Source organism: Streptomyces sp. NBC_01428, assembly GCF_036231965.1.
In the GTDB taxonomy this organism is placed as follows: Bacteria; Actinomycetota; Actinomycetes; order Streptomycetales; family Streptomycetaceae; genus Streptomyces.
Window position 1 is genome coordinate 3,828,292 of the sequence record NZ_CP109499.1, and the last position, 57,671, is coordinate 3,885,962.

The following is a 57,671-nucleotide window of genomic DNA, read 5'->3' on the forward strand; positions in this document are numbered from 1 at the left end:
GGTCATCGAGACGCCGTGCGCGGGGCGTTCGTAGCCGAGGCGCTCGGGGTTGTCCGTGAACGGGATCTGGTAGAAGTGGAACATCAGGTCGGGGCCCTGCTGTTCGGGGTCGCGGCGCACGAAGAGGCCCGCGTCGGAGTCCATCGCGGAGTTCTCGGGGATCGGCCCGTTGGTCTCCCAGACGATCACGGACTCGGGGTGGTCGAGGAGGTTCTCGCCGACGCCGGGCAGGTCGTGCACGACGGGGATGTCCAGTTCCTCCAGGTCACCGGCGGGGCCGATGCCGGAGTGCAGCAGCAGGCGCGGGGAGTCGACGGCGCCCGCGCAGAGCAGGACCTCGTTCTTCGCGCTCACGAGGACCTCTTCGCCGTCCTTCGTGCGGACGTGGACGCCGGTGACGCGGGTCCCGTCGAGTTCCAGCTTGTACGCCCAGGTCTCCAGCAGGAGCGTGAGATTGGGGCGTTCGTCCATCACGGGGTGCAGGTACGCGACGGAGGCGCTGGAGCGCTTGTTGTTCTCCGGGTGGTACGCGAGGTCGAAGAAGCCGACGCCCTCGGTGAACGGCTTCTGGTTGAAGCCCTCGACGCGGGGCACGTCGAGCGCGGTCCGCGCGGCGTCCACGAAGTCGCGGGCGATGGCGTTCCGGTCCTTCTCGTCGACCGGCACGATGTTGTTGAGGAGCCGCGCGAAGTACGCCTCCATCGGGACCGCGCCCCAGCCCTTGGCGCCGGCCGCCTCCCACTCGTCCCAGTCGGACGGCAGCGGCTTGAACGCGATGAGGGTGTTGTGCGACGAGCAGCCGCCGAGCACCCGGGCGCGGCTGTGCCGGATGTGGGAGTTGCCGCGTGGCTGTTCGGTCGTCGGGTAGTCGTAGTCGAGTTCCCCGCCGAGCAGGCCCATCCAGCGGCGCAGGGTCAGGACGTCGTCGCGGCCCACGTCGCTGGGCCCGCCCTCGATGACGGCGACGGTGACGTCGGGGTTCTCGGTGAGGCGGGACGCGATCACGGAGCCCGCCGTGCCGCCGCCGATGACGACGTAGTCGTACCTGTTCTCGTGCTGGGACATGGAATGTGCTCCAAGGTGCCTTGTGCGGTGGGGGGTTGGGGAGGGGGACGAAGATGCGGACGGGAATGGGGACGGGGGGCGCCGGGGACGTCGGGGTACGGGTCCGCGCCGGGCGGCGGATCGGTGCGTCGCCCGCGGGGACGGTGGCCGGGCGTCCGGCGCCGTGCCGTCGGTCGTCGGGCCGGCGAGCGAGGCCGGCCCTGCGGGGTTCAGCCGGCGAACCAGCGAACGGGCTGTGGCGCGAGGTTCTGGTAGACGTGCTTGGTCTCGCGGTACTCGGCGAGTCCGGCCGGGCCGAGTTCGCGTCCGACGCCGCTCTTGCCGAAGCCGCCCCACTCCGCCTGCGGGAGGTAGGGGTGGAAGTCGTTGATCCAGACCGTGCCGTGCCGCAGTCGGCCGGCGACACGGCGCGCGCGGCCGGCGTCGGCGGTCCAGACGGCGCCGGCGAGGCCGTACTCGGTGTCGTTGGCGAGGGCGACGGCCTCGTCCTCGGTGGCGAACGTCTCCACGGTCAGGACGGGTCCGAAGACCTCCTCGCGGACCACGCGCATCTCGCGGTGGCACTGGTCGAGGACGGTCGGCTCGTAGAAGTAGCCGGTGGCGGGCCGGACGTCGGACGGGTCGGGCCGCTTGCCGCCGGACCGCAGCACCGCTCCCTCGGCCAGCGCGGAGGCGACGTACGCCTCCGTCTTCTCGCGCTGCTGCGCGGAGACGAGCGGGCCGCACTCCACGCCGTCCTCGGTGCCGCGGCCGAGCCGGATCGCGCCTGCCCTGCGGGCGAGTTCGGCGACGAAGCGCTCGCGCACGGACTCCTCGACGATGAGGCGCGAGCCCGCCGAGCAGACCTGGCCGCTGTGGATGAAGGCGGCGTTGAGGGCCTGGTCGACGGCGGTGTCGAAGCCCTCCTCGGTGGCGCAGGCGTCGGCGAAGACGACGTTGGGGTTCTTGCCGCCGAGTTCGAGCGCGACCTTCTTGACGGTGTCGGCGGCGGCGTGCGCGACCTTCGTGCCGCTGACCAGGCCGCCGGTGAAGGAGACGAGGTCGACGTCGGGGTGCTCGGCGAGGCGGGCGCCGACCGTGTGGCCGGGGCCGGTGACGATTCCCGCCACCCCGTCGGGCAGGCCCGCCTCGGCGAGCAGGGCGAGCAGGGCGACGGTGGTCAGCGGGGTGATCTCGCTGGGCTTGACCACGAAGGTGTTGCCCGCGGCGAGCGCCGGGGCGATCTTCCAACTGGCCTGGAGGAGGGGGTAGTTCCAGGGGGTGATCAGCGCGCAGACGCCGACGGGTTCGTGCACGACGACGCTGTGGATGTCGGCCGAGCCCGCGTCGACCACGCGTCCGCCACCCTCGCCCACGACGAGGTCGGCGAAGTAGCGGAAGGCGTCGGCGACACAGTCGATGTCGACGCGCCCCTCCTCCACGGTCTTGCCCGCGTCCCGGCTCTCCAGCAGGCCGAGTTCCTCGCGGTCGCGGACGAGGAGATCGGCGACGCGGCGCAGCAGGGCGGCGCGGTCGGCGACCGGGGTGTGCGGCCAGGGGCCCTCGTCGAAGGCCCTGCGGGCGGCGGCCACCGCGAGGTCGGTGTCCTTCTCGTCGCCCTCCGCGACCACGGCGAACGGCTGGGCATCGGCGGGGTCGAGGATCTCGCGCGTCGCGCCGGAGAGCGCCGCACGCCACTCGCCGCCCACGTGGATGGTCTGTTCTGCCTGCTGCTGTCCGGCCATGATCGGTGTTGCCTTCCGTTCCTGTTCGACGCCCCTGAGTCACACAGGTGTGACCCCGGGGGCCGTGAGCACATGCCCATCGGCCTCGGATGCATGCACAACCGGACACCGAAAGTGCGCCAGGTCACGGAAAAACCCACCAAAACAGGATGAGAAGGGGCGAATCACAGGCCGTGCGGCGGTGCTCAGGTGCCGCAGGCGGACCCGGTCGGGCAGAAGGAGTCCACGGCCGTCGTGAGCCGGTCGCTCATGTCCGTACCGGCGGGGCCGCTGGCGACGATGGCGTACGGCGTGCCGTCCGCGGCCTGGAAGCGGTGGTCGATGGTCTCGGTGGCCCCGAACTGCCTGCTGTCGTAGCGGTAGCTGAACTCCGCCCAGTCGGCGCCGCTCCGCCGGTTCAGGTACCGGTAGCCCTTGAACCCCTCCGCGATGTCCTGGGCCTGCGCCGAGGAGTCCGTCACGGAGACCTCCTTGACCGGGAACACCATGAGCTTGCGGTCGCCGCCGGGGGCCGTGTAGGTGACGACGGGCGCCAGCTTCCCCTGGGTCTGGTCGCGCGCCCAGCCGACGGGCACGTCCACGGTGTAGCCGAGCGGATCGACGGCCCTGCTGTATCCGGGGGACGGCGCCGGGGCGGTGGGCGAGGCCGGATCGGCGTAGGCGCCCTCGTCACCGGTGTTGTAGGGGCCGTCCGAGGGGACACCGGTGGTCGCCGTGACAGTCACGGCGGGTCCGGCCGATGCGCCCCGCGTCCCACGGTTCGCCGCGTCGTCCCTGGTGAGGGCCCAGAGCCCGCCCCCGACGCCGCCCGCGAGAACGGCCACGGCGACGATCACCAGCAACAGCCGCCGCGAGTCCCCGGGCCCCTGCCCCTGGCCCCCGTCGGACGGGGGCGCACCGCCCCCGGGCCACGGCTGGACGGGCGGCGACCAGGCGGGCGACTGCTGCTGGGGCGGCCAGGACCGCTGCGGCGACGGCGGCGGACCGACGGGCCCCTCGGGCGTCCCGGCGGGCGGCGGCGGGTACAGGTCGGGCCGCACGGTCCCGGCCTGGGTGGCGGCGGCCCACCACGCGCCGTTCCGCTGCTCCCCGTCCCCCTGCCCCCGGCCACCGTCGGCAGGACTCGCAGGGTCCCGGTCCTCACGGCCGTCGCCCTCGTCACCGTCGTCGACCCACTGCCGACGGTCCGCGTCCCATCGCTGCGCCATCCCGTCACCCCCGCTCCGGCACGGCCCCGTCCGCCGGCCGAGCCCCGACGCCTGATCGCCGGACCCGGCCGCTCCCCTGCCCCGGGCGGACCGTACGCAACGACGATAGTGACGTTCACCCCCGACGCACCCCTCTTTATGGCGACAAAGCACGTCTGTTCGATGCGTACTTTCCGTACGCCCCACCAGCCCCGTCCGCCCGCACAGCACGTCCCGCGCTCTGCCGGCCGGTCGAGCCTTCCCCTTCCCTGCGAGTGCCGAGCCGCGCGCACGCGTCCGGTGAGGAACCCGCGCTGGAACCCGCCCGCAGACACCTCTACGGTGACAGCGCGCCCTCCACTCACGCCCCAACACCCCCTCCCCCGAGGAGTATTCGATGCCCGCGCTGCTCACACGCGTCCTCGACCGGCTGATGCTCCAGGGCAGGGTCACCGAGGCCGAACCGGTGGCCGCGCGCATGCGGCGTCTGCGCGTCGAGGGCCCCGCCCTGACCGGCCTCGATCCACGTCCGGGACAACAGGTGCGGGTCCTGGTGGAGGGCACGCTGACCCGGCGGACGTACTCGGTCTGGCGCTACGACCCCGCCGGCGCCGTCGAGTTGTGCGTGCTGGACCACGAGGGCGCGGGGCCCGGGGCCCGTTGGGGACGGAGCGTGCGCACCGGGGACACGGTCCGATTCGGCGGGCCCGAGGGGTCGTTCGTGCTGCGTCCGGACGCGACGCGCCATGTGTTCGTCGGGGACGAGACGGCGTCGGTCGCGTTCGGTTCGATGCTGGCGGCGCTGCCCGCGTCGGCGGACGTCTCGGGCTGCCTGGAGACGCGGACCCCCGAGGACAGGCTCCCGCTCCCGCACGCGGACCGCCTCGGCTGGACGCTGCGCGGCACCGGCTCCCTCGCCGACGCGGTACGGGGGCTGAACCCGCCGCCGGGCGGCGTCGCGTACGTCGCGGGCGAGGCCCGGACCGTGCAGAGCGTGAAGCGGATCCTCGTCCAGGAATCCGGCTGGGACCGGCGCACGGTGGTGACGAAGCCGTTCTGGGCGCCGGGGAAGCGGGGGCTGGAGTAGCCCCGACGCCCGCGGAGCACCGTCACCCGACGAGCACCAACGCTCCGAGGAGCACCAACGCACGGACGCCCGGACGGTTTTCGCCGTCCGGGCGTCGTGGTTCACCGCCGGGGACCGCCTCCGCGGAGGCGGTCCGGGCAGGTCAGATCAGATCAGGCCGAGACCGCGGACCGCCTCGCGCTCCTCCTCGAGCTCCTTGACGGAGGCGTCGATGCGGGCGCGGGAGAACTCGTTGATGTCCAGGCCCTGGACGATCTCGTAGCGGCCGTCCTTCGTGGTGACGGGGAAGGACGAGATGAGGCCCTCCGGCACGCCGTACGAACCGTCCGACGGGATACCCATGGAGGTCCAGTCGCCGTCCGCCGTGCCGTTGACCCAGGTGTACACGTGGTCGATGGCGGCGTTGGCGGCGGAGGCGGCCGAGGACGCGCCACGGGCCTCGATGATCGCGGCGCCACGCTTGGCGACGGTCGGGATGAAGTCCTCGGCGAGCCACTTCTCGTCGTTGACGACCTCGGCCGCGTTCTTGCCGCCCACCGTGGCGTGGAAGATGTCGGGGTACTGCGTGGCGGAGTGGTTGCCCCAGATCGTCAGACGCTGGATGTCGGCGACCGTGCTGCCGGTCTTCTTCGCGAGCTGGGTCAGCGCGCGGTTGTGGTCCAGACGCGTCATCGCCGTGAAGCGCTCGGCGGGTACGTCCGGGGCGGCGGCCTGCGCGATGAGCGCGTTCGTGTTCGCCGGGTTGCCGACGACCAGGATCTTGACGTCGTCCGCGGCGTTGTCGTTGATGGCCTTGCCCTGCGGCTTGAAGATGCCGCCGTTGGCGGAGAGCAGGTCGCCGCGCTCCATGCCCTTGGTACGGGGGCGGGCGCCGACGAGGAGGCCGACGTTGGTGCCGTCGAAGGCGACGTTCGGGTCGTCCGTGATGTCGATGCCCTGGAGGAGCGGGAAGGCGCAGTCGTCGAGCTCCATGGCGGTGCCCTCGGCGGCCTTCAGCGCCGGCGTGATCTCCAGGAGGCGCAGCTTGACCGGCACGTCCGCGCCGAGCAGCTGGCCGGAGGCGATGCGGAAGAGCAGGGCGTAACCGATCTGGCCGGCCGCGCCGGTGACGGTGACGTTCACGGGAGTGCGGGTCATGGCGTTCTCCGTATGACAGCAGGCGGTGGGGCGTCCCTGCCCCGGGTGCAGGATCTTCCCCGGCAACCGCCGCAATGATCGATCAAGGAGTTCGATGATCGATCTCTCGGCGTCAAGAGAGATCCGCCGTCAGGCTATCGCGCATCCGGGACCCCGTACGTCCGGGTCCGTGTGGCCCACCCCACAGATCCCAGGGGGGAGGCGGTCGCCGGGCCCGGGAGAGGGGGTGAGCTCGGCGACCGCCAGGTGGGTGCCGGGGTCGGGGGAGGCGGTTTCGCCCTCTCCCGACAGCACCGGATCCCGTGGGGGTACGGCTCGCCTGCCCCCTTCGCGCGAACTCATTCATCTTCCGGCGGACATTTCTCCGAGGCCCCCGGCAGACCTTCATTCGCCCCCTCGGCCGCCTCCGCCCCTACCGGCCCGAACCCGGGACTCCGGCCCCGGACTCCGCTCCCCGAACGCCGGAGGGGCTGACTCTTCCCGTACGTGAGGGGCCCTACTTCGTGCAGCCCTTCTGCCCGGCCTTCAGCGTCGCGCAGGCCCGCGCGTCCCCCGCGTCCTTGACCGCGACCATCGGCGTGTACGCGTCCGTGTCCGCGTCGACCGCCCCCGTCTGCCGCGCCGCGGTCCCGGACGACACGTCGACCCGGTCCCCCGGCGCCGCCCGCGTGATCCGCGCCCAAGCGGCCCCGCACGTCCTGCTGTAGCGCACCTCCACCAGCGTGGTGCCCACCGTCACGCTGGTGGTGGTCGTGGCCAACTCACCGCCGCAGCCCATGTTCTCCGGGTCCTTGCCGGTGCACGGGGCCCCGGCGCACTTCACGCCGGGCGGCAGATCGGGCTGGGTGCTCGCGGACACCGCCGGCGACTTCCGGGTACCGCCGGCTTCCTTCTTGTCCCCGCCGCCGGTGAGGTACACGGCCACGGCGACGACCACCAGGGCCCCCACGACCCCCGCGAGGAACATCACCAGCCGCCGCTTGCGCCGCGCGCGGTCCTCCCCCGCCCCCACGGGCCGCGCGTCCTGCGGCGACGGCTCCCCGGCCGCCGCGTCCGTCCCGGGCTCACCGGGCGCACCGGTTGTCGCGCCGCCGCGCGGCGGCGCGACAACCCCCCAGCCGCCACCACCGGGTCCCGCTCCACCTCCCGAACGTGAGCCCGAGCCCGAGCCCGGCCGGGACGACGACGTCCCCCCGTACGACGGTTCGCCCCCGTCCCGTCCGGTCGGCTGGAGCGGCACGGACGGCGACACCGAGGGCGTCGTCGAGGGTGTCGCCTTCGGCGGAATCGTGGGTGAGACCCCCGCCGGCCCGGCGATCCCCGGCGTCGCGGTCGCGCTGCCGGCCCGTCGGCCGGCCGTGGCCTGCCGCCCGCCGCCCCCGCTCGCGGCGCCTCCCTTGGCACCGGCCGCCGGCCCGAACTCCCCGAGCGCGGCGCGCGCCTGGGATATCCGGATCGCCTCCATCGTCATGTCGTGCCGCATCTCGGAGCGGCTCCAGGCGCGCTCGGCCAGCTCCCACATGGTCGTGAGGTGGACGGGGCTCGCCCCGGTCACCTCGGAGAGCGCGACGATCGCTCCCTTGGGCGCGAGCAGCCGCCCGTTCAGATAGCGCTCCCAGGACGTCTTGCTGTAGCCCGTGCGGTCGGCCACGGCGGCGATGCTCAACCCGCTCCGGTCGACGAGCCGTCGCAGTTGTCCGGCGAACTCCTTGACCTGCGGATCGAGTTCGTCCGGCAGGCCTTTCCAACGAGGCATTCCTTCCCCCCTCTTCCCCCGTTTCGTGCACGACGTTTCCCCCGCGTGCGTCTCCCCCTGCTCCCGGTCGCCGTGTCGGGCGGGAGACGACACCGTCTCCCGCCGCGTCCCCGTTCTGGCTACCCACAGGGATGCGCCCGCTCCGGTCTCCAGTTCCCGGAACGGGGGCGCACGGGTGCATTCAGGCCGGGACGGGCACCGTCGTGCGCCACCCGGACCACGATCCAGTGTTCCATCGGCAGCCCGTACGAACAGGCCGTTCGGCGCACATCACCAAACTTGTCAACACATCGACACAACGAGGACACATGGGTGACCTCAGAGGCCACAGAAGCGGTCAGGAGCCGCAGGGCGGACGACCGGTCCGGAACGAAGGAGGCGCCGGGCGGTGGACACCGACAGCGACAACGGACAGCGGGACGGGTGGCGACGGCCCGGCGGGGCACTCGCCCAGCCGCCCCGACCGGCGTCCCGACCCCGCCCCAACTGCCGTTCCGGCGGCTCCAGTCGGGCGGTTCCCGTAGCAGGGCGCGGACACCGTACCGGAACGGTCACTTCCGTGCCACAGGGACCGGCCGACTGTTGAACGGGCCTGCCCGGTGCACAAGGGTTGACCCCAGGCGGTCCACCCGCCCGATCGCGGCCCGTCCTTACTCGGGGGAGAGGACGGGCCGCTGTCGTACCCGGACCGCCGTCCGCGCTCCGTGACCCATGACCCACGGCCCATGACCGGTGACCCGTGCCCCGGACCGGCCGCGCCCGCGCTCACCGGCCCGGCGTGACGAGTCCCGTCTCGTAGGCGACGACGACCGCCTGGGCCCGGCTGTCCAGCGCGAGTTTGGTCATCGTCCGGTTGAGGTGGGTCTTGACCGTCGCCTCGCTGATGTACAGGCGGTCGGCGATCTCCAGGTTGGACAGGCCGCCGGCGATGAGCTTGAGGACCTCGACCTCGCGGGAGGTCAGCGCGGCGAGGTCGGGCGGCGCCTCCGCGTCCGGGACGGGACCGGCCTGGCGGGCGAAGGCCTCCACGAGGCGGCGGGTGACGCTGGGCGCGAAGAGCGCGTCGCCGCCGCCGACCGCGGCCACCGCGGCGAGCAGCCGCTCGGGCCCCGAGTCCTTCAGCAGGAACCCGGACGCGCCGGCCCGCAGCGCCCCGTACACGTACTCGTCGAGGTCGAAGGTGGTCAGGACGAGGATGCGGGGAGCGGGGTCGGCGGCCTCGGCGAGGATGCGTTCGGTGGCCAGGATGCCGTTCGTCCCGGGCATCCGGATGTCCATGAGGATCACGTCGGGCCGGGTCGCGGCGGCGAGGCGTACCGCTTCGTCGCCGTCCTCCGCCTCACCGACGACCTCCACACCGGGCGCGGCGTTCAGGAGCCCGACGAGACCGGCCCGGATCAGGTACTGGTCGTCGACGACGAGCACTGTCGTCATGCCGTGGTCTCGTCCCCCCGCCGTGCGGCCCGCGCGGTGGTGGGCAGGGTCAGCCGCACGGCGAATCCCCCCTCGCTCCGCGGGCCGATACTGATCGTCCCGCCGTAGAGCTTGGCCCGCTCGCGCATACCAATCAAGCCGTGTCCGCCGCCGAGCGGCAGTCTGTCCGGAATCACCCCCTCTCCGTCATCCGTGATCACGACGGTCATCTCGTGCTCCCCGTAACGGAGTTCCACCACCGCCGCCGCCCGGTGGGCGTGCTTGAGGATGTTGGTGAGGGACTCCTGCACGACGCGGTACGCGCAGAGTTCGACGCCCGGGGCGAGCGGACGCGGGGTGCCCTCGACGCGCAGTTCGACGGGGACTCCCCCGGCGCGCACCCGCTCGACGAGGTCGCCGAGGCGCGCGAGTCCCGGCATGGGTGCCTCGGGCCCGCGGTCCGGATCGCGCAGGTCCTCCTCGCGCAACACCTGGAGCATGCGCCGCAGTTCCTCCAGGGCGTCACCGCTGGCGTCGCCGATGGTGCCGAGGGCCGCGCGGGCGGTGGCCGGATCGGAGTCGAAGACGAAGCGGGCGAGTCCCGCCTGTACGGAGACCACGGACATGTGGTGGGCGACGACGTCGTGCAGTTCCCGTGCCATGCGCCCGCGTTCCTCGGCGACCTCGCGGCGGGACCGCTCGGCCTGTTCGGCGCGGAGTTCCCGGGCGAGTTCGGCGGCGCGCCGGGCCAGGTAGCCGAAGCGCCACAGGACGGCCGAGAAGACCAGCGCCTGGGCCACCACGGAGGCCATGGCGTCGCTGTCGCTCACGATCCCGGCGTAGACCCACACGGCCACGAACACGCCCGCGCACACGGCCGTGGTGCGGGCCTGGCGCACCGAGGCCACCGTGTAGAGGGCGAGCATCGGGCCGAACGTGCTCACCACCGGCCAGTAGCCGGCGGAGATGTACACGACGCTCGCGGTCTCCACGGCCGCGAGCACCACGAGCGGCGCCCTGCCGCGCAGGGCCACCGGGAGATGCGCGAGGACCACCAGGACGTAGGCGGTGCGGTCGAGTCCGGGCCAGCCCTGGGCCGCCGACTCCTGGCCGAGGAGTACGGCCACGCACACCATGGCGAGAGCTGTCAGCGTGTCGACGGCGAGCGGGCGGGGCGGCCGGAAGCGCATCGGCGCAGCGTAGCGCCGCGGCACGGCGCGGGCGTCAACCCAGCGCGGTACCACGGTGGTTGCAGAGCCGTCATCCGCTACTTCCGCTGGTGGGGACGGAGTTGCAACCGGCGCGGGATGCGTCCCGGTGGCGCCGGACCGTACGTTCTGGAACACGACGGACCGGCCGACCACCGGCCGTCTTGGAACAACGGGCCGGCGGACCGCCGGACCGCATCCGAAGAGGGGAATCGGATCCATGACCACGAGGACGACAACCAGGACGACCGGCACCACGAACACGGGCCTCCGGGGCCGCGTCGCGGGTGCCCTGGCCGCCGTCGCGCTGCTCGGCGGCGGGCTCGCCATGGCCCCCGCGGCGAGCGCCGCGGTACAGGCGCCGGCGGCCGACTCCTGCACCCAGAGCTGGTCCATCTCCAGCGGCCAGGGCTACGCCAACGGCTGGTGGTGCAACTACGACACGAAGGTCACGGGGACGGTCCACGACACCAAGTCCGACGGCCGCTGCCCGTTCGTCCGCGGAAAGCTCACCAACGGCGGCCACGTCGACAGCAACTGGGCGGGCCCGAAGGGCGACTCCTCGCCCGTCACGCTGAAGGCGCCCAGCGGCACGTCGTTCTCGTCGCTGTCGATGTCGTACATCGTCTGCTGACGGACCGGACCACGCCGCACCGCGCACCACCGACCACCTGAAAAGACCGGTGGCCCGTCCTCCCCGGGGAGAGGACGGGCCACCGTCACGTGCGCCCGCGTGAGGCCGCGGTTCAGCGGACCGTGAAGTGCAGGGTGTCGTCGAGGAACGGGATCACGAGCACGGGGTTCGGCTGGGCCATGAGCGCCAGCAGCACGATGACGACGCCGAGGACGCCGTACGTGACCATGTCCGTGAACCGGGACCGGACCGCGAGCATGCCCACGCTCGGCAGGATCCAGCGCATCACGGCACCCGCGATGAGCGCGGCGCCGATCAGGATCGTGCCGGCCCGGAACACGTCGAGCGCGGTGAGCAGCAGGCCGAGGCCGACCGCCGCCAGAACGGTGAGGATCGGCCACTGGCGCGCGGGGGCCGGGGCGTCACCGGGCGCGGCCCGGCCACCGCCCTCGGGTCGCGCGGTGTCCCGGGTGAACAGCGGGAAGCGCCGCGTGGTGCGGCGCGGCCTGCCGTCGGCGTCAGGAGCACTGACGGCGTCCCGCACCGTCATATCGGCGTCGGCGTCGGCGTCGGCATCGACATCGACATCAGGCTCGGCGGCGGCGTCGGGCTCGGCGGCGGACTCGTCGACCGTCACGCCCTTCGTCCCGACCGGGTCGCTCACCTCGGTCTCCGCCGGGACCGGAGCCCCGGCGTGCGCCTCCGCGTCGGCCGCCCGCTCGGCGCGGGTCCCGTTCTCCGCCGCCGGAGCGGCCTCGGCCCGCGCGCCGGCACGCACCGCGGACCGTTCCTCGATACGGGCCTCGGCGTCGTCGGCCGTGCGCGCGCCGTTGGCCGCGCCCTCGCCGGACCGCTGGGTGCCGCCGTCAGCCGACACTGCGCTCCGCCGCTTCCACCACGTTGACGAGCAGCTGGGCGCGGGTCATCGGGCCGACGCCGCCCGGGTTCGGGGAGATCCACGCGGCGACCTCGGCGACGTCCGGGTGGACGTCCCCGACGATCTTGCCCTCGGCGCTGCGCGAGACACCGACGTCGAGGACGGCGGCGCCCGGCTTCACGTCCTCGGCCCGGATGAGATGCGCGGACCCGGCGGCGGCGACGATGATGTCGGCGCGCTTGAGGTGGGCGGAGAGGTCACGGGTGCCGGTGTGGCACTGGGTGACCGTGGCGTTCTCGCTGCGCCGCGTCAGCAGCAGCGGCATCGGACGCCCGATGGTCACGCCGCGGCCGACGACCACCACCTCGGCGCCCTTGATCTCCACGCCGTAGCGGCGCAGGAGCGTGAGGACGCCGTTCGGGGTGCAGGGCAGCGGGGCCGGCTCGTTGAGGACGAGGCGCCCGAGGTTCATCGGGTGGAGGCCGTCCGCGTCCTTGTCGGGGTCCATCAGTTCCAGAATGCGGTTCTCGTCGATGCCCTTGGGGAGCGGCAGCTGGACGATGTAGCCGGTGCAGGCGGGGTCCTCGTTCAGCTCGCGGACCACCGCCTCGATCTCCTCCTGGGTGGCGGTCGCGGGCAGTTCGCGCTGGATGGAGGCGATACCGACCTGGGCGCAGTCGCGGTGCTTGCCCGCGACGTACTTCTGGCTGCCGGGGTCGTCGCCGACCAGGACCGTCCCGAGGCCGGGCGTGACGCCCTTCTCCTTCAGGGCCGCCACGCGGACGGTCAGGTCGGACTTGATCGCGGCTGCGGTGGCCTTGCCATCGAGAATCTGGGCGGTCATGACCCCATCCTCCCGGATGACGGGGTCATGGTTCCAATCCGGGGCACCTCTGGACGCGGCGCGGGGCCACAGGCGCCCGAAGAGCGTGATCAAGCAGATTGCGACTGCACAACAGCTCATCTCACGAGCTGGACAAAATGCGCCCTTCCGATCACGATGAACGACGCACTATCGCGGTCAGTGCTGGGGGGCAAACCGCTCGTATCGCCACGTTCCTCCACGCAATCCGCTTCGTCCCCGCCTTTGCAACGGAGGAAATTCGCCATGTCTTTCGGCGCGCCGGACAACCCGTACGGACAGCCGCAGAACCCACCGCCGGGCTACGGCCATCCGCAGCAGGGACAGCCGCCCTACCCGCAGCAGGGTCAGCCCCCCTACCCGCAGGCACCGGGCGGCGTTCCGCAGCAGGGTTACGGCTACCCGCAGCAGGGCCAGCCCGGATACGGCTACCCCGACCCGAACCAGGCCGGTTACGGCTACCCGCAGGGCCAGCCCGGCTACGGCTATCCGGCAGGACCCGGCCCGCGGGTCGCGTCGATGGGACGCCGGTTCGGCGCCCGCGCGATCGACGGCGCCGCCTTCTTCGTCATCTACGTGGTCCTCGGCTTCGCCGGCGTGGCCGGATCCGTCGGTGCCGCGAAGGACTGCGACCCGAACGCCGTGGACTACCAGACCTGCATGGACAACGCGGGTTCCGACATCGCCGCCAAGTTCGGTGCCGTGATCGGCATCCTCGCCGTCGTGGGCCTGCTCTACGAGTGGCTGATGACCGGTCTGGTCGGCGGCACCCTCGGCAAACTCGCCGTCGGCATACGCGTGGTGAAGGCCGACACCGGCCAGAAGCCCGGCCTGGGCGCCTCGTTCATCCGCTGGATCATCCCGCTCGTCGGCGGCATCGTCTGCGGCATCGGCCAGCTCGTGGTCTACCTGTCGCCGTTCTGGGACAAGTCGGGCCGCCAGCAGGGCTGGCACGACAAGGCCGCGAGCACGATGGTCATCCAGCACTGACGCTCACGACGGCCGTCGAGAACGGTCCGTCGCGGTACGACCGAGGCCCCCGGCCCTCCCTGAGGAGGGCCGGGGGCCTCGGTCGTCGGCACACGCTCAGTGGAAGAAGTGGCGCGTCCCGGTGAAGTACATCGTCACGCCGGCCTTCTTCGCGGCCTCCACGACCAGCTCGTCACGGACCGAACCGCCGGGCTGGACCACGGCCTTGACGCCCGCCTCGGCGAGGATCTCGAAGCCGTCGGGGAACGGGAAGAACGCGTCCGAGGCGGCGTAGGCACCGCGGGCGCGCTCGGCGCCGGCCCGCTCGACCGCGAGCTTCGCGGAGTCGACGCGGTTGACCTGGCCCATGCCGACGCCGACCGAGGCACCGTCCTTGGCGAGCAGGATCGCGTTGGACTTCACGGCGCGGCAGGCGCGCCAGGCGAAGGCCAGCTCGTCCAGCTCGCCCTGGCTCAGCGCGTCACCGGTCGCGAGGGTCCAGCTCGCCGGGTTGTCGCCGTCGGCCTGGAGCCGGTCGGTGACCTGGAGCAGCGCGCCGCCGTCGACGGGCTTGATCTCGACCGGGGCGGACGGGGCGCTGTGGGCGCGCAGCACGCGGATGTTCTTCTTCTTGGTGAGGGCTTCGAGGGCGCCGTCCTCGTACTCGGGCGCGACGATGACCTCGGTGAAGATCTCCGCGACCTGCTCGGCCATCTCCTTGGTGACCGGCCGGTTGACCGCGATCACACCGCCGAACGCGGACAGCGGGTCGCAGGCGTGCGCCTTGCGGTGCGCCTCGGCGACGTTCGACGCGACCGCGATGCCGCACGGGTTGGCGTGCTTGATGATCGCGACGCAGGGCTCGTCGTGGTCGTACGCGGCACGGCGGGCGGCATCCGTGTCCGTGTAGTTGTTGTACGACATCTCCTTGCCGTGCAGCTGCTCCGCCTCGGCGAGGCCGCCGGTGCCGGAGGTGTACAGCGCGGCGGGCTGGTGCGGGTTCTCGCCGTAGCGCAGGGTGTGCGCGCGCTCCCAGGTCGCACCGAGGAAGTCGGGGAACCGAGACTCGTCGACCGGCGCGTAGTCGGAGGCGAACCAGGAGGCGACGGCGACGTCGTACGCGGCCGTGTGCTGGAAGGCCTCGGCGGCGAGCCGCTTGCGGGTGCGCAGGTCGAAGCCGCCGTGCTGCGCCGCGGCGAGGACGTCGCCGTAGCGGTCGGGGCTGGTGACGACGGCGACCGAGGGGTGGTTCTTGGCGGCGGCGCGGACCATCGAGGGGCCGCCGATGTCGATCTGCTCGACGCACTCGTCGGGGGTCGCGCCGGACGCGACCGTCTCCCGGAACGGGTAGAGGTTGACGACGACCAGGTCGAACGGCTCGACGCCCAGCTCGGCGAGCTGCTGCCGGTGGCTGTCGAGGCGCAGGTCGGCGAGGATCCCGGCGTGCACCTTCGGGTGCAGCGTCTTGACGCGGCCGTCGAGGCACTCGGGGAAGCCGGTCAGCTCCTCCACCTTGGTGACGGGCACACCGGCCGCGGCGATCTTCGCGGCGGTGGAACCGGTGGAGACGAGCTCGACGCCGGCGGCGTGCAGCCCGCGGGCCAGCTCCTCGAGCCCCGTCTTGTCGTACACGCTGACGAGCGCGCGCCGGACGACCCGCTTGGTGCCCTCGGTGCTCTCGGCCGTGACTGTGCTGTCGGCGGTCACTGGATAACTACCTTTCGTCCCTCAATGCGATAGCCGTTGCGGGCGAGCCGCCCCACGACATCGACGAGCAGCCTTCGCTCGACTTCCTTGATGCGCTCGTGCAGAGCGCTCTCGTCGTCCTCGTTGCGGATCTCGACCACGCCCTGGGCGATGATCGGTCCGGTGTCGACGCCGTCGTCGACGAAGTGGACGGTGCAGCCGGTGACCCGGGCTCCGTACGCGAGCGCGTCGCGGACGCCGTGGGCGCCGGGAAAACTGGGGAGCAGCGCCGGGTGGGTGTTGACGAAGCGTCCACCGAAACGGGCGAGGAACTCCTTCCCCACGATCTTCATGAACCCGGCGGAGACGACGAGGTCGGGCTCGTACGCGGCGGTCGCCTCGGCGAGCGCGCGGTCCCAGTCGTCCCGACTGCCGTGGTCCTTGACCTTGCGGACGAAGGTCGGGAGTCCGGCGCGCTCGGCGCGGGCGAGCCCCTCGATGCCGTCCCGGTCGGCGCCGACGGCCACGATCTCGGCACCGTAGGCCGCGGGGCCCGCCTCCGCGACGGCGTCGAGCAGTGCCTGCAGATTGGTGCCTGATCCGGAGACCAGCACGACGAGGCGCTTGGCCTTGGCCACGACGGGGCCCTTTCTCGGGGGAGCGTTTGTACGGTCGTACGAATGCTTCGCGCCCCGGGATACGGGGAAGTCTACGAAGCGGCCGACCGTCAGCAACGATACCGGCACACCGGGCGGCCCCCACGGGACGGGGGCGGGGCCGGAAGGTAGCGTCTGGGGAGGATCCACCCGGGAAGACCGTCCGGCGCGGGGAACGCCCTGCGCACACGGGACGTTGACCTGGGACGAGCACCACCACGCACGGGGCAGCCGGCCCCGGTACCACCAGTTGCACCCGCACCGGAAACGCCCGGGGCGCGCGCCCGGGGGCCCGGAGCCCGCTGCCGTGCGCACACGCCGCCCGCCAGAACCACCAAGGGGAAGACGCTCACCTGATGCCGGACCGCAGTCTCCGACTCCCTCCGCTCCTGCTGCGCGAGCGGCGCCCTTCGTCCACCCCGCCCAGGTCGGGAGGGGACGGCTCCACAGGCGGCGGCCCCGGCTCCGCGGGCGGGAGCGGCAGCGGCTCGGCAGGGGGAAGCGACGGCGGCACCCCGGGCGAGCAGGGCCCCGACACCCCGGACACTCCCCCGTCGGGCCCGGCCGATCTCTCCAAGCCGGCGAAGCCGTCGAGTTCCCCGGACGCGGACGACAACCCGTTCGCGCCGCCGCCCGAGGGCACGCCCGACCGTCCCTGGCAGCCGCGCCGGCACGGCCAGGGCTCCGGGCAGAACGGCGAGGGCGGGGACCAGGACGGGTCCGAGCACTCCCCGTGGAGTCACTGGAGCGACCGGCAGCCCGGCCCCTCCAGCGGCGGCGGCTTCGGTGACCGGCCGGGGGCGCCGCAGGGCCAGAACACCCCGGAGGGCCAGAGCGGCCCCGGCTCGAACATGCGCTGGGACCCGACGGACCCCTCCCAGCGCCGTGCCCGCTATGCGCTGCTCTCCGGCATGTGGGCGTTCTTCTTCGCCCTCTTCAGCTGGCCGTACGTGGCGCTGCTGCTCGGCGCGCTCGCCCTGTACTGGGGCGTCAGCGCCCTTCGCGGCAAGGCGCGCGTCCCGGCCCCGGACGCTCCGGCAGCCGATCAGAACGCCCGCCCCCAGCAGCCCACTTCGAACGCCCGTCCGCAGACGACCGCGGCGGTGAGCGGTCTGGTCACCGCCTCGCTGGCCATCCTGATGGTCGGCGCGACGTTCACGGCCCAGCTCGTCTACAGCGACTACTACTCCTGCACGAACGACGCCCTGACGAGCGCGGCGAAGAAGTCCTGCAACGACCTGCTCCCGAAGGAACTGCGCGGCGTGCTCGGCACCAGCGACTAGCACCGCGCACCGGGTTGTCCCGGAGCGCTGGAGCGTCGGAGCACCAGGGACAAAGGGCCGGCTCCCCCTCGTGAAGAGGGGGAGCCGGCCCTTTCGTTCGCCCGCCGGATCTCCTGACCGGTCCCCGGCCGGCCGGGCTCGGAGGCGTCTCAGCCGGAGCGGTCCGCGCCGCCGGTGTTCTCGCTCCCGGTGCGGCTGAGGCCGTCCGGGTCGGAGCGGTCCGGGTCGTCCCCGCCGGACGGCCGCGGGTCGTCCCCGTCGGACAGGCGCGGTCCGTCCTCGGCGGGCCGGCCCGGATCGTCCGGCGCGGACCGGGGCGCGCCGGACGCGTCGCCCCGGGCGTCTCGGATCTCCCGGCCGCCGTCGGCATCGACCTCGGCATCGGAGTCGGCATCGGTCTCCGGGGCGTCGGCCCCGGCCGCCTTGCGCAGCGCCGCCCAGCGCTCCTCCCGTGAGGCGTCCTCGTGCCAGGCCGCCGGAGCCGCCTCGCCGGGCAGGACGTCGTACGGCTCCAGGTCCTCGAGGACGGACTCCAGCACCGCCGGTTCGACCCGCTGCGCCGACTCGGCCCGGGCGGGCGGGGACGGTGAGGGGACGGGCGTCGGCACGGCCGCCGGTGACGGAGCGGACGCGTCCTTCGCGCGCCACGGCGTCCACGCGGGCATCCGCACCCGGGGTACCCAGCCGAAGCGGGGTCCGGCGGGGCGGGACACCGTGCTGCGGGGAGCGGTCGCGCGCACGGGCGCCGGGGCGCCCCGGCGCTTCCACGCGTGGACGCCCACCGCGACGGGAATCCCGACGGTCGCCGTCCAGACCGCGGCCGCCGGTCCCACCTGCCACCACACCGGTCCGAAGTGCGCCAGGGCGGCCACGCCGAGCGGTCCTCCGGCGAGCCCGGCGAGCAGGCCGAGCACGACACCGCACAAGCAGGCCGCGAGGGCCACGACCGACACCGTCCGGCCGCGCGACCAGGTCTCGGCCCGACCGCCGGTCACCGGCGGCGCGGTTCCCGCCTTCACCACGAACCACGCCAGCGTCACCCCGGCGGCCACCGGCACCACACCGCTCAGCCAGTTCAGCGGCTCTCCCGAACCCGTCCCCGGCACCGCCGCGAGCAGCGGGAACGCGGGGAGCAGATCGGTCGGGCCGCGCGTCCCGGAGGCCGCAGCCGTGAGGGGACCGGCCACATGCCCCGCGGTCAGGACGACGCCGGGACCGAGCCCGTACGACGCGCCCCACACGGCCGCGTTCGGGACGAGCGCCAGGCAGAGCAGCAGGACGGCGAACCGTCCGGACCACACGCCGGTGAGCTGGAGGAACGAGCCGCGGGCCGCTCCCCCGTGCCACACCAGGGACACCGCGACCAGCAGCGCGCCGCCCCCGACGAGGACGGTTGCCGCGGCCGCGGCGGCCCGTGCCGCTCCGCCGAGCAGCCGGTCGTCGTCCCGGGCGACGAGACGCCGTACACCGGAGAGGGGACCCGCCCGGGTGAAGGGCGTGGCCTCCACCGCGCGCTTCAGCCACAGCGGCAGCGGTCCCCACGGGCGGCCGTACGCGGTCCAGATGCCCGCTCCCGCGGCGCTCGCGGCGAGAAGCGGCAGGCAGACCACGGCCCACAGCCAGGAGGGACGCAACGCGCCGCCCGAGGCATAGAGCGCGGCGGCCCAGCCGACGGCCAGATAGCCGGCCACCACGCCGGCCCAGGCCGTGCGCGGCGACGCCTCCGACGTCACGTCGGCCGCCTCGCGCGCGGCCCGGTGCAGCAGCCACGCCGGGAGAGCGAGCAGCAGGAGCGGTGTCACCCCCACCGGCATCGCGACGCCGGACAGGGTGTCGGTGCGGATCAGTTCGACGCCGTGCGCGAGGAGCCAGAGCGCGGCGGCGACATGGAGCGCTCCGTCCGGCCCGCTGTCGGGGTAGGGCGAGCTGATCCACAGCACCATGACGAGGACGGCGAACGAGCCGAGTCCGAGCCCCGCGGCGAGGGCGCCACCCAGGAGGCTGGCGGCCAGTCCGGGTGATCTGTCGCGCATCCGGGTGAGCAGGGGCGACAACGAGAGCCTGCGGTCGGTGATTTGGGTCACACACGTCATGCTCCCAACGACACGCGCTTTCTCGTCGCAACAGGCGAACCCCCGATGTGTCGCTCAATATGCAGTTATGTACTTTTTCGCACGAAAGGGCGCCCGGTGGGATCCGACATGACACAGGGCTCCGCCACTCCGCTGCCCGCGCCGAAGGAGCGCCGCCGTCTGCGGGAGGCCCGGGCGCTGACGCAGGCGGAACTGGCGTCCCGGCTCGGAGTCAGCCGGTCGACGGTGCGCTCGTGGGAGACCGGCCGCACGACACCGCGCGGCCGCAAGCTGGAGGCGTACGTGAGGCTGCTGGGCGTAGGGACGACCCTTTCGGACGACGCGGTGAGTGGCCGTCAGGAAGGCTCCGTACCCGCCCTGGTGGGAGCGGGAGCACCACCGCCCTCCCGGGAGAACCGCGCCTCCGAGAACCGCCGCGCCTCCGAGGACCGGACGGCCGACGGCGCGGAGCCCGCCGAGCACGCGGACCGCGGCGCCGTGGACAGGGACAGGGACAGGGACCGGCCCGGCGGGGAGGGTGAGTGGGGTGACGCGGACCAGGACTCCGCCGTACGCGAACCGTCACTGACACCCGCTCAGGCCTTCGACGCCCTCTACGCGTTCGCCGCCCCCGCCCTCGTACGGCAGACCTATCTGCTGACCGGGCGGCGCGAGCTGGCCCGCGAGTCCGTGGAGCGGGCCTTCCAACTCGCCTGGTACCGCTGGCCCGAGGTGGCCGTGGACCGGGACCCGGCCGGCTGGGTGCGGGCGACGGCGTACGAGTACGCGCTCTCCCCCTGGCACCGGCTGCGCCCCCGCTACCGGCACCCGGAGGCACCACCCGCCGGCGGCTCCGAACGGGCCCTCCTCGACGTCCTGCTCACCCTGCCGCCGGTCTACCGGCGCACGCTGCTCCTGTACGACGGGGTCGGGCTCGGGCTTCCGGAGACCGCGGCCGAGACGGAGGCGAGCACGCCCGCGGCCGCCAACCGGGTGCTCCACGCGCGCGAGGCCGTCGCGGCCCGGCTGCCCGAGCTGACGCTCCCCGAGGACCTGCACCGGCGGCTCACCGAACTCGGGAGCGCGGAGCGGCTGCGCGCGGCGAAGCCCCGTACCGTCCGCCATCACGGCGAGCACCGCGCCCGGCAGTGGACGCGCGCGGCCATCGCCTTCACGGTCCTGCTCATCGGCGTGACGGCGCTGACGCTGCGCACCGCGCCGGACCACTACGAGGCGCCGCTGTCCCCGCCGGAGACCATCCACGGTCTGCCGCCCCGCTCCGCGCCCGGCCCCCTGTCCGCCGAGGAACTGGTCCTGCGCGCCAAGCTGAGGTCCCAGACGTCGAGCGGTCCCGAGCGCATGGTCCCCGACATCCGCTGATGTCCCGGACCGGTTGCTCCTGTGCACGGAAACGCCGGTGGGCCCGCACCCAAGAGGTGCGGGCCCACCGGCGTGTGTGCCGTGCGGCAGCTCAGCCGGCGAGGATCTCGCGCGCGAGCTTGGCCGTCTCGGTCGGCGTCTTGCCGACCTTGACACCGGCGGCCTCGAGGGCCTCCTTCTTGGCGGCGGCCGTGCCGGAGGAACCGGAGACGATGGCGCCGGCGTGGCCCATGGTCTTGCCCTCGGGCGCGGTGAAGCCCGCGACGTAACCGACGACCGGCTTGGTCACGTTCTTCGCGATGAAGTCCGCGGCCCGCTCCTCGGCGTCGCCACCGATCTCGCCGATCATGACGATCAGGTCGGTGTCGGGGTCGGCCTCGAACGCGGCGAGCGCGTCGATGTGCGTCGTACCGATGACCGGGTCGCCACCGATGCCGACGGCGGACGAGAAGCCGATGTCACGGAGCTCGTACATCATCTGGTACGTCAGCGTGCCGGACTTCGAGACCAGACCGATGCGGCCCGGCTTCGTGATGTCGCCCGGGATGATGCCGGCGTTGGACTGACCCGGGGTGATGAGACCGGGGCAGTTCGGGCCGATGATGCGGGTCTTGTTGCCCTTCGCCTTCGCGTACGCCCAGAAGGCGGCGGAGTCGTGGACCGCGATGCCCTCGGTGATGACGACCGCGAGGGGGATCTCAGCGTCGATCGCCTCGACCACGGCGGCCTTGGCGAAGGCCGGCGGCACGAAGAGGACGGACACGTTGGCGCCGGTCTTCTCGATGGCCTCGGCGACCGTGCCGAAGACGGGGATCTCGGTGCCGTCGATGTCGACGGAGGTGCCCGCCTTGCGCGGGTTCACGCCGCCGACGATGTTCGTCCCGTCCGCGAGCATGAGCTTGGTGTGCTTCATACCCGTGGCACCGGTCATGCCCTGGACGATGACCTTGCTGTCCTTGTTGAGGAAGATAGCCATGGCTGTTTAGTCCCTCGTCCCTTACTTCGCAGCCGCGAGCTCGGCGGCCTTGTCGGCCGCGCCGTCCATGGTGTCCACGCGCTGGACCAGCGGGTGGTTGGCGTCCGACAGGATCTTGCGACCCAGCTCGGCGTTGTTGCCGTCGAGACGCACGACCAGCGGCTTGGTGACTGCCTCGCCCTTGTCGGCGAGCAGCTGCAGCGCCTGGACGATGCCGTTGGCGACCTCGTCACAGGCGGTGATGCCACCGAAGACGTTGACGAAGACGGACTTGACGTCCGGGTCGCCGAGGATGATCTCCAGGCCGTTCGCCATGACGGCGGCGGAGGCGCCACCGCCGATGTCGAGGAAGTTGGCGGGCTTGACCCCACCGTGGTTCTCGCCGGCGTAGGCGACGACGTCGAGGGTGCTCATGACGAGACCCGCGCCGTTGCCGATGATGCCGACCTCACCGTCGAGCTTGACGTAGTTGAGGTTCTTGGCCTTGGCGGCGGCCTCGAGCGGGTTGGCCGCCGCGTGGTCGACGAGCGCCTCGTGGTCGGGCTGGCGGAACTCGGCGTTCTCGTCGAGGGACACCTTGCCGTCGAGGGCGATGACCTTGCCGGAGGCGACCTTGGCGAGCGGGTTCACCTCGACAAGGAGGGCGTCCTCCTTGATGAAGGTGTCCCACAGCGTCACCAGGATCTCGGCGACCTGCTCCGCGACCTCGGCCGGGAACTTCGCCTGGGCGACGATCTCGCGGGCCTTCTCGATCGAGACGCCCTCGTTGGCGTCGACCGGCACCTTGGCCAGGGCCTCGGGGTTCTCCTCCGCGACGACCTCGATCTCCACGCCGCCCTGAACGGACGCCATGGCGAGGAAGGTGCGGTTCGTGCGGTCGAGGAGGTACGAGACGTAGTACTCCTCGACGATCTCGGGCGCGGTCTCGGCGATCATCACCTTGTTGACCGTGTGGCCCTTGATGTCCATGCCGAGGATGTCCGTCGCGCGGGCGACGGCCTCGTCCGGGGTGGCGGCGAGCTTGACGCCACCGGCCTTTCCACGGCCACCGACCTTCACCTGGGCCTTGACGACGGACTTGCCGCCAAGACGCTCGGTCGCCTCGCGGGCTGCCTCAGGCGTGTCAATGACTTCACCGGCCAGCACCGGTACACCGTGCTTGGCGAAGAGGTCCCTCGCCTGGTACTCGAACAGGTCCACGCGCGTCCGTCCCTATCAGTGATCTCGCGGTTCGTTGGATGCGTGGGCGTGCCGCGAAGGGCAACGTGACGTCCGCTGTCACAAGGGTGGCGCACACGATGTCCGAGTGCGCGGCATGTCCGTCCGGCAGGTTATCGCCGCTGGACGCGGGTCCCTAAATCGCAGATCACACCTGAGCGGTGATACCTGTCACAGATCGGGCCGGACGGGGCCCCACCAGGCTGGGGTTTGCCTGGTGGGGCCCCTCTGACGGCCCCGAAGGGCCCAGGGCGGACGACCCCCACCCCAATGGGGGTCGTCCGGCCCTCCCGCGGGTTTGGGACGGAGGGATCCGGTGGATTCCGGCCCTCCGGCCCATGGCCCCGCGGAAGCGGATGGTCTGCCGCGCGACCGTTCCGCCGGCGCGGCGGTGGCGCGGTGTCACAGCGCCGAACCACGGTTCGGCGCGGCCGGTGCGGTGCGGTCCGGCGCTGCGGTCCGGCGCTGCGGTCCGGCGCTGCGACAGGAGTGCGACGCCCGGACGGACGGCGCACGGACCCGATGCTCCGGACGCGGTACGTGCGTACGAAGTGCACGAGACGTACGGGGCGCCGTGGGGCGGGCGGGGTGTGCGCGCACGCTGTGTCCGGCCCGCGCGCCCCCGGCCGCGGGGTGCGGAGCTAGCCGGGGAAGACGGGGATGTCCCGGTACCGGTCGCCGGTCCCGGACACGGGGGTCGCCGTGGAGACGCCGCGCGCGAGGGACTGGGGCGCACGGTGGCTCGGGGTGACCGCGGGGACCTCCGCGTGCCGCGGGGTCGCGTTGTCGAGGGCGGACTGGCTGCCCGTCGCCCCGGTCGCTCCACCGGAAGGCGCCTGCCGACCGAAGAGCGGACCGACGCCCGCGCCGTCCGTGCCACGGCGAACCCCCACGTCACCGCTCCGCGCACCGGGCCGACCCGGCCCGAGCGCGGGCCTCCAGGCCGCCACGACGGTGGGGCCTGAGAGGGACGAACCGTCCACCACGGCGACGGCCCGGCCGGCAGCCCCCTCCTCGGCGGCCCCGCGCTCCGCGCGCGGAGTCACGGACCGAGGCGGATCCTGCGGGTCGACGCCGGGGAACGCCGGGAGTACGGGAGTCCCCGGAACCTCCGGGAGCGCGGCCCCGGGAACTTCCGGAAGACCCGGAAGGTGCGTCCGCGGGAGGGCGGGCAGTATAGGGAGCGCAGGACGTGTGGGGAGCGCGGAGAGCGCGGGGAGTCCCAGCCTGGTCGGCAGGGTCGGCTGGGTGTCCGTGTCCGAGAGGGCGGGGATCGGCAGTCCCCCACTCAGTACGTCGGTGAGAGCGCTGCGGGACCGCCCGGCAGTTCCGGTGAGCGGTCGTACGACCGCCCCGGCGGCCGACGGCTCGGCAGCTCCGGCCACCGGCCGGACGACGGTCTTCCCGACCGGCCGGACCGGCCCGCGGACCGACCGGACCGACCCCACGACCTCGGGAACCGCCCGCTCGACGCCCTCGGTCGCCGGCCGTCGCTCGACGGCGCGGCCCGGGTGCGCGCTGCCGGGCGACGTGCCCCGACCCGAGTGGGCCGTCGTACGGCCGCGTGGACGGGGTGAGGCGGGCGGCGACGCCGGCGCGCCCACCGCGTGTGCGGCGCCGACGTCGACGCCGGAGAGGGAGAGGGAGAGCGGCGCGGAGTCGGCCGACGGGCCAGGGTCGCCCACGTCGTGCCCGGTCCGGTCGCCCGGCTTCTGGAGGCGGCCCGGCGAAGTGCGGGGCACGGAAACGGTCGGGGTCGGCGGTGACTCGTGCGGGGTGCGCGTCTCGGTGACGCCCCGGGCCGGTGCCGGATGGGTCAGCCGGATCGGGTGTGCCGGCCCGTCGGCGGCGTGCGCCTGTCCTCCGAGGAGGAATCCGAGCGCGGACAACCCCCCTGCCAGCAGGACCCCTTGCAGCGCACGCCGACCGGCCGCACCGCGCGCCGGGCGCGGAACAGCACCCGACGATGGCGCTGACCGGGTCAAGACGGGGAGGGTCCTCCCGTGCGAAGGGATACGAAGGGCCGCGAACGAACGCGAAGGCCTGGCACTGCCCACGCCGGGGCACGGCCCGCCAAGGAACGGCGGAACGGGACCCTTTGGCCGCTTCGATCCTCCACGGGACGCCCGAGGTCGCGCAAGTCCCCTGTTACCGATGGGTATTCATGTCCGGATTGCCGCCTCTTCTCATCGCACGTCCGGTATCGGAAGCGGCCGCTTCTCGATCGCCGCCGCCATGACCTCGGGAAACAGGTCGGGCGTGCAGGCGAACGCCGGCGCGTCGAGCACCGCGAGAGCGGCGGCGTGCTCCCTGTCGTACGCGGGCGCGCCCTCGTCGGACAGTGCGAGCAGCGTCACGAACTGCACCCCGGACGCCTTCATCGCCGCGACCCGCTTCAGCATCTCGTTGCGAATGCCCCCCTCGTAGAGGTCGCTGATCAGGACGACGACGGTGTCGGCGGGCCGGGTGATCTGCGACTGGCAGTACGCGAGCGCCCTGTTGATGTCGGTGCCGCCGCCGAGCTGGGTGCCGAAGAGGACGTCGACCGGGTCGTCGAGCTGGTCGGTGAGGTCGACGACCGCCGTGTCGAAGACGACGAGCCGGGTGGCGATGGACCGCATCGAGGCGAGGACCGCGCCGAACACGGAGGCGTACACGACGGACGCCGCCATCGATCCCGACTGGTCGATGCAGAGGATGACCTCCTTCTTCACCGACTGGGAGGCCCGCCCGTATCCGATCAGCCGCTCGGGCACGATCGTGCGGTACTCGGGCAGGTAGTGCTTGAGGTTCGCCGCGATCGTGCGGTTCCAGTCGATGTCGTGGTGGCGGGGCCTGCTGATACGGGCGCTGCGGTCGAGGGCACCGGTCAGGGTCGCCCGCGTACGGGTCGCGAGCCGCTTCTCCAGGTCCTCGACGACCTTGCGCACGACGGCCCGCGCGGTCTCCTTGGTCGTCTCCGGCATCGCCTTGTTCAGTGAGAGGAGCGTGCCCACGAGGTGCACGTCGGCCTCCACCGCCTCCAGCATCTCGGGCTCCAGGAGGAGGGCGGAGAGCCCGAGCCGGTCGATGGCGTCCCGCTGCATCACCTGGACGACGGAGGACGGGAAGTAGGTGCGGATGTCGCCGAGCCAGCGCGCGACCGAGGGCGCCGACGCCCCGAGCCCCGCCGAACGGTCCTTCCCCGACTGCCCTTTGCCCCTTTTCCCGTACAGCGCGCCGAGCGCTCCGTCCATCGCGGCGTCGTTCCCGGAGAGCACGCATCCCGTGCCGTCGGCCTCGTCGCCACCGAGCACGAGCCGCCATCGGCGCAGCCGCTCGTCCCCGGCGCTCAGCACGGACTCGGTCATGGGGTCACCCTCACAAGGTCGTTGTCGTGGCGTGCTCGGTCCGGGCGTCCGCCGGACCCGGCGCCGGCACCCGGGCTGTCGGTGCCGTCCGCGCCGCCGGGTGCGACGAGGCCGAGCAGCAGGCTCAGCACGGGCAGGACGGCGTCCGCGCGGTCGGTGTCGAGGTCGGGGGCGAAGCCCGGGATTCCGGAGCCCGCCGCCGCGGTGTTCGTACGGGCTCCCGGGCCGCGCCGGACCAGTTCGCCGAGCGTTCTGCGCACCCCCGACTCGTACGCCGAGAACGTCCGGCGCAGCAGCGGCAGCACGTCGGTGAAGGCGTCCGCGGGCACCCCGGTGAGCCAGCTGTCCACGAGCCCGAGGAGCCGCTCGTCGTGCACGAGCAGCATCCCGCCGCCCGAGCCGCCTCCGACGAACCCCTCGATCCAGGTGGCCGCGTCGGCGGGCTCGGTGCCCGGCGACAGCACCAGGCCCATCAGCCGCGCGGCCTCCTCCTGCGCCAACTCACCTTCGTCGAGCAGGAGTCGGACCGACCGGCCCCTGATGACGCCGGGAACGGTGTCGCGTACGGCGAGGGTGCGCAGAACGGAATGCCAGCGCCCTCGTATGCCGCCGCGTGCGCCGTCGGCCGGGGCCGCGTCGCCGGTCGTCTCCCCGAGCAGCGCCACCGCCCCGTGCACGGCGTCCACATGCCGGCGCATCTCCGCGGCGGCGTCGCCGTCCAGGGCGGCGCAGGCGGGCGGGAGGCCCACGAAGACGCGCTCGGCGAGACCGGCGGCGACATCGGTGAGGGCGTGGGTGTCCGTGCCGCGCACGTCCCCGTAGCGCAGGGAGCGGACGAGTGCGGGCAGCGCCTGGGCGAGGTGGCCGACGTCCGCGTCGAGGGCGGCCCGGTCGGCGAGGACCTGCATCACCACGGGCAGCGCGTGCGGGAGTTCGGCGAGGAGGCAGCGCTCGGCGAGTGCGGTGACGTCGGCCAGCGAGGGTGCGCCCACGGCATCCGCCTCGGCCTTGGCCGTGGCGGCGGCCAGGACGGTCGTGCCCCACACGCCCGCCTCGGCGACGCGCACCGACAGCTCCGGCTCCCAGCGCAGCCGCCAGGTCTCGCGGAAGGTGCCGGTGCTGCCGCGGGACGTCGTGGGCTCGCCCCAGCCGATCCCGAGGAGGCGCAGCCGGTGCAGCAGTCTGCTGCGGCCGGCGTCGGTCTCCTTGCGCAGGTCGAGCTCCACCTCCCGCTCCAGCGCCTCGGGTTTCAGCCGCAGGGAGCGCTGGGAGCGCGCGAGGTCCCGCTGCAGGGGCACCGCCGGAGCGGACTCCGGCACCTCTCCCAGTACGTCGCCGACGACGAGCCGGTCGCGCACCAGTGCCAGCGGCACGTCCGAGCCCTCGCACATCACCGCCCGGACCGCGTCCGTCGTCTCCGTCAGCCCCGGCAGCGGGCGCCCGCGCATCGCGGCGAGCGTCTCGGCCAGCCGCACCGCCTCGATGACGTGGGCCGACGACACGCTCCGGTCCTCGTCGCGCAGCAGCCGGGCGACCTTCGTCATCCACCGGGCGATCGGGCGGTCGGAGGCGCCGAACAGATGCCCGTACCAACCGGGTGAGTCGATGCCCGCTCCGTATCCACTGGCGCGGGAGAGCCTGCGGTGCGTCCAGGGCACCCAGGTCAGGTCGGCCTTCACCTTCGGCAGGCCCTTCAGCAGGGCCCGGTCGGCGCCGACGGTGGCCTTCTGCCGCAGCGCGGGCACGTGCCAGGCCCCGCACACCACGGCCACGTCGTCCCCGAACTCGCGCTGTGCGGAGCGGATCTGGAGCCGCATGTACGCCTCGCGCACCAGATCCCGGTCGTGTCCCCCGACTCCGTATGCCTCGCGCAGCGCGGTCATCGCCTCTTCCAGCACGCCGAACGGCGCGAACGGGTCACCGGCGGTCGCGGCGCGGTGCTCGACCACGTCCTCCCACCAGCGCTCCGGGTCGTCGTACCCCGCTGTCTCGGCGAGCACGGCGAGAGGATCGATCCGTACGGCCTCGGCCACGCCCTCACCGGGTCCCGCGGTCTCCTCCGGGTCGTCCGATCCCCCGGCTCCGGAGGACGGGTCCCGCGGCCCGACCCCGTCCGGGGCCGCCCGGTCCGTGCTCCCGTCCGCCCCGGCGGGGCCGTCGGTCCCGTCCGGCCGGGCGGTGTCCGCGGGCGTCCGGGGGCCGGGGTCGCCGGGCGGGGCGGCGTCGGCCTCGACAGGGCCGTCCGGTACCGCGGGCGGTGTGCCGCCCGGTCGCTCGCCGGCCCGGTCCGCGTCCGCCTTCCCCCAGGCCAGGGTGTGGGCCGCGGGAAGGTCGATGAAGCGGGCCGGCACTCCGTGGTCCAGGGCCCAGCGGATCGCCACCCACTCCGGTGAGAACTCGGCCAGCGGCCAGAAGGCCGACTGCCCCGGCTCGTCGACGACATGGGCGAGAAGGGCGACCGGGGGCCGCATGTCCTCGTCGGCGGCCAGGTGCACCAGGGGATCCGCCTCCGGGGGTCCCTCGATCAGCACGACCCGCGGGGCGGCGGCCTCCAGCGCGGCCCGCACGGCCCGCGCCGACCCCGGCCCGTGATGGCGCACGCCGAGCAGCAGCGGCCCCGCACCCCGGACGGCCACCGGGGACCGCGGCCCGGTCAGCGCGTCGTCCGGCACTTCGCTCATGCGCTCGCCTCGCGGCAGGCTCGGTAGAAGTCCTTCCAGCCCTCGCGCTCGCGGACGACGGCCTCCAGATACTCCTGCCAGATGACACGGTCGGCCGCCGGGTCACGGACGACGGCGCCGAGGATGCCGGCCGCCACATCGCCCGCCCGCAGGACGCCGTCACCGAAGTGGGCAGCGAGCGCGAGGCCGTTGGTCACGACGGAGATCGCCTCGGCCGTGGACAGGGTGCCGCTGGGCGACTTCAGTTTCGTGCGTCCGTCGGCCGTGATCCCGTCGCGCAGCTCGCGGAAGACGGTGACCACGCGGCGGATCTCCTCGATGCCCTCCGGAACGGCGGGCAGGTCGAGGGAGCGGCCGATCTGGTCGACCCGGCGCGACACGATGTCGACCTCGGCTTCGGCGGTCTCCGGCAGCGGCAGCACCACCGTGTTGAAGCGGCGGCGCAGCGCGCTGGACAGTTCGTTGACCCCGCGGTCGCGGTCGTTGGCCGTGGCGATCAGGTTGAAGCCGCGGACGGCCTGCACCTCCTGGCCCAACTCCGGTATCGGCAGCGTCTTTTCCGACAGGATCGTGATCAGGCTGTCCTGTACGTCCGCCGGGACGCGGGTCAGTTCCTCGACGCGGACCGTCATGCCCTCCGCCATGGCCCGCATGACGGGGCTCGGCACGAGCGCGTCCCGGCTGGGGCCGTGCGCGAGCAACTGCGCGTAGTTCCAGCCGTACCGGATGGCTTCCTCCGGCGTGCCCGCCGTGCCCTGGACGAGCAGGGTCGAGTCGCCGCTGACGGCGGCGGCCAGATGCTCCGACACCCAGGTCTTCGCGGTGCCCGGCACGCCGAGCAGGAGCAGGGCGCGGTCGGTGGCCAGGGTGGTGACGGCGACTTCGACGATGCGGCGCGGCCCCACGTACTTGGGGGTGATCACGGTGCCGTCCGGCAGGGTGCCGCCGAGCAGGTAGGTGGCCACCGCCCACGGCGACATCCGCCAGCGGACCGGGCGCGGCCGGTCGTCCTGCGCCGCGAGCGCGGCGAGTTCGGCGGCGAAGGCGTGCTCGGCGTGCGGTCGCAGCGCCTCGCCCTCCGCGTTCGCGCCGCCCCCTGCATGCGCTCCCGCGGATGTCTGCCCGCTATCTCCCGCGGGTGTCTGCGCGGACGTCGGTTCAACGGACACGGACATGGCTCGGTCCCCCTCCAGCTCGGCCGGTTCGGATCTGGTTCCACCGTGCACCACGCCACTGACAATCGTCTCTGACCTGCGCACATGTGCTCGCCGCGGCCGATTGTCAGTGGCGGGATCTACCTTCGGAGGCATGACACAGCAGGCGGTGCGCTGGACGGCGGATCAGGTGCTGGCACTGGCGCCTGACGTCGCGTCACGCAAGGCGGGGAGCAAGCTCGGCGCGGCCGGCCCGTGGTCCGAGGCGGGCAGTTCTGACGAGGGGGCGGTATGGGGACTGTGCAGGGGAAGCGGCAGCAAGCCGTATCAGACGGTCGTGGACATCGCGGACTCCGCCGGGCCCGCGTACAAGTGCAGTTGCCCGAGCCGGAAGTTCCCGTGCAAGCACGCGCTCGGGCTGCTGCTGCTCTGGTCGGGTGCGGACGGCGCGGTGCCGTCGGGGGAGGCACCGGGCTGGGCCGAGGAGTGGATGGCGGGGCGGCGCAAGCGCGCGGAGGACAGGAGGACGGCGGGCGGGGGATCTGGAGCGTCCGCCTCCGCTGATCCCGAGGCCGCGCGGCGCAGGGCGGAGCGCCGGGCCGAGCGGATCAGCGCGGGTGCGGCGGAGTTGGAGCAGCGGCTGGCCGACCTGCTGCGCGGCGGTCTCGCCGCGACGGAGCGCTCGGGGTACGGGATGTGGGAGGAGACGGCGGCGCGGATGGTGGACGCGCAGGCACCCGGGCTGGCCGCCCGGGTGCGGGAGTTGGGCGCGATCCCGTCCTCGGGTCCTGGCTGGCCGGTGCGTCTGCTGGAGGAGTGCGCGCTGCTCCACCTCCTCGACCAGGGCTGGCTGCGCCGTGAGGAACTGCCGGACGGCCTCGCGGCGACGGTGCGTTCGCGCGTCGGGCTGTCCGGCTCGGCCGACGGTCCGCCGGTGCGCGACCACTGGCTGGTCCTCGCGCAGTACGACACGGCGGACGCCAAGCTCACGACCCGCAGGATCTGGCTGCACGGTGCCGCGTCGGGGCGCACCGCGCTTCTCCTCTCTTATGGAGCGGCCGGCCGGGCACCCGAGCCGGCGCTTCCCGTGGGGCTGGCCTTCGAGGCCGAGGTGTCCTCCTACCCGGGCGCCGGACAGGTGCGGGCGGCACTGGGTGAGCGGTTCTCGCCCCCCGCACCCGCGGCGATACGCCCGAAGGGCCTGACCACCTCGGAGGCTGCAGCTCGCTACGGAGAGGCGCTGCGCACCGACCCCTGGCTGGACTCGTGCCCGGTCACCCTGGGCGGGGTCGTCCCGACACCCGACGGCGACTCCTGGCAACTGGCGGACGCGGACGGAGAGTTCGCTCTGCCCATCACTCCCGCCGCGCGGTCGCGTCCCGACCTGTGGCGTCTGGTCGCCCTCTCCGGCGGAGCCCCGGTGACGGTCTTCGGCGAGTGCGGCCACCGTGGCTTCACTCCCCTGACGGCGTGGCCGGAGGACGGGGGCGAGGCGGTGCCGCTGTGCTGACGGCCGGCACCCGGCGCACCGTTCCGGCCACGCCGGACCACGGCCGCCCGCCTCGGCCCGCTCCACCCGCCTCCGGGACGCTCACCGGGCCCCGGCAGCAGGACGGTCGCCGCTCCCGGCACCGGGTCTCCGGTCACTGCTCGGCTCCGGGACTGTCGGCGCCGACGGCCGCAAGGACTCCGCCGATCTCCTCGACAAGGAAAGGACGCTCATGAACACGACGTCGTCTTCGCCGGACACCCCTGTCGGCGGTTCCTGGGAGGATCTCGTCACCGTGGCGCTCCTGGGGACCGAGCGCCGCACACCGCCGCTGCGGGATCCGGGACAGGAACCTCCGGTGGCCCTGCTGGACGCGGCCGCGGTGGAGACCGTGCGGCGCCGGGCCGGACTGCGGCCGGCGCGGGCGGCGGCCCGCCCGGAGCCCGCCGCGCCGGATCCGCGGACCGCGCTGCCGCCCGCCGCCGCCCGCAGACTGGCGATGCTTCTCGCGGACCGGCCCGGCACGGGAGGCGGCGGCCGCAGAGGAGCGGCCCCGGACCTCATGGAGCTGCTGCCGCAGTGGCTGGCCTCGGCGAACGCCCATGGCTTCGCCGCACCACCGCAGACGCTTCCCGCGCTGCTCGACGCCGCCCGGGGACGTACGGACCTGCGGCCCGCGGCGCTGGCGTTCGCCGGGCCGCGGGCGCTTTGGCTGGCGCGGCTGAACCCGGAGTGGCGGTTCGCGCTGCGTTCCGCTCCGGGCGGCGGCGCCTCGCTGCCGGGACCGGAGGAGAGCGAGCGGGTCCAGCAGTTGTGGCAGGAGGGGCTGTTCGCCGAGCGGGTCGCCCTGTTGGCGGCGGTACGGGCCGAGGATCCCGCCGCCGCGCGGGAGTTGCTCGTGTCGACGTGGGCCACGGAGCGGGCCGAGGACCGGCTGATGTTCCTCGACTCCCTGCGGTCCCGGCTGGGCGCCGACGACGAGCCCTTCCTGGAGCGGGCGTTGTCCGACCGCAGTCGCAACGTACGGGCGACGGCCGCGGAGCTGCTCTCCGCGCTGCCGGGTTCCGCGCTCGCCGCGCGGATGGCGGCCCGGGCGGGCTCGTGCGTGGCCGTCGACCGTACGCGCGACACGCCCATGATCGTGGTCGAGGCGCCGCACGAGTGCGATGCCGGGATGGAGCGGGACGGCGTGGTGCCGAAGCCTCCGGCGGGGCGGGGTGAACGGTCCTGGTGGCTGGGCCAGTTGGTCGAGGCGGCACCGCTCGGGACCTGGCAGGAGCGGTTCGGCGGGCGTTCGCCGGAGGAGACGGTCGCGCTGCCCGTGGCGGACGACTGGCAGAAGGAGCTGCACGCGGCCTGGTGCCGGGCGGCGGTCCGGCAGCGCGATCCCGCGTGGTCACGGGCCCTGCTCGGGTCGCCCTCCGCGCCGGAGGCAGGTGGGCCGGGGGCCGTGTCGCTGGCCGAGCGCTCCAAACTCCTCGCGACGCTGGGCGCGGGCGAACGGGCCGAGTGGGTGGCGGGGTTCATCGGGACGCACGGGCTGTCCGAGGCGTTCCAGCTGCTCGGGGTGTGCGCGGTTCCCTGGGCCGGGGACCTCGGCGGAGCGGTGGTCGACGCGCTCGACATCGCACGGGACGCGGGCAGCTATCCCTGGAGTTTCAGCGGCGTGATGGGGCTGGCCGAGCGGTGCCTGGACCCGGCGGAGGCGGGGCGTCTCCACGGTCTCACCTCGGTCCCGGACGAGACGGAGAACGCGACACCGGGCGCCGGCGGCTACTGGTCCGAGGCCTTCCAGCGCCTGGTGACGACCCTGCGCCTCAGAGCGGCCATGGCCACCGAGCTGACGCCTCCGACAGAGGCGGGGTGACGCGTCCGGCAGAAGCCGGGTGACGCCTCCGGCGACCCGCACGGACGGGCGGAGCAGAGGGCGCATCCCGCCGGCCGACGGACGGGCGGAGACACCGCTCGCCGGCCCGGCGCGGCCCGGAGCACCCGGCGATCCGGCGCCGCCGTCGGGCCTGACCCTGGAGATCGGGGCCCCGGGATGTCCCGGCGCCCCCGAGGGAACAGCCGCGCGCGACGCTCAGGCGCCCGCGGGCTGCCTCACGTTCTCCCGGACCCAGTCGACGATCGCCGTGGTCGTCGCGCCCGGAGTGAAGATCTCCGCGACACCCTTCTCCTTGAGGGGCGCGATGTCCGCCTCGGGGATGATGCCGCCGCCGAAGACCTTGATGTCCTCCGCCTCGCGCTCCTTGAGGAGCTCGATGACGGCCGCGAAGAGCGTGTTGTGGGCACCGGAGAGGATGGACAGGCCGATCGCGTCGGCGTCCTCCTGGATCGCGGTGTCGACGATCTGCTCGGGCGTCTGGTGGAGCCCGGTGTAGATGACCTCCATACCGGCGTCGCGCAGCGCCCGCGCGATCACCTTGGCCCCGCGGTCGTGACCGTCGAGCCCCGGCTTGGCCACCACCACGCGGATCGGTCCGGCTGCCACACCCATCACTGCCTCCATGAAGCAAGAACACCGACTCAACGACTGCACAACGACGAACACGGAACGACGGCGACGACCGACCGGCGACTGCAGAAACAACTACAGAAAGCTACCAGTCGTCACCTGGCGTAAGTATTCAGTCACTGCCGACGCCGTCGACACCTACTGACCACTGACACCTATCGCACGTTCAGCCCCTCGCCACACCCGGCCTTCCGGATCGCTCCGAAGGACCGGACACGCCAGGCGGCACAAGCGTTCCGCGTCATAGTCGACCACGGAAGTGAACGAACGTTATCGCCAGCATCCCGTAACCGGCAGTTTCACGGCGGAGACCGAGGGGGAAATCACACAGTGGGACAAGTTCGCCGCGCAGGTTCCGCATCGCGGCACTGGCGCCGCACGGGAGTGCGGCGTACGGGCCTCGCCGGAGCCGGCGCACAGGAGAGCCGCCGACCAGGTGGCCCCGCCACCGCGTCGTCAGCGGGACTCCGCGGTGATGAGGCACATCGACGAGGGCACGACAGCGCCGGGTAAGCGCCGTCGGTCACCGCCGGCACCGGTGTCACGGCTTTCCACTAGGGCACACGGGGGACAGAGCGGTCCTGCCGCGTGCCGACGGGAGGTCGGCCATGAAGGTCCCTGGGACGGTATCGCCCTTTCTTCCCCTCTGTCAGCGTCTGTTTCCGACCAAACTCGCCGGGATCTCGGTGGCCCTGCTGAAGGCCACGGCCCTGGAGTTCGCGATCCTCGCCGGGCACCTCCTTCTCTACCCCTCCGGCATCACCGCGGAACGCCGTGTCGTACCGGCGCTCCCCTCCCCGGACGACGACGCGACCAAGCTGCCCACGCAGGCCAAGCCCCCGGTCGTGCTGCTGCACGGCTTCATCGACAACCGCTCGGTCTTCCTCCTGCTGCGCCGCAACCTCGCCCAGCACGGACGGCAGCACATCGAGTCGCTGAACTACTCGCCGCTGACGTGCGACATCCGCACCGCGGCGGAGCTGCTGGGCCGCCACATCGAGGAGATCTGCGAGCGCACGGGCCACGACCAGGTGGACATCGTGGGCCACAGCCTCGGAGGCCTGATCGCCCGGTACTACGCGCAGTGCCTCGGCGGCGACACCCACATCCGCACCCTCGTCACCCTCGGCACCCCGCACTCGGGCACCCGGGTCGCCCCCTTGATGAACGCGCACCCGATCGTCCGCCAGATGCGCCCGGGTTCCTCGGTGATCGAGGAGCTGTCCCGGCCCGCCCCCGGCTGCCGTACGCAGTTCGTCAGCTTCTGGAGCGATCTGGACCACCTGATGGACCCGCTGGAGACGGCCTGCGTCGAGCATCCCGACCTGCTCGCGCAGAACGTGCGGGTGAGCGGGGTCGGCCATCTCGCGCTCCCGGTGCACCCGGCCGTCGCGACCGGGATCCGGCAGGCACTCGACACGGAGGCGCCGGCGGCCCGTCCCGCGGCCCGCAGGGGCGGTCTCACGGTCGCCTGACCGCGTCCCCTCACAGCAAAAGTTCGAACACTCATCGAACGCCAGGCCAAAGCCTTGCCCGCCCTCCCCCGAAACACGGCCGAATGCCCGTTTCCCGCGAAGGGGAAACCTGCCGAAGATTGTCGCGCCCGCATACCGCCGGGTACAGTCACCGCACTGCTCTGCCAGCCCCTGTTGTCGAGGCGAAAGAGAAGTTGGTGAACGACCGTCACCCGTCGGGGACAGCAACTCCCCCGGCCCCGGCTTCCGATGCCGCCTCCGCGCTCTACGCGCCCTACGGCGGTCAGGAAGCCCAGTACGGCGACTTCACCGCGTACGGCGACCACTCCGTCGGCGCCTACGATCCCGGTGCGAACGCGAACACCACCGGCGCCTACGCCACCGCGAGTTTCGCCACCGACCCGCTCTTCGGCGACATGCCGGGCCAGGCCGGCGGCACGGGTTCGTACGACGCCACGCAGTGGAACACGGGCGCCCACCAGGCGATGAACGGCGACCCGTACGCGGCGCAGCACCAGGCCGCGTACGACACCGGCGCCTACGACACGACGGCCTGGGCCGGCGGTTACCAGCAGCTCGCCGAAATCCCCGCGCAGCACCCGGGCCCCGACTCCTCGGGCCAGTGGGACGCGAGCGCCTGGCTCCAGCCCGGGCAGCAGCTCGACGGCACCCAGCAGTGGAACGCCGCGACGCAGGAGACCGGCGCGTACGACGCGACGCAGTGGAACACCGTCGGCGGCCAGGACCCGTACGGTCCGTACGAGCACCCGCAGACGGAGACGTACGACCACCCGCGGACCGAGATCTACGAGCAGCAGCCCGAGCAGGCGGCCCCGGTCCCCTTCGACCAGCAGGCGACCGCCACCTTCCAGCCCGCCGCCTTCGGTCAACTCGGCTCCGAAGAGGGCGAGTTCGACGAGGCCGGCCACTCCGCCGACGCGGACGGCTCCTACCCGGAGCGCGAAGAGCGGGGCGCGCGGGACGACTTCGAGGCGTACGAGGCCTACGGCGACGAGCGGGAGACCCCGCTGCTCGACGACATGGAGGAGATCACGCCGGCGCCGCGCGCCGCGTCGCGGACCTCCTCCCGTTCCCGGCGCCGCAGTCCCGCGAAACGTTCCGCCCTGCTGACCATCGCGGTGCCCTCGGCCTGCGTGATGGGTGTCGCGGGGATCGCGGCGGCCTCGGTGGGCGGTGTCGGCGGCGACGACACCAAGGAGACGACGGCCAGCGCCTCGGACGCGACCGCGGTGAAGCCGTCGACCGCGAACAACAAGCTGGACACGCAGTTGCAGAGTCTGTCCGCGGGCGCGGACGACTTCGCCGACCGGGCGAGCCGCACCCAGGAGCGCATCGACCTGAAGGCGCAGCAGGTCCTGGAGAAGAAGAAGGCGGCGGAGGAGGCGGCCCGCAAGGAGCGGCTGCGTCCGAAGTTCGTCCTTCCCGTGGCCCAGAAGGGCCTCAGCGCCTACTTCGGCCAGGCCGGCATCAACTGGATGTCCGTGCACACGGGGATCGACTTCCCCGTCTCGTACGGGACGACGGTGATGTCCGCGACCGACGGGACCGTCCGGACGCAGTGGAACAGCGCGTACGGCAACATGATGATCGTGACCGCGAAGGACGGGACGGAGACGTGGTACTGCCACCTCTCCACCTACAAGGTGTCCTCCGGTACCACTGTGAAGGCCGGTGACCAGATCGCCTTCTCCGGGAACTCCGGCAACTCGACCGGCCCGCACCTGCACTTCGAGGTCCGCCCGGCCGGCGGTTCGGCGATCGACCCGCTCCCGTGGCTGCGCAGCCACGGTCTGGACCCCACGTAACCCACACCGTCGAAGGCGGTCCGGACCTCTCGTCGAGATCCGGACCCTCCGTAGGACTGGGCTGTCGAGCCGCTCGGGCTACAGCTTCTCCACCGGCGCGTACCGCAGCAGGAGCCGCTTCGGCTTGGGCTCGCCGAAGTCGACCGTCGCCTCCGCGTTCGCTCCCGTGCCGTTCACCCCGACGACCGTGCCGAGGCCGAACTGGTCGTGCGTGACGCGGTCGCCGACGGCGAGCGCGACCACCGGCTTCTCGGACACACCGCGACGGGTGGCGAACCCGGACGCTCCCGAGGCCGCGGACCGCGAGCGCGTGGACGACAGGGAGGCCGCGACACCGGAGACGGGACCGGCGGGCTGGGACGAGATCGCGCCGGTGCGCTTCCAGTCCAGATGCGTCGCCGGGATCTCCTCCAGGAAGCGGGAGGGCGGGTTGTACGACGGCTGTCCCCACGCGCTGCGCATCGAGGAACGGGTGAGGTAGAGCCGCTCCCGCGCGCGGGTGATGCCGACGTAGGCCAGGCGGCGCTCCTCCTCCAGTTCCTTGACCTGCCCGAGGGCGCGCATGTGCGGGAAGACGCCGTCCTCCATGCCGGTCAGGAACACCACGGGGAATTCGAGGCCCTTGGCGGTGTGCAGGGTCATCAGGGTGATGACGCCGTTGCCGTCCTCCTCGTCCGGGATCTGGTCGGAGTCGGCGACGAGCGCGACCCGCTCCAGGAACGCGGCGAGTCCGGCCGGGGTCTCGTCCTCGCCGGTCTCCTGCTCGAACTCCAGGGCCACGGCGGCGAGTTCCTGGAGGTTCTCGATGCGGGTCTCGTCCTGCGGGTCGGTCGACGCCTGCAACTCGGCGAGGTAACCGGTGCGTTCGAGGACGGCCTCCAGGATGGTGGCCGGGCCCGCGCCGGACTCGACGATCGTGCGGAGGTCCTCCATCAGCGTGTTGAACCGCCGGACCGCGTTCGTCGAACGGGCGGCCATGCCGTAGGCCTCGTCGACGCGGCGCAGGGCCTGCGGGAAGCTGATCTTCTCGCGCTGCGACAGGGCGTCGATCATCGCCTCGGCGCGGTCGCCGATGCCGCGCTTGGGCACGTTCAGGATGCGGCGCAGCGGGACCGAGTCCTCGGGGTTGGACAGCACCCGCAGGTAGGCGAGGACGTCCCGGACCTCCTTGCGCTCGTAGAAGCGGACTCCGCCGACGACCTTGTAGGGCAGGCCGACGCGGATGAAGACCTCTTCGAAGACACGGGACTGGGCGTTCGTCCGGTAGAAGACCGCGACGTCGCCGGCCTTGGCCTCGCCCGCGTCGGTGAGACGGTCTATCTCGTCGGCGACGAACTGCGCCTCGTCGTGCTCGGTGTCCGCGACGTAGCCCGTGATGTTCGAGCCCGCGCCCGCGTTCGTCCACAGGTTCTTGGGGCGGCGGGACTCGTTGCGCTCGATGACCGCGTTGGCGGCGGTGAGGATCGTCTGCGTGGAGCGGTAGTTCTGCTCCAGGAGGATCGTCTTCGCGTTCGGGTAGTCCTCCTCGAACTGGAGGATGTTGCGGATGGTCGCGCCGCGGAAGGCGTAGATCGACTGGTCGGCGTCACCCACGACGCACAGCTCGGCGGGCGGCAGGTCGGCGTCGCTGGGCGGGACGTCCACGGGGTGCTCGGAGGTGCCGACGAGCTCCCGCACGAGGGCGTACTGCGCGTGGTTGGTGTCCTGGTACTCGTCGACCAGGACGTGCCGGAAGCGGCGGCGGTAGTGCTCGGCGACGTCCGGGAAGGCGCGGAGCAGGTTGACCGTGGTCATGATCAGGTCGTCGAAGTCGAGCGCGTTGGCCTCGCGGAGCCGCGACTGGTACATCGCGTAGGCCTGGGCGAGGGTCTTCTCGAAACCGTCGGTGGCCTGCGCGGCGAAGTCCTCCTCGTCGATCAGCTCGTTCTTCAGGTTCGAGATCTTGGCGCTGAACGACTTCGGCGGGAAGCGCTTCGGGTCGAGATCGAGGTCGCGGCAGACGAGCGCCATCAGACGCTTGGAGTCGGCGGCATCGTAGATCGAGAAGGACGAGGTGAAGCCGAGCTGCTTGCTCTCGCGGCGCAGGATGCGGACGCAGGCGCTGTGGAAGGTCATCACCCACATCGCGTTGGCCCGGGGGCCCACGAGCTGCTCGACCCGCTCCTTCATCTCGCCGGCGGCCTTGTTCGTGAAGGTGATCGCGAGGATCTGGCCGGGGTGCACATGGCGCTCGCCGAGCAGGTGGGCGATGCGGTGGGTGAGCACGCGGGTCTTGCCGGAGCCCGCGCCGGCCACGATGAGCAGCGGGGAGCCGGAGTGGACCACGGCCGCGCGCTGGTTCTCGTTCAGCCCGTCGAGGAGGGCCGCGGGGTCCACGGCGGGCCGGTGGGCGCCGTCGCGGTAGTACGCGTCGCGGCTCGGCGGCACGTCGAACCGGCCGCCGAACAGGTCGTCCGCGACCGGCTCCGCGGCGTGCTCGTCCTCGGGCGGCGGCGGGTGCTCGTCCTCGTGGGCCGCGGAGGGCTTGAGGTCCGCCAGGAAGCTGTCGTCAAAGAGGCTGCTCATCGCTCTCCGAGTCTAGGCGGCCCCACTGACACACCGCGGCCACCCCGAGAACTCGACGGGAACCCGTGACTCGTGCGCGTGACCGGCTCGTGACGGTACGCGCACGTCGGAGTGGGTACGACCGGTCCCCACCACGACCACCGTCCAGCGAGGAGCCACCCTCGGGGCATCTCCGCAAAGTGACACACACCACGCACATCGGGCGTGCGCGACGGCGCACATGGCCAAGGTCACGAAAATGTATCGGGCATATCGCACTCCAACCTTCACACGGGCCACACGAGTTGGCTAGCGTGCTGGAAGGCCGCCCGACCGCAACCGGCGAACGTCGCCGGGCCGAGCGGCCTCCGCCGAGTTCGGCCCGCCCACCAGGCGGCCGGAGCCGGGGACCCACCGACCTGGGGTGAATCGGTCCGACCGCCCCGAGGGGCCAGGACCGTAGGGCAATCCTTCCGGAACCACCCGCCCGAACCCGACAGCTAACTCGGTAGGCGGATGACGGAAGGAGTCGCCTCTCTTGGCGTCGCACCGCAAGTCGCGTCCTACGGGTTCGCGCATGGCTGGCATACGGACCCCCGTCCTCGCGACGGCCGCCCTCACCTCCGTGGCCCTGCTCTCCCAGACGGCGAACGCCGCGCCCTCGGCCGAGCCGAAGCCCAGCGTCGAAGAGGTCGAGAAGAAGGTCAACGACCTCTACCACCAGGCCGAGACGGCCACCGAGAAGTACAACGCCACCCGGGAGAGGACCACCAAGCAGCGCAAGCGCGTCGACACCCTCCTCGACGACGTGGCCGAGCGCACCGAGAAGCTCAACTCCGCGCGCGAGGAGCTGGGTTCGTTCGCCGCCGCGCAGTACCGCACGGGCGCCTCCACGCCCGGCACCGCGACGCTGCTGCTCGCCGACGACCCGCAGGACTACTTCGACCAGACGCAGTTGATGAGCCGTCTGACGACCCGGCAGAAAGCGGCCGTCGACGACTACGTCACCGAGCAGGCGGCGACCACCAAGAAGCGCACCGAGGCCAGCGAGAGCCTCCAGTCGCTGACCACCTCGCAGAACGCCCTCAAGACGTCCAAGGCGACGGTGCAGCGCAAGCTCTCCGCGGCCCGCGACCTGCTCTCGAAGCTGACCGCCGAGGAGAAGGCGCGGCTGGCGGCGATCGAGAAGAAGAAGCGGGAGCAGGCGGCGGCCAAGGCGGCGGAACTGGCGCGTCAGCAGGCCGCGGCGGAGAAGGCGGCCAAGGAGAAGGCCACCGAGCAGGGGTCGTCGTCGGGCGGCACCACCGGCTCGTCCGGCTCGACGGCCACGGACCCCTCGTACGCGACGAAGGCCGGCAAGGCGCTCGCCTTCGCCCGCACGCAGATCGGCAAGCCGTACGTGTGGGGCGCGACCGGCCCGGACTCCTACGACTGCTCGGGCCTGACCCAGGCCGCCTGGAAGGCCGCCGGTGTCTCCCTGCCGCGTGTCACCTACGACCAGGTGAACGCCGGCACGACGGTCTCCCTCACCGACGCGAAGCCCGGTGACCTGGTCTTCTTCTACGACGACATCAGCCACGTCGGGCTCTACATCGGCAACGGCATGATGATCCACGCGCCGAAGCCGGGAGCGTACGTCCGCGAGGAGTCGATCTACTACGACGGCACCTCGGCGATCCACAGCGTGGTCCGCCCCGCCTAGGAACCTCTCGCGGGCACGCGCGCGGGGAGGCCGAATCGGCGCCACGCACGCGTGCCCCACCGGCAACCGGTCCCGCGGTCCCTAGCATCGGGCGCATGCCCGACATGCCGGATACGTCAGACCGTCCTCAGATCCCCGCCTGGTGGGCGCGGCGGGCGCCCGCCGCCGGGGCCGCCGTCATGGCCACCGGCATCCTCTCGGTGGGCCTGTATCTGACCGACCACGAGACCCTTTCCCGGATCGCGCTGGCCCTCGCGTCCGTCGGCTGGCTGGCGCTCGCCGCCGACTTCGCCGTCCGGCTGGTGCGGGACCGGGCCCGGTGGGTCCGGGAGGCCGGCACCCCGGCCGGGCTGACCGCCGTCGCGGCGACGACCGTGCTGGGCATCCGCTTCTCGGCACTGGGGTGGCAGACCCTCGCCGAGGCCCTCCTCGCACTGGCGGCCCTGCTCTGGCCCGTGCTGCTCGTGGCCGTCGTACGGCACTGGCGGCGGCGCGCGGCGGGCGGGGTGTTCCTCGTCTGTGTGGCCACGCAGGGCCTGTCGGTGCTGGGCTCGTCGGTCGCGTCGGCCGAGCGCTGGGACTGGCTCGCGCATGCCGCGATGGTGCTGTTCTGGCTGGGGCTCATCCTCTACGTGATCGCGTACACGCGGTTCGACCTGCGGGAGGTGGCACGGGGCGCCGGGGACCACTGGATCGCGGGCGGCGCGCTCGGCATCTCGGCGCTGGCGGGGGCCACGCTCGTCGCCGCGCACCACGTGAACCCGTACCTGTGGAACGACGACGACCAGGGTGCGCTGCGCGCGACGACCACCGTGCTGGTGACGCTGGCCCTCGTCGGGTTCTGCCTGCTGCTCGTGGCGGAGGTGGTGTGGCCGCGCCCGCGCTACGCGCTGGAGCGCTGGGGGACGGTGTTCCCGATGGGAATGACGGCGGTGGCCGCCCTCGCCGTCTCGGCCGCCCTCGACGTCTCCTGGCTCAAGGGGCTCGGAGAGGTCCTGCTGTGGATCTCGGTGGCGGCGTGGCTGGCGGTCGCCGCGGGCGCGGTCCTGGCGGCGCGGTCGACGGCGCGGGGCGCCACGCCCGGCGCCCCGGGATGAGGCCGGTCAGGTCCAGAGGACCGCGATGAAGATGTTCGCGACGGTGAGCAGGCCCACCAGGCCGAAGAGGTTCTTGTCGACCTTCTCGTCGTCCCGCTTCACATAGACGAGCCCGAGGATCACGATCAGCAGGGCCAGCTTCACGCCGATCTTGACGGTGTTGACCGTGTTGTCGTCGGCCTGGTTGAGGCCGACGAGGGCGACACCGGTGACGAGCATGGTGAGCGCGCCGTGCAGCATCGCCGGGACGAAGCGGGCGGTGCCGCGGCCCATCGCCTTCATCTGGGTGAGGAAGCCGCCGAGGAGCGCGGCGATGCCGATGATGTGCAGACCGACGAAGAGATGGATGAGTACGTCCATGGGGCCGGAGCCTAATCGGGGACCCTCGGGCGCCCTCCCACCGGGCCACCCCTTCGCCCCGGCCCTTCACCCCGCCCCTTCGCCCCGGCCCCTCCGGTCACCGGGCCCTCCCCGGGCTCGTGGGCACCGGCCGTCAGCCATAGCACCGGAGTCACTCCGGTCGTCCGGGATTCGCCGCTTCGGTCAGCGTGCTGGGTGAAGTCGGTGAGGCCGGGCGGGGATACCGGTCGCGTTCGGTCACCGGGCGATCCAGTGGCGACAGTTCCGTACATGGTGTCACCGACGCCGCACGCAGAGGTTTAGCGTCCTCCCCCAGGTGACCGGCGTTCCACCAACCCGCCCGGGCCAGGGGCGGCCGGCCGGACACCACCGCCGAGAAGGTCCGGCGGCGGCACGCTCCCCCTGTGTGAGCCGCCGCCGGACATGTCACCGCTTGACCGGCCCGACAGGGACGGTCGTACGGAAGGATGTGGGCCCTCGTGGCAGCGCACCGCAGGACCAGGCAGCGCTCTATCGGTGGAAACACGGCCCGCACAGCAGTCACCATCGCCCTCGCGGGGGTGGCGACGGCGACCGCCTTCGACGGGGTCGGCCACGCCGACCCCCAGCTCTCGCCGGCCCAGGTGAAGGCCAAGGTCGACACGCTGTACAAGGAGGCGGAGGTCGCCACCGAGAAGTACAACGGCGCCGAGGAGAAGGCCAAGACGGCGGAGAAGCACCTGCGGACCCTGCGGGACGAGGCGGCCCGCAAGGAGGACCGGCTCAACTCGGCTCGGGAGGCGCTCGGTTCGATGGCGGCGGCGCAGTACCGCAGCGGCGGCATCGACCCCGCCGTGCAGCTCGCGCTGTCCGACGACCCCGACCGGTACCTGGACGGTGCCGCGTTCGCCGAGCGGGTCGGCACCCGGCAGTCGGCGGCCGTCGCCGGCGTGCGCAAACAGCTGCGGGAGATCGAGCAGTTGAGGGGCGCCGCCCATGTCGAACTGACCTCGCTCAAGGCCCGCCAGGCCGAGCTGAAGCGCCAGAAGAAGACGATCACCGGGAAGCTGGAGGCGGCCCGCGGCCTGCTGGCCCGGCTCAGCCCCGCCGAGCGCACGCACTACGCGGAGCAGGGCGCGGAGGGCGGACAGCAGCGCGCCTCGCGCTCCTCGACCCGCGGACCCGCCCCGGCGACCGCCGCCGAGGCGGGTACCTCCGGCTCGACCGGTACGACCGCGGCGCCCACCTCACGTGCGGCGGAGGCCGTCGCCTTCGCGTACGCGAAGCTGGGCAGCCCCTACGTGTGGGGCGCCACCGGCCCCAACGCCTTCGACTGCTCCGGCCTCACCCAGGCCGCGTACCGCTCCGCCGGAGTGTCCCTGCCCCGGACGACGTACGCGCAGATCAACGCGGGCCAACGGGTCTCCCGCTCCGAACTCCAGCCCGGCGACCTCGTGTTCTTCTACTCGGGCATCAGTCACGTCGGCATCTACGTGGGCGACGGCCAGATGATCCACGCCCCGAACCCGTCGGCGCCGGTCCGCCTGGCCCCGATCGACCAGATGCCGTTCGCGGGGGCCACGCGGGTGGTGTGACCCGGGGACTCCGGTCCCCGAGCCCGGCCGACGGCCTCACACCAGCCGTCGAGCCGTGGCCCATCGGGTCAGTTCGTGGCGGTTGGACAACTGGAGCTTGCGCAGGACCGCCGAGACGTGGGACTCGACCGTCTTGACGGAGATGAACAGCTGCTTGGCGATCTCCTTGTACGCGTACCCCCGGGCGATGAGGCGCAGGACCTCGCGCTCGCGCTGGGTGAGGCGGTCCATGTCCTCGTCGACGGGCGGGGCGTCGGTGGAGGCGAACGCGTCGAGGACGAAGCCGGCGAGGCGCGGGGAGAAGACCGCGTCGCCGTCCTGGACGCGGAAGACGGAGTCGACGAGGTCCGTGCCGGTGATCGTCTTGGTCACGTAGCCCCGGGCGCCGCCGCGGATCACGCCGATGACGTCCTCCGCGGCGTCCGACACGGACAGCGCGAGGAAGCGGACCGGCTGTTCGGCGTCGGCCATCAACGGGGCGCAGCGGCGCAGCACTTCGACGCCGCCGCCCCCGGGAAGGTGCACGTCCAGGAGGACGACCTCGGGGCGGGTGGCGGTGATGACGGTGACCGCCTGGTCGACGTCCGCGGCCTCTCCGACCACCTCGACGCCGGTCCGCTCGGTCTCCCCGATCTCGGCCTGCACGCCCGTACGGAACATGCGGTGGTCGTCGACGAGGACCACACGCACCCGGCGTCCGTCCTCGGTGCCGCCGGACTCAACAGGCTCGTTCGCGTCGCTCATGACGTCTTCTCCGCCCTCTCCATCTCCAGCTCGACCTCGGTGCCGCCGTCCGGCACCGCGCGCAGTCGCGCCGTGCCGCCGTTGCGCTCCATGCGGCCGATGATCGATTCTCTGACGCCCATGCGGTCGGCGGGTATCGCGTCGAGGTCGAACCCCGGGCCGCGGTCGCGGACGGACACGAAGACCGTCCTTCCCTCGACTTCGGCGTAGACCTGTACGGCGCCGCCGTCGCCACCGTACTTGGCCGCGTTCACCATCGCTTCCCGCGCGGCCTGCATCTGTGCGGTCAGGCCCTCGTCGAGCGGGCAGTCGCCGACGACGACGACCTCGATGGGGACGCCGTGCTTGTCCTCGACCTCCGCGGCGTTGCGCCGGACGGCCTCGGCGAGGGTGTCGGGCTCATCGTCCTCGTCCTTGCCCGTCCCCTCCGGTTTGTAGAGCCAGGCCCGCAGGTCGCGCTCCTGGGCACGGGCGAGGCGGCGCACCTCGCCGGGACTCTCCGCGTTGCGCTGGATCAGGGTGAGGGTGTGCAGCACCGAGTCGTGGACGTGGGCGGCGACTTCGGCCCGCTCCTGCGCGCGGATGCGCATCAGGCGCTCCTCGGAGAGGTCCTGGGTCATGCGCACGAGGTAGGGGCCGGCGAGGAGCGCGATGCCGACGAGGACCGCGAGGGCGGCCTGGAGCACCGAGCCGAGGTGGGCTGCCGAGCCCTGGAGGACGAATATCCCGGACACGCCGGCGGTGACCAGCAGGACACCGGCCGCGGACCGCAGCAGCGTGAGCGTGCGGCGACGGCGGCCGACCTCGGCCCAGCGGGCCCGGCGCGCGTTGTCCGCCTGGCGCCAGACCAGGGCGACACCGGCACCGACGAGGACCGTGGGCCACAGGTACGCCTTGGTGCCACCGCCGAGATTCACGTTCCCGACGAAGACCAGGGCGACGACGACCATGAGGAGCAGGGCGACGATCTGACCCTTGTCGGGCTTGCGGGCCACGAGCCTGCGGCGGCCGTCCGGCGAGGTCTCCGCGGTGAACGCCGGGGTGCGGCCGGCGCCGACGCCGCCGACGCCGAGCGGCACGAAGAACCAGAACGCCGCGTACAGCAGGGCGCCGAGTCCGTCCGCCATGAACAGGCCGACGAACATCAGGCGCAGCCAGATCACGGGCAGCCCGAGGTGCCCGGCGAGCCCGCGCGCCACGCCTCCGAGCCAGCGTCCGTCGCTGCTGCGGTAGAGCTTGCGCGAGGGCCGCGGGTCGTCGACGGGCAGGGTTGCGGCTTCCGGCATGGCATCGATGGTCACACGCCCGGCGGGCCCGGGCATCAGGGTCGGCCCCGGATACTCCCCTGATCTTCCGGATCGCCCCACGGATCTTCCGGATCCGGCGCCCGAAAACGCCCCCGCCCCTCCGCTCGCTCGCTTCCTCCCGCCCCTCCCCTCGATTGCTCCCGCCTCTCTCTTCGGACGCCCTCGCATGCCCTCGCATGCCCTCCGGGCCGGATATCAGGGTTCTGCCAGGGTCGTCCCGACTGCCGCCGGGCCCTCCCGCCCGTCACCATGGACGCATGACAGATCAGCAGCACGCGGCGGCGGAGCCGGGCCCCGGCTCCGGGCCAGGTGATGAGCCGCGCGCTCCCGGGGAGGGCCGCACGGCGGGACGGGGCGGTGCGACCGCGGTGTCCGACGTCCCGGCCCGGTTCCGGCGCGACCGCCGCCAGAAGATGATCGGCGGGGTCTGCGCCGGGCTCGGCCGGCAGTGCGACATGGACCCGGTGATCTTCCGGGTCGTGCTCGCGGTGCTCTCCGCGACCGGCGGCATCGGCCTCATCTTCTACGGGTTCGCCTGGCTCTTCGTCCCGTACGACGACGACGAGGAGAACGAGGTCCGCAAGCTGCTCACCGGCCGCGTCGACGGTCAGGCGCTGGCCGCCGTGCTGTTCGCGCTGGTCGGCTGCGGTGTCTTCCTCTCGATGCTCAACAACGGCAGCGTGCTGACGTTCGCCGTGGTCCTCTCGCTGCTGCTGGCGGGCGCCGGGTACTGGTCGCGGCACCGGGACGCCCCGGACCCCGACCCGCTCGCCGCCCAGGCCGCCGCCGACGCCCCGCCGGCGGCACAGGCCCCTCCGGTGCCCGCGTCGTACCCGTCCTGGTGGCGCGACCCGATCGTCAAGGACGGCTCGCACGTCGGCGGCACCGGCTATCTGTGGGGCCCCGGGGAGACACAGGACCGGGACGTGGCGGCGGCGCTCAACATCGCCCGCGGCACCTCACGGACCGATCCGCACCGGGGCCGCGAGCCGAGACAGCGCGGCTCGCGCCGGATCGGCGGCCGGGTCTTCCTCCTCGCCCTGCTGGCCGGCGGCCTCGGCACCGGGCTGACCTGGGACGACCAGGCACTCGGCACCAGCCTCCAGGCCGGCCTCGCCGCCGCGCTCGTCGTGTTCGGCCTGGGCATCGCCCTGAGTGCCTTCCTCGGGCGTACGGGCGCGGGGTCGATCTTCCTGGCCGTGGTGACGGCGGGCCTGCTGGCCGCCTCCGCCGCCCTGCCGAAGGACATCACCACGCACTGGGTGCGGACCGACTGGATCCCCGTGTCGGCGGCCGACGTCCGGCCCGACTACGACCTCGGCACGGGCGTCGGCACCCTCGACCTGAGCCACGTCGACCTCGCCAAGGGGCAGACGGTGAAGACGAACGCGCAGGTGGGCGCGGGCCGGCTGAAGGTGATCGTCCCCAAGGACGCGACGGTACGGCTCACCATCGAGGTGGGCGTCGGGGACATCCAACTGCCGGGCGACAACGAGAAGGACGTGGACGTGCAACCGGGCAAGCACAAGCGGCTGACCCTGCCTCCGGCGACGGTCGTGAAGGACGGCGGCACCTTCGACCTCGATCTCCAGGTCGGCGTGGGCCAGGCGGAGGTGGCTCGTGCCGCGTCATGAGTTCCAGCCGGGCAAGCTGGTCGCGGGCCTCGCCCTCACCGGCGCGGGCATCGCGTTCGCCGGGGACGCGGGCGGCTGGTGGGTGACCCCGTGGTTCGTGATGATCCCGGTCGTCGTCGGCGGGCTGTGCCTGGCGGGCGCGGTGGCCTCCGTGACCCACGCGGTACGCGGACGCCGCGCGGACAGGCGCCCGCGCGGCGTGGGTTCTTCGTCGTGATCCGGTCCAGGTCGCAGCCCCGGATCGGGCGGCCCTAGTTGTAGGACCCGGCGCGTTGCCTGCGCCGGGACCGTAGGGCCGCGTCGAGCGAGAAGACGGAAGCACCCGCCAGGACGAGGGGGAGCCACGCCATCAGGTAGATCAGGTCGTTTCCGTAGTAGTACGGGTCCGAGGCCCAGCTCACCGTCAGCCACAGGCTGAGCGAGATGAGGGCGCCGCCCAGCGCGGCGATGCGGGCCAGCAGGCCGATGAGGGTGCCGATGCCGACGGCCAGTTCACCGAACGCGATGGCGTACCCGAAGCCGACGGGGCTCTTCAGGGAGAGGTCCACGAGGGCCGGGATCGCGGAGGAGTCGCGGACCGTGCGCATCATGTCGCCGATCGAGCCCGAGCCGGAGGACTTCAGGAAGGTGCTGTCGGTGAGTTTGTCGAGGCCGGCGTAGATGAAGGTGACGCCGAGGAAGATGCGTAGGGGGAGCAGGGCGTAGCGGCTTGCGGTGTCCCGCCAGCTTCGCCTCTCCTCCAGATACGGGTCGTGCGTGTCCGACCGCATACCGTGAGTCATCGCTCTGCGCCGCCTCTCACCCGGGTTCTGTTGACCCCTCAACAGACCATACGTACGAACACGCTTCCGCGCTCAACACCGGCCCCCTTTTCCTGCCCCGACTTCCAGGACACCCGGGCCCACCCCCACCACCCATCTCTCGCCCCCTCCGCCCCTACCCGACCCGAACCTGGGGCTCCGCCCCGGACCCCGCTCCTCAAACGCCGGAGGGGCTGAATTTCCCGCACCCGGCATACGGCGGAAGGGGCCGTGCCGGTACATCAGATGCCCGTCGCTTACGTCCGGATCGAGCAGCTCCCGCTGCTCGACCCACGTCTGATCCAGCGGCGACGGGCGGATGTACCGGCACGGCCCCGACCCACCCACCCACCGGAGCCCAGCCGGAGCGGCGAACCGCGGCCCCGGTCTGCTCCGCCTACTCCGTCACATCGATGCCGTACCGATTCGTCTCCACGCCCGCCGCCGTCACCACCTGGACCTCGACCCGGCCCGCCTCGACATCCACCGGTACCGGCACGGTCAGGACCGCGTCCGTCGGGTTGCTGAAGCCGCCGGGGACCGGGATCAGCGGGACGTGGACGTGCACCGGCCCGATCCGTACGACCATCCGGGACAGCCGCGCGGCGCCCTGCGCGCCCGGCGGGACGAAGCCGGCCCCCCGGATCTCGATGTCGTCCCCGGTGCGGATCGGCGCGTCGAGGTCGCCCGCCTCGCGGGCGCGGACCACGGAGAGGATCACCGGCCGGCCGCCCTCGGCGTACTTCCCGGCGAGATAGGTGGCCGCCGACACCAGCACCAGCCCGGCGAGACCCCACGGAAGGTCCGGCAGCTGCGACGGCCGCCGCGCCAACCGCACCGCCGCGAAGACGAGTGCGACCGCGCTGATCACGACGTACTGGAGGTCGGCGAAACTGCCGCGCCCGGAGTCGTCGGTCAGCAGGTCGGCCGCGCGCGGCCGGTCCGCGCGCACCTTCTGCAGCCGCTGCCCCAGCACCCGCAGCCCCACCACCCTGCGCACGAGCACCGCGACCCCGCACACCACGGCGACGACGGTCACGATCCCGGCGCCGCGGGCGAGTTCGAGCCCGGCGATGAGTTCGTCCCGCCGGCCGTGCGCGGAGGCGGCGGCGAGCCGGCCCACCAGCACGAGCACGGCGTACACGGTGAGCAGGACCCAACCGGCGGCGACCGCACGGGAGGTGGAGAGACGATTGTCCTCACCGATGACCGGAGCGAGAGCACCGCCCCGCGCCCGGTGCAGCCACGCCGCGCCCGTCAGCAGTCCGGCGAGGACGACCGCGGCGACCAGCCCGGCGGTCCGCGCCGCCGTCCAGCCCGCCCCGATCGCGGTGAGCGCCTGCACGAGGAGGAGGGCGACGGTGGCGCCCCAGACGGTGTACGCGGTGTAGCGCCACAGCCGTCCCAGCCAGGCCTCGCCGTCGAGGCGCCCGCGCTCGGCGACGAGGTCCGCGGACTGGGTGAGTTCGTCGGACACCCACTGCCGGGACGCGGAGGCGGAGTGCGCGACGCCGGCGGGCAGCCCCTGCCCGGACGCCAACGCGTCGCGCTTGGCGAGGAACTCGGCGACCGCGCGCCGGTGCCCCGTACGCGCCCCGTGCGGACAGTCCCCGCACGTGCAGCCACCCTCGTGCACGCCCGCTCCCCCGCCCCGTGTCCCGTCCTGCCCGCCGCCCGGGCCACCACCCCGGCCCGCGCCCTGCCCGCCGCCCTGTCCGGTGCCCGATCCGGCACCCGACCCGGCACCGTGCCCCGCACCGTGTCTCGCCTCCTGCACCGCCACGTCCACTGCCGCCTTCCCGCGCCAGAACTCTCGTACAGCCGACCCACAACTGCCCCTTATTGACAGCGAATTGTGCCGTACGGAGCACCGGCCGCATTCGTCAGGTCGGGTCAGCGCGGGTGAAGTGCGGGACTCCGTGTTGACCCGGCTGCGAGAATTTCCCCATGGCCGAGATCATCCAGCGTGACGGGACCTGGGCCTTCGACGGCAGCACGGTCCGGATCACGCCGGGACTGCACCGCAGCGTCCCGCTGTTCCGGCAGACGTACGGGGAGGTCGCCGTCCCGCTGGAGGCGGTGGCGGGTGTCGCGCACGAGCCCGAACGCAGGCGCGGCCGGCTGAGACTGCGGCTGCGCGAGGGCGCCGATCCGCTGCTCCAGGCGACCGGGGGCCGGCTCCCGGACGCGGCGGACCCCTACCGGCTGGCGGTCGACGTGGACCGTTCCGGGGTCGCCGCGTACGTCGCCGAGGAGATCCGCCGCGCGCTGCTCCTGGACCAGATCCCGAAGGAGCCGGCGACGGCGTATCTGCTCACGGGGCCGCCCGTCCCGGTGTCGGTCCGGTCCAGCGACGGGACCGTGTCCTTCGACGGGACGCAGGTACGGATCGACTGGGCGGACACCTCGGACCGGGTCAAGCGGGCGACGGGGCCGCGGATCATCGCGACGGGCGACCTGGTGCAGGTCGAGTGGCTGCCCAACTCCGGCTTCGAGGACGGTTTCCTGCGCTTCGTGACGCGGGACGCGGTGTTCTCGAAACTGCCGGCGGAGAAGGACCCGTACGCCCTCCACCTGTGGGGCAGCACCCGCCGCGACCTGCTCACGGCCCTGGTCGCGGCGGCGGTCACGGCACGGCTGCCGCATCCCTCGACGCGCGCCGGCGAGGCCGCGGACGCCCCTCGGGCGGCTGCGGTCGTGCCGCCGCGCTCCGACCACCACGACGTACTGCTGCGGCGCCTGCGGGAGTTGGGCGACCTGCACCGCGACGGCGTCCTGACGGACGAGGAGTTCGCCCGGACGAAGGCGGCGGTCCTGCGCGGCTTCTAGGGCCCGGCGCGCAGCCCTAGCTCAGGAGATCCGGTTCGCTGCGGCTGATGTCCTGCCACAGGGGCTGGTAGTTGATCCAGGCGACCAGGTCGCCGCCGAGTTGTTCGCGGGTGGCGACGGCCTGCTTGTGGTCGATGAGAAGGGGACGGCCGGCGGCCTTCGCGGTGAGCTGGACCTGGCTGGAGCGCTCCATGGACAGGAACCACCAGGCCGCGGCGTCCACCGAGTCCCCGACGGTCAGCGGCCCGTGGTTGCGCAGCACCAGCGCCTTGCGGCTGCCCAGCGCGTTCGCGATCCTGCGGCCCTCCTCGGCGTCGACGGCCACGCCGGTGTACGCGTCGTAGAGGGCGTGATCCTCGTAGAAGGCGCAGCTCTCCTGCGTGATCGGGTCGAGCAGGTCTCCGAGGGCGGCGAGGGCGCGGCCGTGCACGGAGTGGCAGTGGGCGACGGCGACCACGTCGGGGCGGGCGGCGTGGACTTGCGAGTGCACGGTGAACGCGGCCTGGTTGACGTGATAGCGGCCCTGGACGACCTGGCCGTCCTGGTTGGCCATCACCAGGTCGCTCACGGTGACGTGCTTGAACGGCATGCCGAAGGGATTGACCCAGAAGCAGTCGCTGTACTCCGGGTCGCGTGCGGTGATGTGCCCGGAGACACCGTCCTCGAAGCCGAGCCGCCCGAACAGGCGCAGCGCGCCGGCCAGCCGCTCCTTGCGGTGCTGCCGTTCGTCGTCGAGCGACTCGTGCATCGGCGGCATGGCGAACCGCAGCTGGTCGGTGGGGCGGGGCAGGGGCGGGGTGGGCCCGTGCATAGGTCCTCCAGCACTGGCGTGTTCGGTACGGAGCGGAAGTTACCCGGGGTCAGCGCAGGAGAACAGGGGTGGCCGGGGAGAGATGGTGTTCCGGGTGAGAAAAAACGGAACGGGGCCCGGAAGAGGGCGGGACGGGGCCAAGCCTCGCCGGAAACACGACAGAAGATGTCGGGTATGGACGGCAGACTGGAACGCATGAACTGGGACGCCCTCTCCGCAGCCGAACCTGACCTCGCCGCCACCGTCGAGGCGCGCTTCGGCGCCTTCACCCACCACACCCTCGCGACCCTTCGCCAGGACGGCTCGCCCCGTACGTCCGGCATCGAGGTGCGCATCGTCGGCGGCGAGCTGTGGCTGGGCATGATGCCGGACTCGCTGAAGGCCCTCGACCTCCGCCGCGACCCGCGCTTCGCGCTCCAGGCGAACCCAGGGGCCGGCACGGACATGGGCGGCGGCGACGTCCGCGTGAGCGGCCGGGCCGTCGAGGTCGGCGACGACGACCCCGCGAAGGCCGCGTACGTGAAAGAGGTGGAACCGCCGGAGCCGTTCCACCTCTTCCGCACCGAGCTGACGGAGGTCACACGGACCTACGTGGAGGACGAGAAGTATCTGGTCGTCCAGGTCTGGAAGCCCGGCGCGCCGGTGCGCACGCTCAAGCGGACCTAGGGCCTGTCGCCACCCACGCGCGACGGGATCACCGCCGCCCGCGGGAGGAGCGCCCCGCGCGGGAGGACTACTCCCACTCGATGGTGCCCGGCGGCTTGCTCGTCACGTCGAGCACGACGCGGTTGACGTCCGCGACCTCGTTCGTGATGCGCGTCGAGATCTTCGCCAGGACGTCGTACGGCAGCCGTGACCAGTCGGCCGTCATGGCGTCCTCGCTGGACACCGGACGGAGCACGATCGGGTGGCCGTACGTCCGGCCGTCGCCCTGGACCCCCACGCTGCGCACGTCGGCGAGCAGGACGACCGGGCACTGCCAGATGTCCCGGTCGAGACCGGCGGCGGTCAGCTCCTCGCGGGCGATGGCGTCGGCGGCGCGGAGCAGGTCGAGGCGCTCCTTGGTGACCTCGCCGACGATGCGGATGCCGAGGCCGGGGCCGGGGAACGGCTGGCGCTGGACGATCTCGTCCGGCAGGCCGAGTTCCTGTCCGACCATCCGGACCTCGTCCTTGAACAGCTGGCGCAGCGGCTCGACGAGCTGGAACTCCAGGTCCTCGGGAAGGCCGCCCACGTTGTGGTGGGACTTGATGTTGGCCGTGCCGGTGCCGCCGCCGGACTCGACCACGTCCGGGTAGAGCGTGCCCTGCACGAGGAAGGCGACGTCCTCGCCCTCGGCGGCCTCGGCGATGATCTCCGCCTGGGCCTGCTCGAAGACGCGGATGAACTCGCGCCCGATGATCTTCCGCTTCTCCTCGGGGTCCGAGACGCCCTTGAGTGCGGTGAGGAAGCGCTCCTCCGCGTCCACGACCTTGAGCTGGACGCCGGTCGCGGCGACGAAGTCCTTCTCGACCTGCTCGGTCTCGCCCTGGCGCATCAGACCGTGGTCGACGTACACACAGGTGAGCTGGGAGCCGATGGCCTTCTGGACGAGGGCCGCGGCGACCGCGGAGTCCACGCCGCCGGACAGACCGCAGATGGCGCGCTTGGTGCCGACCTGCTCGCGGATGAGGGCGACCTGCTCGTCGATGACGTTGCCGGTGGTCCAGGTCGGGGTGATGCCCGCGCCGCGGTACAGGAAGTGCTCCAGCACCTGCTGGCCGTGCGTGGAGTGCATGACCTCGGGGTGGTACTGGACGCCGTAGAGCTTCTTCTCGTCGTTCTCGAAGGCGGCGACCGGGACCACGTCCGTGGACGCCGTGACGGTGAAGCCCTCGGGAGCGGCGGAGCAGGCGTCGCCGTGCGACATCCACACCGGCTGCTCGTCGGGGGTGCCCTCGAAGAGGGTGGAGCCGGATTTCGAGACGTGCAGCGGCGTACGGCCGTACTCACGGGCGCCGGAGTTGTCGACCGTGCCGCCGAGGGTCGTCGCCATCAGCTGGAAGCCGTAGCACATGCCGAAGACGGGGACGCCGGCGTCGAAGAGCGCGCGGTCCAGGCGCGGGGCGCCCTCCGCGTACACCGACGAGGGGCCGCCGGAGAGGATGATCGCGGCCGGGTTCTTGGCGAGCATCTCCTCGACCGGCATGCTGCTCGGCACGATCTCGCTGTAGACCCGGGCCTCACGGACGCGACGGGCGATGAGCTGGGCGTACTGCGCACCGAAGTCGACGACCAGGACGGTGTCGGGGGCGGCGGGGGACGCTTCTGGCACGGTCTGCCTTCCGGCGGTGAGCAAAGGGTGTGTGGGGCCGATTCTACCGGGGGCCGCGGTGGGGGTGGCGCCGCCCGGTTTCCCCGCCCGGGTCTCACGATCCGAACCGGCTTGGCCGCGGTCCCCGCACGCGTGCATACTGCCGTCATGCTCACGCACACGACGTTCCTGTTTACCTATGGCAACCGGCCCACCGGCTGCCATGGTCGTGCTGCTTGAGCAACTGACAAGCGACTTCCCAGGCGCCCCGGGCCGACAAGGCCCGGGGCGTCTGCCGTTTCCGGGCCCGACGGCTCCGGGGCACCCCTTCCACCGAGGAGCCCCGCCATGACCGACGTACTCGACAAGACCGGCGCCCGCACCGACGAGGCCGCCGACGTGATCACCGGCGCCCGTGAGCGCATCGACGCACTCGACGACCGGATCATCGGCCTCGTCCAGGAACGGATGGCCGTCTCGGCGGTGATCCAGGAGGCCCGCATGACCTCCGGCGGCCGCCGGGTGAACCTCTCCCGCGAGATGGAGATCCTCGGCCACTACCGCGAGGCGCTCGGCAAGCCGGGCACCTCACTGGCCATGACGCTCCTCGAACTGTGCCGCGGCCGGGTCTGACCGCCCACGCGACAGGGCGACGGGCCGCCGGCGTCCAGGGCGGACGGCCCCTTACCCGGCGTACGCACGTACGCATCGCCTCTCACCCGTACGGCGCGTGACCGGGGCGGCGCGGGCTTCGTTTCTCCTGGTGTCCGTGCCAGCCAGGGGCGGGCCCGAAAGAACCACGCGTGGCTCCGCTGGAGCGATGAGACGTCCGGATCGTGCCGTGCGTCGTGGGACCTCGCTCCAGGTGGTGTGACCGGACGGCAGGGGACAGCAGCCCGGTCACTCATAGACGGTCGGCTCCGGGGACGCCCGGGGCCGCCCGGCGGAATCTGTTCAGGGATGCCGGACGGTTGCGGAGGCCGTCGCGACATCCGCACGAGCGAGAACAGCGCACAACTGAATCCGTGCCGCGGCCCCCTCGCCGCGACCACCCCGTGACCAGCGGCGCACCCCCCCCCGGCGCCGCCTCCAGGCACCGGCGCTGCCCTGACGTCGGTGCTGACGGAAGAAGGGCCCTTCGGACACCGTTCCGCGGGGCCCTTCGCCGTGCCCGGGCGCGGACACGGCCCGGGGCGAGCGGGCGTCGGCCGCGGTCAGGTGCGCGACACCGTGCCGCAGCCGCCGGTGGTGGCACTCCCGATGTCACGGCTGCGGTCGTACGGGTCGGTGGTCGGGCCGGTCGGCGCCGCTCCGGGGGTGCCGGTCGAGTCGAACTGCGGGTGCAGGAAGCCGTCGTAGACGTCGCAGGCCGAGTTGCCGATGTCCTCGCTGAACTCGACGATCCGCACCTTGCCGGGGGTGACCTGGAACTTCCGCGGGTCGGAGAACGCGACATCGACGACGCGCCGCACGATGGTGCGGGCGACCTCGGTGGAGTTCCCGTCGGCCGGGGTCACCGGGTAGACGAAGGTGTAGTCGGCGTGGACGACCACGGCCGCATTCTTGCCCGCCTTGAACGTGATCCGGCCACGCGTCTTGACCACCTTCCCGACCGGGCGGGCCTCGTCGGGGTCGAACCGGCTGAAGAGCACCAGCGGATCGTGCGCACGGTCCGGTGCGCGCAGCCACCGGTTCACGTCACGGATCATGCCGGGCACCTTGGGATCGAGGACGGCGATCGCCGCGGCGGGACGCTCCCCGCGCAGTGTCGCCGGGGCGAGATTCGCCCCGACGAGCAGCTTCTTCGTGTTGTCCAGCGCCGTCGCGACCTGCTGCTTGGTGAGCGAGCCGACCGGGGTGGCCTTCGGCAGGACGATGCCGGCCGCGCCGTCGGCCCAGCGCTCGGCGGGCGATCCGGCGAACGGCCGGTCCAGGGTGGGCGTTCCCGATGCGTCGGCGGACGGCGGCGCGGTCGGTGCCGTTGTCTCGGCGGGCAGCGGGAGGGCGTCCACGGGAGCGTCGGGCGACGCGCCGAAGGGGTCACCCGGCAGCAGGGACGGCTTCATCGCGACGACCGCGACGGCGACGACGAGCGGGATGCCGAGGATCGCCCACAGCCGACGGCGCCGGGCGGCGCGTCCGTCCATCTCGCGCCAGGCGGGACCGGTCCGCCAGCCCTCGGGCTGCGCGGGGCGCGGCGGGGTCCTGCGGAAGGTCCGGCGGGAGCGCTCGGCCTCCCGGGCGTCCTCCTGGCGCAGCCGCTCCGTCACCAGGCGAGCCCGCGCGGACGGCT

General features: G+C 72.8%; 45 protein-coding genes and 1 riboswitch (2 of these 46 only partly in view). Of the genes, 17 read left to right on the top strand and 28 right to left on the bottom strand.

Translation table 11 applies throughout. The annotated features are described in order from the left end of the window. From OG406_RS16520 to OG406_RS16530, 3 genes are all read right to left on the bottom strand, one after another. Window positions 1-1,065, bottom strand: the 5' portion of a protein-coding gene (locus OG406_RS16520; RefSeq protein ID WP_266615952.1) for a GMC family oxidoreductase. 465 nt of this gene lie to the left of the window's left edge; the window shows 1,065 of its 1,530 coding nt (coding positions 1-1,065); it begins with the start codon at window positions 1,063-1,065; its stop codon lies beyond the left edge, outside the window. Window positions 1,066-1,274: 209 nt separating this feature from the next. Then, window positions 1,275-2,789 (bottom strand): aldehyde dehydrogenase family protein, encoded by a 1,515-nt coding sequence (locus tag OG406_RS16525; protein WP_329186400.1) that lies wholly within the window; start codon window positions 2,787-2,789, stop codon window positions 1,275-1,277. Between the two features lie 185 nt (window positions 2,790-2,974). Next, window positions 2,975-3,997, bottom strand: a complete 1,023-nt coding sequence (locus tag OG406_RS16530; protein WP_329186401.1) for a hypothetical protein — start codon at window positions 3,995-3,997, stop codon at window positions 2,975-2,977. 376 nt (window positions 3,998-4,373) lie between these two features. On the opposite strand from OG406_RS16530, the gene OG406_RS16535 reads away from it, so the two are divergent. Beyond that, entirely contained in the window at window positions 4,374-5,063 is a 690-nt protein-coding gene (locus OG406_RS16535; RefSeq protein WP_329186403.1) for a siderophore-interacting protein, read from the top strand. A gap of 147 nt (window positions 5,064-5,210) precedes the next feature. Here OG406_RS16535 and OG406_RS16540 read toward each other — a convergent pair whose 3' ends face one another. The 4 genes from OG406_RS16540 to OG406_RS16555 form a co-directional block, all read right to left on the bottom strand. Continuing rightward, entirely contained in the window at window positions 5,211-6,200 is a 990-nt protein-coding gene (locus tag OG406_RS16540) for a malate dehydrogenase (protein WP_164369350.1), read from the bottom strand. Between the two features lie 496 nt (window positions 6,201-6,696). Beyond that, a complete protein-coding gene (locus OG406_RS16545; protein WP_329186405.1) occupies window positions 6,697-7,956 on the bottom strand; it encodes a helix-turn-helix domain-containing protein in 1,260 nt (419 codons plus the stop codon). Between the two features lie 765 nt (window positions 7,957-8,721). Beyond that, on the bottom strand, window positions 8,722-9,390 hold the full coding sequence (locus tag OG406_RS16550) for a response regulator (protein WP_266615940.1): 669 nt from the start codon (window positions 9,388-9,390) through the stop codon (window positions 8,722-8,724). Beyond that, complete coding sequence (locus OG406_RS16555; RefSeq protein WP_164370415.1) at window positions 9,387-10,559, bottom strand: sensor histidine kinase; 1,173 nt, start codon at window positions 10,557-10,559, stop codon at window positions 9,387-9,389. Before OG406_RS16555 ends, OG406_RS16550 begins: the two co-directional genes overlap by 4 nt. 238 nt (window positions 10,560-10,797) lie before the next feature. Between OG406_RS16555 and OG406_RS16560 the strand changes: the two genes are divergently transcribed. Then, entirely contained in the window at window positions 10,798-11,211 is a 414-nt protein-coding gene (locus OG406_RS16560; RefSeq protein ID WP_267048342.1) for a hypothetical protein, read from the top strand. Window positions 11,212-11,323: 112 nt separating this feature from the next. On the opposite strand, the gene OG406_RS16565 is transcribed toward OG406_RS16560, so the two are convergent. Continuing rightward, window positions 11,324-11,848, bottom strand: coding sequence for a DUF3017 domain-containing protein (locus OG406_RS16565; RefSeq protein WP_329190838.1), 525 nt, complete (start codon window positions 11,846-11,848; stop codon window positions 11,324-11,326). Window positions 11,849-12,077: 229 nt separating this feature from the next. Beyond that, on the bottom strand, window positions 12,078-12,932 hold the full coding sequence (locus OG406_RS16570; protein ID WP_081218974.1) for a bifunctional methylenetetrahydrofolate dehydrogenase/methenyltetrahydrofolate cyclohydrolase: 855 nt from the start codon (window positions 12,930-12,932) through the stop codon (window positions 12,078-12,080). Window positions 12,933-13,196: 264 nt separating this feature from the next. On the opposite strand from OG406_RS16570, the gene OG406_RS16575 reads away from it, so the two are divergent. Continuing rightward, on the top strand, window positions 13,197-13,940 hold the full coding sequence (locus tag OG406_RS16575) for an RDD family protein (RefSeq protein ID WP_326842510.1): 744 nt from the start codon (window positions 13,197-13,199) through the stop codon (window positions 13,938-13,940). 96 nt (window positions 13,941-14,036) lie between these two features. On the opposite strand, the gene purH is transcribed toward OG406_RS16575, so the two are convergent. Together purH and purN are read right to left on the bottom strand one after the other, a co-directional pair. After that, the gene (gene purH, locus OG406_RS16580) at window positions 14,037-15,626 is read right to left on the bottom strand and encodes a bifunctional phosphoribosylaminoimidazolecarboxamide formyltransferase/IMP cyclohydrolase (protein WP_081218972.1); all 1,590 of its coding nucleotides are present in this window, start codon (window positions 15,624-15,626) and stop codon (window positions 14,037-14,039) included. Continuing rightward, entirely contained in the window at window positions 15,623-16,243 is a 621-nt protein-coding gene (gene purN / locus OG406_RS16585; protein WP_081218971.1) for a phosphoribosylglycinamide formyltransferase, read from the bottom strand. Before purN ends, purH begins: the two co-directional genes overlap by 4 nt. 374 nt (window positions 16,244-16,617) lie before the next feature. On the opposite strand from purN, the gene OG406_RS16590 reads away from it, so the two are divergent. Further along, the gene (locus tag OG406_RS16590; RefSeq protein ID WP_329186408.1) at window positions 16,618-17,544 is read left to right on the top strand and encodes a hypothetical protein; all 927 of its coding nucleotides are present in this window, start codon (window positions 16,618-16,620) and stop codon (window positions 17,542-17,544) included. Between the two features lie 149 nt (window positions 17,545-17,693). Here the strand turns inward: OG406_RS16590 and OG406_RS16595 are convergent, their stop codons facing one another. Next, window positions 17,694-19,637 carry a cell division protein PerM gene (locus OG406_RS16595; protein WP_329186410.1) on the bottom strand — a complete coding sequence of 648 codons (1,944 nt, stop codon included), beginning with the start codon at window positions 19,635-19,637 and terminating at the stop codon, window positions 17,694-17,696. A gap of 108 nt (window positions 19,638-19,745) precedes the next feature. Here OG406_RS16595 and OG406_RS16600 point away from each other — a divergent pair, with 108 nt between their 5' ends. Then, window positions 19,746-20,996: a helix-turn-helix domain-containing protein gene (locus tag OG406_RS16600; protein ID WP_329186412.1), complete on the top strand. Its 1,251-nt coding sequence runs from the start codon at window positions 19,746-19,748 to the stop codon at window positions 20,994-20,996. A 91-nt stretch (window positions 20,997-21,087) separates the two neighbouring features. Here the strand turns inward: OG406_RS16600 and sucD are convergent, their stop codons facing one another. The 6 genes from sucD to OG406_RS16630 form a co-directional block, all read right to left on the bottom strand. Beyond that, window positions 21,088-21,972, bottom strand: a complete 885-nt coding sequence (gene sucD, locus OG406_RS16605; protein WP_164370410.1) for a succinate--CoA ligase subunit alpha — start codon at window positions 21,970-21,972, stop codon at window positions 21,088-21,090. Between the two features lie 21 nt (window positions 21,973-21,993). Further along, a complete protein-coding gene (gene sucC, locus OG406_RS16610) occupies window positions 21,994-23,172 on the bottom strand; it encodes an ADP-forming succinate--CoA ligase subunit beta (RefSeq protein ID WP_164370409.1) in 1,179 nt (392 codons plus the stop codon). Window positions 23,173-23,831: 659 nt separating this feature from the next. Further along, window positions 23,832-24,083 (bottom strand): hypothetical protein, encoded by a 252-nt coding sequence (locus OG406_RS16615; RefSeq protein WP_329186416.1) that lies wholly within the window; start codon window positions 24,081-24,083, stop codon window positions 23,832-23,834. Between the two features lie 1,293 nt (window positions 24,084-25,376). Continuing rightward, window positions 25,377-26,540, bottom strand: a complete 1,164-nt coding sequence (locus OG406_RS16620; RefSeq protein WP_329186419.1) for a vWA domain-containing protein — start codon at window positions 26,538-26,540, stop codon at window positions 25,377-25,379. Next, window positions 26,537-29,221: a DUF5682 family protein gene (locus OG406_RS16625; RefSeq protein ID WP_329186421.1), complete on the bottom strand. Its 2,685-nt coding sequence runs from the start codon at window positions 29,219-29,221 to the stop codon at window positions 26,537-26,539. Before OG406_RS16625 ends, OG406_RS16620 begins: the two co-directional genes overlap by 4 nt. Next, window positions 29,218-30,396: an ATP-binding protein gene (locus OG406_RS16630; RefSeq protein WP_267048335.1), complete on the bottom strand. Its 1,179-nt coding sequence runs from the start codon at window positions 30,394-30,396 to the stop codon at window positions 29,218-29,220. Before OG406_RS16630 ends, OG406_RS16625 begins: the two co-directional genes overlap by 4 nt. Window positions 30,397-30,529: 133 nt before the next feature. On the opposite strand from OG406_RS16630, the gene OG406_RS16635 reads away from it, so the two are divergent. Both OG406_RS16635 and OG406_RS16640 read left to right on the top strand, forming a co-directional pair. Continuing rightward, entirely contained in the window at window positions 30,530-31,885 is a 1,356-nt protein-coding gene (locus tag OG406_RS16635) for an SWIM zinc finger family protein (protein ID WP_329186424.1), read from the top strand. Window positions 31,886-32,096: 211 nt separating this feature from the next. Continuing rightward, entirely contained in the window at window positions 32,097-33,731 is a 1,635-nt protein-coding gene (locus tag OG406_RS16640; protein ID WP_329186425.1) for a DUF5691 domain-containing protein, read from the top strand. Between the two features lie 216 nt (window positions 33,732-33,947). Here OG406_RS16640 and OG406_RS16645 read toward each other — a convergent pair whose 3' ends face one another. Then, a complete protein-coding gene (locus tag OG406_RS16645; RefSeq protein WP_081218962.1) occupies window positions 33,948-34,364 on the bottom strand; it encodes a cobalamin B12-binding domain-containing protein in 417 nt (138 codons plus the stop codon). Window positions 34,365-34,990: 626 nt separating this feature from the next. Between OG406_RS16645 and OG406_RS16650 the strand changes: the two genes are divergently transcribed. Together OG406_RS16650 and OG406_RS16655 are read left to right on the top strand one after the other, a co-directional pair. Continuing rightward, complete coding sequence (locus OG406_RS16650; RefSeq protein ID WP_164373282.1) at window positions 34,991-35,857, top strand: esterase/lipase family protein; 867 nt, start codon at window positions 34,991-34,993, stop codon at window positions 35,855-35,857. Window positions 35,858-35,940: 83 nt separating this feature from the next. Then, window positions 35,941-37,683 carry a M23 family metallopeptidase gene (locus OG406_RS16655; protein ID WP_329186428.1) on the top strand — a complete coding sequence of 581 codons (1,743 nt, stop codon included), beginning with the start codon at window positions 35,941-35,943 and terminating at the stop codon, window positions 37,681-37,683. 78 nt (window positions 37,684-37,761) lie between these two features. On the opposite strand, the gene pcrA is transcribed toward OG406_RS16655, so the two are convergent. Further along, entirely contained in the window at window positions 37,762-40,248 is a 2,487-nt protein-coding gene (gene pcrA / locus OG406_RS16660; protein ID WP_266847387.1) for a DNA helicase PcrA, read from the bottom strand. A gap of 338 nt (window positions 40,249-40,586) precedes the next feature. Then, window positions 40,587-40,757, top strand: a riboswitch (cyclic di-AMP (ydaO/yuaA leader). An 8-nt stretch (window positions 40,758-40,765) separates the two neighbouring features. On the opposite strand from pcrA, the gene OG406_RS16665 reads away from it, so the two are divergent. Beyond that, complete coding sequence (locus tag OG406_RS16665) at window positions 40,766-41,929, top strand: C40 family peptidase (RefSeq protein ID WP_329186431.1); 1,164 nt, start codon at window positions 40,766-40,768, stop codon at window positions 41,927-41,929. A 104-nt stretch (window positions 41,930-42,033) separates the two neighbouring features. Beyond that, window positions 42,034-43,026 (top strand): tellurite resistance/C4-dicarboxylate transporter family protein, encoded by a 993-nt coding sequence (locus OG406_RS16670; RefSeq protein ID WP_329190839.1) that lies wholly within the window; start codon window positions 42,034-42,036, stop codon window positions 43,024-43,026. A 6-nt stretch (window positions 43,027-43,032) separates the two neighbouring features. Here OG406_RS16670 and OG406_RS16675 read toward each other — a convergent pair whose 3' ends face one another. Beyond that, window positions 43,033-43,386 carry a hypothetical protein gene (locus OG406_RS16675; RefSeq protein ID WP_267048328.1) on the bottom strand — a complete coding sequence of 118 codons (354 nt, stop codon included), beginning with the start codon at window positions 43,384-43,386 and terminating at the stop codon, window positions 43,033-43,035. A 479-nt stretch (window positions 43,387-43,865) separates the two neighbouring features. On the opposite strand from OG406_RS16675, the gene OG406_RS16680 reads away from it, so the two are divergent. Beyond that, window positions 43,866-44,960, top strand: coding sequence for a C40 family peptidase (locus tag OG406_RS16680; RefSeq protein ID WP_329186433.1), 1,095 nt, complete (start codon window positions 43,866-43,868; stop codon window positions 44,958-44,960). A 36-nt stretch (window positions 44,961-44,996) separates the two neighbouring features. Here OG406_RS16680 and OG406_RS16685 read toward each other — a convergent pair whose 3' ends face one another. Together OG406_RS16685 and OG406_RS16690 are read right to left on the bottom strand one after the other, a co-directional pair. Further along, the gene (locus OG406_RS16685; protein WP_164373289.1) at window positions 44,997-45,704 is read right to left on the bottom strand and encodes a LuxR C-terminal-related transcriptional regulator; all 708 of its coding nucleotides are present in this window, start codon (window positions 45,702-45,704) and stop codon (window positions 44,997-44,999) included. Further along, window positions 45,701-46,990 carry an ATP-binding protein gene (locus tag OG406_RS16690; RefSeq protein WP_164373290.1) on the bottom strand — a complete coding sequence of 430 codons (1,290 nt, stop codon included), beginning with the start codon at window positions 46,988-46,990 and terminating at the stop codon, window positions 45,701-45,703. Before OG406_RS16690 ends, OG406_RS16685 begins: the two co-directional genes overlap by 4 nt. A 278-nt stretch (window positions 46,991-47,268) precedes the next feature. Between OG406_RS16690 and OG406_RS16695 the strand changes: the two genes are divergently transcribed. Together OG406_RS16695 and OG406_RS16700 are read left to right on the top strand one after the other, a co-directional pair. Then, window positions 47,269-48,645 carry a PspC domain-containing protein gene (locus tag OG406_RS16695; protein WP_327409112.1) on the top strand — a complete coding sequence of 459 codons (1,377 nt, stop codon included), beginning with the start codon at window positions 47,269-47,271 and terminating at the stop codon, window positions 48,643-48,645. Further along, on the top strand, window positions 48,632-48,862 hold the full coding sequence (locus OG406_RS16700; protein WP_164373292.1) for a hypothetical protein: 231 nt from the start codon (window positions 48,632-48,634) through the stop codon (window positions 48,860-48,862). Before OG406_RS16695 ends, OG406_RS16700 begins: the two co-directional genes overlap by 14 nt. 34 nt (window positions 48,863-48,896) lie before the next feature. Here the strand turns inward: OG406_RS16700 and OG406_RS16705 are convergent, their stop codons facing one another. After that, window positions 48,897-49,427, bottom strand: coding sequence for a DoxX family protein (locus tag OG406_RS16705; RefSeq protein WP_164373294.1), 531 nt, complete (start codon window positions 49,425-49,427; stop codon window positions 48,897-48,899). Window positions 49,428-49,842: 415 nt separating this feature from the next. Further along, complete coding sequence (locus OG406_RS16710; RefSeq protein ID WP_329186437.1) at window positions 49,843-51,081, bottom strand: hypothetical protein; 1,239 nt, start codon at window positions 51,079-51,081, stop codon at window positions 49,843-49,845. A gap of 311 nt (window positions 51,082-51,392) precedes the next feature. Between OG406_RS16710 and OG406_RS16715 the strand changes: the two genes are divergently transcribed. After that, window positions 51,393-52,274, top strand: coding sequence for a DUF4429 domain-containing protein (locus tag OG406_RS16715; RefSeq protein WP_329186438.1), 882 nt, complete (start codon window positions 51,393-51,395; stop codon window positions 52,272-52,274). A 16-nt stretch (window positions 52,275-52,290) separates the two neighbouring features. On the opposite strand, the gene OG406_RS16720 is transcribed toward OG406_RS16715, so the two are convergent. Beyond that, the gene (locus OG406_RS16720; RefSeq protein WP_081218949.1) at window positions 52,291-53,085 is read right to left on the bottom strand and encodes a class II aldolase/adducin family protein; all 795 of its coding nucleotides are present in this window, start codon (window positions 53,083-53,085) and stop codon (window positions 52,291-52,293) included. Between the two features lie 174 nt (window positions 53,086-53,259). On the opposite strand from OG406_RS16720, the gene OG406_RS16725 reads away from it, so the two are divergent. Beyond that, on the top strand, window positions 53,260-53,751 hold the full coding sequence (locus tag OG406_RS16725) for a pyridoxamine 5'-phosphate oxidase family protein (RefSeq protein ID WP_385391194.1): 492 nt from the start codon (window positions 53,260-53,262) through the stop codon (window positions 53,749-53,751). Between the two features lie 67 nt (window positions 53,752-53,818). On the opposite strand, the gene guaA is transcribed toward OG406_RS16725, so the two are convergent. Next, window positions 53,819-55,399, bottom strand: a complete 1,581-nt coding sequence (gene guaA / locus OG406_RS16730) for a glutamine-hydrolyzing GMP synthase (RefSeq protein WP_164373304.1) — start codon at window positions 55,397-55,399, stop codon at window positions 53,819-53,821. Window positions 55,400-55,726: 327 nt separating this feature from the next. Here guaA and OG406_RS16735 point away from each other — a divergent pair, with 327 nt between their 5' ends. After that, a complete protein-coding gene (locus OG406_RS16735) occupies window positions 55,727-56,011 on the top strand; it encodes a chorismate mutase (protein ID WP_081218947.1) in 285 nt (94 codons plus the stop codon). A 581-nt stretch (window positions 56,012-56,592) separates the two neighbouring features. Here OG406_RS16735 and OG406_RS16740 read toward each other — a convergent pair. Further along, window positions 56,593-57,671 carry the 3' portion of a hypothetical protein gene (locus OG406_RS16740; RefSeq protein ID WP_329186442.1) on the bottom strand. Its footprint extends 109 nt past the window's final position, so only the last 1,079 of its 1,188 coding nucleotides appear in the window; its start codon lies off the right edge, out of view; it ends in the stop codon at window positions 56,593-56,595.

What these genes read in the sequence shown, in the direction of transcription:
- OG406_RS16525 (WP_329186400.1), bottom strand. Translation starts at nt 2,789, where the DNA reads ATGGCCGGACAGCAGCAGGCAGAACAGACCATCCACGTGGGCGGCGAG.
- OG406_RS16530 (WP_329186401.1), bottom strand. Translation starts at nt 3,997, where the DNA reads ATGGCGCAGCGATGGGACGCGGACCGTCGGCAGTGGGTCGACGACGGT.
- OG406_RS16535 (WP_329186403.1), top strand. Translation starts at nt 4,374, where the DNA reads ATGCCCGCGCTGCTCACACGCGTCCTCGACCGGCTGATGCTCCAGGGC.
- OG406_RS16540 (WP_164369350.1), bottom strand. Translation starts at nt 6,200, where the DNA reads ATGACCCGCACTCCCGTGAACGTCACCGTCACCGGCGCGGCCGGCCAG.
- OG406_RS16545 (WP_329186405.1), bottom strand. Translation starts at nt 7,956, where the DNA reads ATGCCTCGTTGGAAAGGCCTGCCGGACGAACTCGATCCGCAGGTCAAG.
- OG406_RS16550 (WP_266615940.1), bottom strand. Translation starts at nt 9,390, where the DNA reads ATGACGACAGTGCTCGTCGTCGACGACCAGTACCTGATCCGGGCCGGT.
- OG406_RS16555 (WP_164370415.1), bottom strand. Translation starts at nt 10,559, where the DNA reads ATGCGCTTCCGGCCGCCCCGCCCGCTCGCCGTCGACACGCTGACAGCT.
- OG406_RS16560 (WP_267048342.1), top strand. Translation starts at nt 10,798, where the DNA reads ATGACCACGAGGACGACAACCAGGACGACCGGCACCACGAACACGGGC.
- OG406_RS16570 (WP_081218974.1), bottom strand. Translation starts at nt 12,932, where the DNA reads ATGACCGCCCAGATTCTCGATGGCAAGGCCACCGCAGCCGCGATCAAG.
- OG406_RS16575 (WP_326842510.1), top strand. Translation starts at nt 13,197, where the DNA reads ATGTCTTTCGGCGCGCCGGACAACCCGTACGGACAGCCGCAGAACCCA.
- OG406_RS16590 (WP_329186408.1), top strand. Translation starts at nt 16,618, where the DNA reads ATGCCGGACCGCAGTCTCCGACTCCCTCCGCTCCTGCTGCGCGAGCGG.
- OG406_RS16595 (WP_329186410.1), bottom strand. Translation starts at nt 19,637, where the DNA reads ATGACGTGTGTGACCCAAATCACCGACCGCAGGCTCTCGTTGTCGCCC.
- OG406_RS16600 (WP_329186412.1), top strand. Translation starts at nt 19,746, where the DNA reads ATGACACAGGGCTCCGCCACTCCGCTGCCCGCGCCGAAGGAGCGCCGC.
- sucD (WP_164370410.1), bottom strand. Translation starts at nt 21,972, where the DNA reads ATGGCTATCTTCCTCAACAAGGACAGCAAGGTCATCGTCCAGGGCATG.
- OG406_RS16620 (WP_329186419.1), bottom strand. Translation starts at nt 26,540, where the DNA reads ATGACCGAGTCCGTGCTGAGCGCCGGGGACGAGCGGCTGCGCCGATGG.
- OG406_RS16625 (WP_329186421.1), bottom strand. Translation starts at nt 29,221, where the DNA reads ATGAGCGAAGTGCCGGACGACGCGCTGACCGGGCCGCGGTCCCCGGTG.
- OG406_RS16630 (WP_267048335.1), bottom strand. Translation starts at nt 30,396, where the DNA reads ATGTCCGTGTCCGTTGAACCGACGTCCGCGCAGACACCCGCGGGAGAT.
- OG406_RS16635 (WP_329186424.1), top strand. Translation starts at nt 30,530, where the DNA reads ATGACACAGCAGGCGGTGCGCTGGACGGCGGATCAGGTGCTGGCACTG.
- OG406_RS16640 (WP_329186425.1), top strand. Translation starts at nt 32,097, where the DNA reads ATGAACACGACGTCGTCTTCGCCGGACACCCCTGTCGGCGGTTCCTGG.
- OG406_RS16645 (WP_081218962.1), bottom strand. Translation starts at nt 34,364, where the DNA reads ATGGGTGTGGCAGCCGGACCGATCCGCGTGGTGGTGGCCAAGCCGGGG.
- OG406_RS16650 (WP_164373282.1), top strand. Translation starts at nt 34,991, where the DNA reads ATGAAGGTCCCTGGGACGGTATCGCCCTTTCTTCCCCTCTGTCAGCGT.
- OG406_RS16655 (WP_329186428.1), top strand. Translation starts at nt 35,941, where the DNA reads ATGCCCGTTTCCCGCGAAGGGGAAACCTGCCGAAGATTGTCGCGCCCG.
- pcrA (WP_266847387.1), bottom strand. Translation starts at nt 40,248, where the DNA reads ATGAGCAGCCTCTTTGACGACAGCTTCCTGGCGGACCTCAAGCCCTCC.
- OG406_RS16670 (WP_329190839.1), top strand. Translation starts at nt 42,034, where the DNA reads ATGCCGGATACGTCAGACCGTCCTCAGATCCCCGCCTGGTGGGCGCGG.
- OG406_RS16675 (WP_267048328.1), bottom strand. Translation starts at nt 43,386, where the DNA reads ATGGACGTACTCATCCATCTCTTCGTCGGTCTGCACATCATCGGCATC.
- OG406_RS16685 (WP_164373289.1), bottom strand. Translation starts at nt 45,704, where the DNA reads ATGAGCGACGCGAACGAGCCTGTTGAGTCCGGCGGCACCGAGGACGGA.
- OG406_RS16690 (WP_164373290.1), bottom strand. Translation starts at nt 46,990, where the DNA reads ATGCCGGAAGCCGCAACCCTGCCCGTCGACGACCCGCGGCCCTCGCGC.
- OG406_RS16695 (WP_327409112.1), top strand. Translation starts at nt 47,269, where the DNA reads ATGACAGATCAGCAGCACGCGGCGGCGGAGCCGGGCCCCGGCTCCGGG.
- OG406_RS16705 (WP_164373294.1), bottom strand. Translation starts at nt 49,427, where the DNA reads ATGACTCACGGTATGCGGTCGGACACGCACGACCCGTATCTGGAGGAG.
- OG406_RS16715 (WP_329186438.1), top strand. Translation starts at nt 51,393, where the DNA reads ATGGCCGAGATCATCCAGCGTGACGGGACCTGGGCCTTCGACGGCAGC.
- OG406_RS16720 (WP_081218949.1), bottom strand. Translation starts at nt 53,085, where the DNA reads ATGCACGGGCCCACCCCGCCCCTGCCCCGCCCCACCGACCAGCTGCGG.
- OG406_RS16725 (WP_385391194.1), top strand. Translation starts at nt 53,260, where the DNA reads ATGGACGGCAGACTGGAACGCATGAACTGGGACGCCCTCTCCGCAGCC.
- OG406_RS16735 (WP_081218947.1), top strand. Translation starts at nt 55,727, where the DNA reads ATGACCGACGTACTCGACAAGACCGGCGCCCGCACCGACGAGGCCGCC.